General features: G+C 48.0%; 56 protein-coding genes and 4 riboswitches (2 of these 60 cut by a window edge). Of the genes, 15 read left to right on the forward strand and 41 right to left on the reverse strand.

Annotated features, from left to right (window positions below; genetic code table 11):
* Both ABLT31_RS10600 and ABLT31_RS10605 read right to left on the reverse strand, forming a co-directional pair.
* Positions 1-151, reverse strand: partial view of a PucR family transcriptional regulator gene (locus tag ABLT31_RS10600; protein ID WP_367751487.1) — the start only. The gene continues 1079 nt to the left of window position 1, outside the view; only the first 151 of its 1230 coding nucleotides appear in the window; the start codon lies at positions 149-151; the stop codon falls past the left edge of the window.
* Between the two features lie 60 nt (positions 152-211).
* Positions 212-1426, reverse strand: a complete 1215-nt coding sequence (locus ABLT31_RS10605) for an MFS transporter (protein ID WP_367751488.1) — start codon at positions 1424-1426, stop codon at positions 212-214.
* Between the two features lie 111 nt (positions 1427-1537).
* Between ABLT31_RS10605 and ABLT31_RS10610 the strand changes: the two genes are divergently transcribed.
* Positions 1538-2410 (forward strand): LysR family transcriptional regulator, encoded by an 873-nt coding sequence (locus ABLT31_RS10610; protein ID WP_367751489.1) that lies wholly within the window; start codon positions 1538-1540, stop codon positions 2408-2410.
* 12 nt (positions 2411-2422) lie between these two features.
* Here ABLT31_RS10610 and pepF read toward each other — a convergent pair whose 3' ends face one another.
* A complete protein-coding gene (gene pepF, locus ABLT31_RS10615; RefSeq protein WP_367751490.1) occupies positions 2423-4330 on the reverse strand; it encodes an oligoendopeptidase F in 1908 nt (635 codons plus the stop codon).
* A 220-nt stretch (positions 4331-4550) separates the two neighbouring features.
* Here pepF and ABLT31_RS10620 point away from each other — a divergent pair, with 220 nt between their 5' ends.
* Positions 4551-5090 (forward strand): peroxiredoxin, encoded by a 540-nt coding sequence (locus ABLT31_RS10620; RefSeq protein WP_367751491.1) that lies wholly within the window; start codon positions 4551-4553, stop codon positions 5088-5090.
* A gap of 200 nt (positions 5091-5290) precedes the next feature.
* Here ABLT31_RS10620 and ABLT31_RS10625 read toward each other — a convergent pair whose 3' ends face one another.
* The 17 genes from ABLT31_RS10625 to tenI form a co-directional block, all read right to left on the reverse strand.
* The gene (locus ABLT31_RS10625; RefSeq protein WP_367751492.1) at positions 5291-5902 is read right to left on the reverse strand and encodes an NUDIX hydrolase; all 612 of its coding nucleotides are present in this window, start codon (positions 5900-5902) and stop codon (positions 5291-5293) included.
* Between the two features lie 50 nt (positions 5903-5952).
* A complete protein-coding gene (locus ABLT31_RS10630; protein WP_367751493.1) occupies positions 5953-6975 on the reverse strand; it encodes an ABC transporter substrate-binding protein in 1023 nt (340 codons plus the stop codon).
* Positions 6976-6980: 5 nt separating this feature from the next.
* Entirely contained in the window at positions 6981-7553 is a 573-nt protein-coding gene (locus tag ABLT31_RS10635) for an ABC transporter permease (RefSeq protein WP_367751494.1), read from the reverse strand.
* A gap of 185 nt (positions 7554-7738) precedes the next feature.
* The gene (locus ABLT31_RS10640) at positions 7739-8509 is read right to left on the reverse strand and encodes an ABC transporter ATP-binding protein (protein WP_367751495.1); all 771 of its coding nucleotides are present in this window, start codon (positions 8507-8509) and stop codon (positions 7739-7741) included.
* 3 nt (positions 8510-8512) lie between these two features.
* Positions 8513-9187: a thiaminase II gene (gene tenA / locus ABLT31_RS10645; RefSeq protein WP_367751496.1), complete on the reverse strand. Its 675-nt coding sequence runs from the start codon at positions 9185-9187 to the stop codon at positions 8513-8515.
* On the reverse strand, positions 9188-10474 hold the full coding sequence (locus ABLT31_RS10650) for an acetylornithine deacetylase (RefSeq protein ID WP_367751750.1): 1287 nt from the start codon (positions 10472-10474) through the stop codon (positions 9188-9190). It lies immediately after the preceding gene.
* A 120-nt stretch (positions 10475-10594) separates the two neighbouring features.
* A riboswitch (TPP riboswitch) is annotated at positions 10595-10698 on the reverse strand.
* Between the two features lie 2 nt (positions 10699-10700).
* Positions 10701-11477, reverse strand: coding sequence for a 3-oxoacyl-ACP reductase (locus ABLT31_RS10655; RefSeq protein ID WP_367751497.1), 777 nt, complete (start codon positions 11475-11477; stop codon positions 10701-10703).
* An 8-nt stretch (positions 11478-11485) separates the two neighbouring features.
* Positions 11486-12526 carry an ABC transporter substrate-binding protein gene (locus ABLT31_RS10660; protein ID WP_367751498.1) on the reverse strand — a complete coding sequence of 347 codons (1041 nt, stop codon included), beginning with the start codon at positions 12524-12526 and terminating at the stop codon, positions 11486-11488.
* Positions 12523-13293: an ABC transporter permease gene (locus ABLT31_RS10665; RefSeq protein ID WP_367751499.1), complete on the reverse strand. Its 771-nt coding sequence runs from the start codon at positions 13291-13293 to the stop codon at positions 12523-12525. The genes ABLT31_RS10660 and ABLT31_RS10665 overlap by 4 nt, the downstream gene beginning before the upstream one ends.
* A complete protein-coding gene (locus ABLT31_RS10670; RefSeq protein WP_367751500.1) occupies positions 13290-14063 on the reverse strand; it encodes an ABC transporter ATP-binding protein in 774 nt (257 codons plus the stop codon). Before ABLT31_RS10670 ends, ABLT31_RS10665 begins: the two co-directional genes overlap by 4 nt.
* A gap of 18 nt (positions 14064-14081) precedes the next feature.
* Positions 14082-15500, reverse strand: coding sequence for an acyl-CoA reductase (locus ABLT31_RS10675; protein ID WP_367751501.1), 1419 nt, complete (start codon positions 15498-15500; stop codon positions 14082-14084).
* A gap of 29 nt (positions 15501-15529) precedes the next feature.
* On the reverse strand, positions 15530-16642 hold the full coding sequence (locus ABLT31_RS10680; protein WP_367751502.1) for a LuxE/PaaK family acyltransferase: 1113 nt from the start codon (positions 16640-16642) through the stop codon (positions 15530-15532).
* Positions 16643-16714: 72 nt separating this feature from the next.
* Positions 16715-17731, reverse strand: coding sequence for a thiazole biosynthesis adenylyltransferase ThiF (locus ABLT31_RS10685; RefSeq protein ID WP_367751503.1), 1017 nt, complete (start codon positions 17729-17731; stop codon positions 16715-16717).
* Positions 17728-18495, reverse strand: a complete 768-nt coding sequence (locus tag ABLT31_RS10690) for a thiazole synthase (protein WP_367751504.1) — start codon at positions 18493-18495, stop codon at positions 17728-17730. Before ABLT31_RS10690 ends, ABLT31_RS10685 begins: the two co-directional genes overlap by 4 nt.
* 1 nt (position 18496) lies before the next feature.
* A complete protein-coding gene (gene thiS, locus ABLT31_RS10695) occupies positions 18497-18700 on the reverse strand; it encodes a sulfur carrier protein ThiS (protein ID WP_367751505.1) in 204 nt (67 codons plus the stop codon).
* Positions 18701-18716: 16 nt separating this feature from the next.
* Positions 18717-19835 carry a glycine oxidase ThiO gene (gene thiO, locus ABLT31_RS10700; RefSeq protein WP_367751506.1) on the reverse strand — a complete coding sequence of 373 codons (1119 nt, stop codon included), beginning with the start codon at positions 19833-19835 and terminating at the stop codon, positions 18717-18719.
* Positions 19822-20451, reverse strand: coding sequence for a thiazole tautomerase TenI (gene tenI, locus ABLT31_RS10705; RefSeq protein WP_367751507.1), 630 nt, complete (start codon positions 20449-20451; stop codon positions 19822-19824). Before tenI ends, thiO begins: the two co-directional genes overlap by 14 nt.
* Positions 20452-20665: 214 nt before the next feature.
* A riboswitch (TPP riboswitch) is annotated at positions 20666-20773 on the reverse strand.
* Positions 20774-20904: 131 nt separating this feature from the next.
* Here tenI and ABLT31_RS10710 point away from each other — a divergent pair.
* Positions 20905-21126 carry a hypothetical protein gene (locus ABLT31_RS10710; RefSeq protein WP_367751508.1) on the forward strand — a complete coding sequence of 74 codons (222 nt, stop codon included), beginning with the start codon at positions 20905-20907 and terminating at the stop codon, positions 21124-21126.
* 61 nt (positions 21127-21187) lie between these two features.
* On the opposite strand, the gene ABLT31_RS10715 is transcribed toward ABLT31_RS10710, so the two are convergent.
* Entirely contained in the window at positions 21188-21535 is a 348-nt protein-coding gene (locus tag ABLT31_RS10715; RefSeq protein ID WP_367751509.1) for a DUF1294 domain-containing protein, read from the reverse strand.
* Between the two features lie 156 nt (positions 21536-21691).
* On the opposite strand from ABLT31_RS10715, the gene ABLT31_RS10720 reads away from it, so the two are divergent.
* Genes ABLT31_RS10720 through ABLT31_RS10735 form a run of 4 tightly spaced genes read left to right on the forward strand, consistent with a single transcriptional unit; the run spans position 21692 to position 25732 of the window.
* Entirely contained in the window at positions 21692-22774 is a 1083-nt protein-coding gene (locus ABLT31_RS10720; protein WP_367751510.1) for a GerAB/ArcD/ProY family transporter, read from the forward strand.
* An 18-nt stretch (positions 22775-22792) separates the two neighbouring features.
* Positions 22793-24352 carry a spore germination protein gene (locus tag ABLT31_RS10725; protein ID WP_367751511.1) on the forward strand — a complete coding sequence of 520 codons (1560 nt, stop codon included), beginning with the start codon at positions 22793-22795 and terminating at the stop codon, positions 24350-24352.
* A 2-nt stretch (positions 24353-24354) separates the two neighbouring features.
* On the forward strand, positions 24355-25497 hold the full coding sequence (locus tag ABLT31_RS10730; RefSeq protein ID WP_367751751.1) for a Ger(x)C family spore germination protein: 1143 nt from the start codon (positions 24355-24357) through the stop codon (positions 25495-25497).
* Between the two features lie 13 nt (positions 25498-25510).
* Positions 25511-25732, forward strand: coding sequence for a hypothetical protein (locus tag ABLT31_RS10735; RefSeq protein WP_367751512.1), 222 nt, complete (start codon positions 25511-25513; stop codon positions 25730-25732).
* A gap of 67 nt (positions 25733-25799) precedes the next feature.
* Here the strand turns inward: ABLT31_RS10735 and moaA are convergent, their stop codons facing one another.
* Genes moaA through ABLT31_RS10750 form a run of 3 tightly spaced genes read right to left on the reverse strand, consistent with a single transcriptional unit; the run spans position 25800 to position 30004 of the window.
* A complete protein-coding gene (gene moaA, locus ABLT31_RS10740) occupies positions 25800-26825 on the reverse strand; it encodes a GTP 3',8-cyclase MoaA (RefSeq protein ID WP_367751513.1) in 1026 nt (341 codons plus the stop codon).
* Positions 26826-26841: 16 nt separating this feature from the next.
* On the reverse strand, positions 26842-28755 hold the full coding sequence (locus ABLT31_RS10745) for a molybdopterin biosynthesis protein (RefSeq protein ID WP_367751514.1): 1914 nt from the start codon (positions 28753-28755) through the stop codon (positions 26842-26844).
* Positions 28756-28771: 16 nt separating this feature from the next.
* Positions 28772-30004: a molybdopterin molybdotransferase MoeA gene (locus ABLT31_RS10750; protein WP_367751515.1), complete on the reverse strand. Its 1233-nt coding sequence runs from the start codon at positions 30002-30004 to the stop codon at positions 28772-28774.
* A gap of 140 nt (positions 30005-30144) precedes the next feature.
* Here ABLT31_RS10750 and ABLT31_RS10755 point away from each other — a divergent pair, with 140 nt between their 5' ends.
* Positions 30145-30420: a ubiquitin-like small modifier protein 1 gene (locus ABLT31_RS10755; RefSeq protein WP_367751516.1), complete on the forward strand. Its 276-nt coding sequence runs from the start codon at positions 30145-30147 to the stop codon at positions 30418-30420.
* 3 nt (positions 30421-30423) lie between these two features.
* Positions 30424-30696: a hypothetical protein gene (locus ABLT31_RS10760; protein ID WP_367751517.1), complete on the forward strand. Its 273-nt coding sequence runs from the start codon at positions 30424-30426 to the stop codon at positions 30694-30696.
* Between the two features lie 36 nt (positions 30697-30732).
* Here the strand turns inward: ABLT31_RS10760 and ABLT31_RS10765 are convergent, their stop codons facing one another.
* The 5 genes from ABLT31_RS10765 to ABLT31_RS10785 all read right to left on the reverse strand — a co-directional run bounded on the left by ABLT31_RS10765 (position 30733) and on the right by ABLT31_RS10785 (position 36382).
* Positions 30733-32538, reverse strand: a complete 1806-nt coding sequence (locus ABLT31_RS10765) for an aldehyde ferredoxin oxidoreductase family protein (RefSeq protein WP_367751518.1) — start codon at positions 32536-32538, stop codon at positions 30733-30735.
* 526 nt (positions 32539-33064) lie between these two features.
* Positions 33065-33631, reverse strand: a complete 567-nt coding sequence (locus ABLT31_RS10770) for a PepSY domain-containing protein (protein ID WP_367751519.1) — start codon at positions 33629-33631, stop codon at positions 33065-33067.
* A 117-nt stretch (positions 33632-33748) separates the two neighbouring features.
* Positions 33749-34270, reverse strand: a complete 522-nt coding sequence (locus ABLT31_RS10775; protein WP_367751520.1) for a PepSY domain-containing protein — start codon at positions 34268-34270, stop codon at positions 33749-33751.
* Between the two features lie 67 nt (positions 34271-34337).
* Positions 34338-35690 carry a HAMP domain-containing sensor histidine kinase gene (locus ABLT31_RS10780; protein ID WP_367751521.1) on the reverse strand — a complete coding sequence of 451 codons (1353 nt, stop codon included), beginning with the start codon at positions 35688-35690 and terminating at the stop codon, positions 34338-34340.
* A complete protein-coding gene (locus ABLT31_RS10785) occupies positions 35687-36382 on the reverse strand; it encodes a response regulator transcription factor (RefSeq protein ID WP_367751522.1) in 696 nt (231 codons plus the stop codon). Before ABLT31_RS10785 ends, ABLT31_RS10780 begins: the two co-directional genes overlap by 4 nt.
* A 147-nt stretch (positions 36383-36529) precedes the next feature.
* Between ABLT31_RS10785 and ABLT31_RS10790 the strand changes: the two genes are divergently transcribed.
* Positions 36530-37564 carry a ThiF family adenylyltransferase gene (locus ABLT31_RS10790; protein WP_367751752.1) on the forward strand — a complete coding sequence of 345 codons (1035 nt, stop codon included), beginning with the start codon at positions 36530-36532 and terminating at the stop codon, positions 37562-37564.
* Positions 37565-37679: 115 nt separating this feature from the next.
* Here the strand turns inward: ABLT31_RS10790 and ABLT31_RS10795 are convergent, their stop codons facing one another.
* The 5 genes from ABLT31_RS10795 to ABLT31_RS10815 all read right to left on the reverse strand — a co-directional run bounded on the left by ABLT31_RS10795 (position 37680) and on the right by ABLT31_RS10815 (position 45938).
* Entirely contained in the window at positions 37680-38840 is a 1161-nt protein-coding gene (locus tag ABLT31_RS10795; protein WP_367751523.1) for an aminotransferase A, read from the reverse strand.
* A 53-nt stretch (positions 38841-38893) separates the two neighbouring features.
* A complete protein-coding gene (locus ABLT31_RS10800; RefSeq protein WP_367751524.1) occupies positions 38894-40159 on the reverse strand; it encodes a homoserine dehydrogenase in 1266 nt (421 codons plus the stop codon).
* A gap of 62 nt (positions 40160-40221) precedes the next feature.
* A riboswitch (SAM riboswitch) is annotated at positions 40222-40328 on the reverse strand.
* 13 nt (positions 40329-40341) lie between these two features.
* On the reverse strand, positions 40342-43782 hold the full coding sequence (gene metH, locus ABLT31_RS10805; RefSeq protein WP_367751525.1) for a methionine synthase: 3441 nt from the start codon (positions 43780-43782) through the stop codon (positions 40342-40344).
* A 134-nt stretch (positions 43783-43916) separates the two neighbouring features.
* Positions 43917-44025: riboswitch (SAM riboswitch) on the reverse strand.
* Positions 44026-44594: 569 nt separating this feature from the next.
* Positions 44595-45083 carry a MerR family transcriptional regulator gene (locus ABLT31_RS10810; RefSeq protein WP_367751526.1) on the reverse strand — a complete coding sequence of 163 codons (489 nt, stop codon included), beginning with the start codon at positions 45081-45083 and terminating at the stop codon, positions 44595-44597.
* 108 nt (positions 45084-45191) lie between these two features.
* Entirely contained in the window at positions 45192-45938 is a 747-nt protein-coding gene (locus ABLT31_RS10815; protein ID WP_367751527.1) for an IclR family transcriptional regulator, read from the reverse strand.
* A 313-nt stretch (positions 45939-46251) separates the two neighbouring features.
* Between ABLT31_RS10815 and acnA the strand changes: the two genes are divergently transcribed.
* Positions 46252-48957, forward strand: coding sequence for an aconitate hydratase AcnA (gene acnA / locus ABLT31_RS10820; RefSeq protein ID WP_367751528.1), 2706 nt, complete (start codon positions 46252-46254; stop codon positions 48955-48957).
* 68 nt (positions 48958-49025) lie between these two features.
* On the opposite strand, the gene ABLT31_RS10825 is transcribed toward acnA, so the two are convergent.
* Complete coding sequence (locus ABLT31_RS10825; protein WP_367751529.1) at positions 49026-49502, reverse strand: hypothetical protein; 477 nt, start codon at positions 49500-49502, stop codon at positions 49026-49028.
* A gap of 150 nt (positions 49503-49652) precedes the next feature.
* Here ABLT31_RS10825 and ABLT31_RS10830 point away from each other — a divergent pair, with 150 nt between their 5' ends.
* Positions 49653-49946 carry a YokU family protein gene (locus ABLT31_RS10830; RefSeq protein ID WP_367751530.1) on the forward strand — a complete coding sequence of 98 codons (294 nt, stop codon included), beginning with the start codon at positions 49653-49655 and terminating at the stop codon, positions 49944-49946.
* Positions 49947-49998: 52 nt separating this feature from the next.
* Here the strand turns inward: ABLT31_RS10830 and glnA are convergent, their stop codons facing one another.
* Positions 49999-51348 (reverse strand): type I glutamate--ammonia ligase, encoded by a 1350-nt coding sequence (glnA, locus tag ABLT31_RS10835; protein ID WP_367751531.1) that lies wholly within the window; start codon positions 51346-51348, stop codon positions 49999-50001.
* Between the two features lie 239 nt (positions 51349-51587).
* On the opposite strand from glnA, the gene dapD reads away from it, so the two are divergent.
* Entirely contained in the window at positions 51588-52298 is a 711-nt protein-coding gene (dapD, locus tag ABLT31_RS10840; RefSeq protein WP_367751532.1) for a 2,3,4,5-tetrahydropyridine-2,6-dicarboxylate N-acetyltransferase, read from the forward strand.
* Between the two features lie 12 nt (positions 52299-52310).
* Positions 52311-53438: an N-acetyldiaminopimelate deacetylase gene (locus ABLT31_RS10845; RefSeq protein WP_367751533.1), complete on the forward strand. Its 1128-nt coding sequence runs from the start codon at positions 52311-52313 to the stop codon at positions 53436-53438.
* A gap of 189 nt (positions 53439-53627) precedes the next feature.
* On the opposite strand, the gene ABLT31_RS10850 is transcribed toward ABLT31_RS10845, so the two are convergent.
* Positions 53628-54305: an N-acetylmuramoyl-L-alanine amidase family protein gene (locus ABLT31_RS10850; protein ID WP_367751534.1), complete on the reverse strand. Its 678-nt coding sequence runs from the start codon at positions 54303-54305 to the stop codon at positions 53628-53630.
* A gap of 189 nt (positions 54306-54494) precedes the next feature.
* Between ABLT31_RS10850 and hemQ the strand changes: the two genes are divergently transcribed.
* Positions 54495-55238 carry a hydrogen peroxide-dependent heme synthase gene (hemQ, locus tag ABLT31_RS10855; RefSeq protein ID WP_367751535.1) on the forward strand — a complete coding sequence of 248 codons (744 nt, stop codon included), beginning with the start codon at positions 54495-54497 and terminating at the stop codon, positions 55236-55238.
* A gap of 120 nt (positions 55239-55358) precedes the next feature.
* On the opposite strand, the gene ABLT31_RS10860 is transcribed toward hemQ, so the two are convergent.
* The 4 genes from ABLT31_RS10860 to ABLT31_RS10875 form a co-directional block, all read right to left on the reverse strand.
* A complete protein-coding gene (locus ABLT31_RS10860) occupies positions 55359-55664 on the reverse strand; it encodes a hypothetical protein (RefSeq protein ID WP_367751536.1) in 306 nt (101 codons plus the stop codon).
* A 22-nt stretch (positions 55665-55686) separates the two neighbouring features.
* Entirely contained in the window at positions 55687-56652 is a 966-nt protein-coding gene (locus ABLT31_RS10865; protein ID WP_367751537.1) for a 2-hydroxyacid dehydrogenase, read from the reverse strand.
* Between the two features lie 98 nt (positions 56653-56750).
* Entirely contained in the window at positions 56751-57209 is a 459-nt protein-coding gene (locus ABLT31_RS10870; RefSeq protein ID WP_462976484.1) for a DUF420 domain-containing protein, read from the reverse strand.
* A gap of 13 nt (positions 57210-57222) precedes the next feature.
* Positions 57223-57671, reverse strand: partial view of a cytochrome c oxidase assembly protein gene (locus ABLT31_RS10875; RefSeq protein WP_367751538.1) — the 3' portion only. Its footprint extends 412 nt past the window's final position; 449 of the gene's 861 nt are visible here — the last part of the coding sequence; the start codon falls outside the window, past its right edge — the gene reads right to left on this strand; its stop codon occupies positions 57223-57225.

Genomic DNA, 57671 nt, shown 5'->3' on the forward strand with positions numbered 1-57671 from the left:
TGATCGTCTCCATCCGGGCCTGATCGTTTGCATGTCCATGGGTGCTATACGCGATGAGCCGGTGATTCATGTCTTCTATGGTGATTGGGTTATTGACGCGTTTGCTGATCAAGTCCGCCAATTCCTCTAAATCCACAATGTGATCGAACATGGTTAGTACCTCGTTTTTTGATTTACTAGAATCACTAACAATTTTACTAGAATCTTCCCTTTAGCGGGAGGACAAAAGATCGACTTTACTTTCATCCTGAACTCGCTCCACCCGGTGCAGCCACCAGGAACAGCTAAAGGTGACCCCTAGGACCAGCAGCGATCCCCCCACGACTCCGGGCCAATGCCAGGCTTCCCAAAACACGCCCAAGAAACTGCTGCCCAAGCTTCCTCCCAGATAGTAAGACACTAAATAAAGACTTGACGCACTGGCACGGGCAAAGGCGGCATGGGAATTGACCCAGCTGGCCGAAGCGGAATGCGCAAAGAAAAATCCAAAGCATTGAATCAGCAATCCGATCAAAATCACAATCAAAGAATGATGCAGCGTAAAAATCAAACCGAGCGCAAAGAGACCGATCCCCGCCATGAGGCAGGTCGCTTTCCCCCATCGCTGCGCCAATCTGCCCGATAGCGTCGAACTAACCGTTCCAGCCAAATAAGTAATGAACAGCATTCCCAAAAGCGTCGGCGAAAGCCCATATGGGGGGCCGCTCAAAAGGAAAGTAATAAAATTAAAGCTGCCAAGAAACACGAAAAAGTGCAGGCCGCCAACGAGAAAGGCCACCGATAAAACAGGATTTCGGAGGTGACGCACTAACCCGCTGAGCGCTTGCTTCCCATTAAACGGGATTTTGCGGAACTGCCTGGATTCCGGAAGCATCCGAACAAACAAGAAGAAAAAGCTCAGGCCCAGCAATCCGATGACCCAAAAAGAGGCTTTCCAGCCCCAGGCATCCGCTGCCGCCCCGCTAAGCAAGCGCCCCGACAATCCGCCTAGACTGTTTGCGCTGATATATAATCCCATCGCTAGGCTAAGCTCCTTCGGAGAAAACTCCTCACCCATATAAGCCATCGCAAGCGAAGGTAGCCCCGCTAAAAACACACCTTGGAGCGCACGCAATACGAGAATTGATTCAAAGCTGGAAACAAGAGGAACCGCGAGGGTCACCACAATGGCCCCCAGCATGGTCCACACCATGATTACCTTTCTCCCTAAGGAATCCGAGATGGGACCATAAAACAATAAGGCTATACTGATAAAAAAGGTCACAATGGACAACGAATAGCTGGCTTGGGATGCACTAACCCCAAATTGCTCCGTAAACAAGGGGAGCAAAGGCTGCGTCAAATATACCATCGCAAATACCAAAAACGAACCCAAGCTCAAAGCGACGGTTGCTCTCCAATATTCTTTTGTTCCCTGTTCGATCATGAAGACAACTTCCTTTTCTCTATTATTTGTAAGGAGATCATAGCACCGTTATAATGATAAAAAAAATATATTATTTTTATCAAACTGATAACTATCAGGAATGGAGACACTATGGAGTTCCGCCAACTGGAGTATTTTATCGAAGTCGCCCTGTGCCAAAACTTTACGCGTGCCGCCGAAAACCTGCTCGTGGCTCAACCGGCCGTCAGCAAGGCGATACAAAAGCTGGAACAAGAATTGCAAGTCACCCTCATTGATCGCTCTTCTAAACATATTGCCCTCACCCCCGAGGGGGAGGTGTTTCTTCAGCATGCCAAGGAGATCTTCCATCGGGTAGAGGAAACAAAAGTGGAAATGAATGAGATGCGGGGATTGGAAAAAGGAGAAGTCCGCATTGGTCTTCCTTCCATGGTCGGAAGCTATTACTTTCCAGCCATTATTAAAGATTTCAAAAGAAAATACAGCGCCTTGCAGATCAACGTCGTAGAAGAGGGCACCATGCAGGTGCAAAGGCTGATAGAGCGAGGAGAAGTCGATTTAGGCATCATTGTCGTTGATCAGCCTCTTGACCATCTGGATTACATTCCCTTGCTTCATGAAGAAATGGTCGCATGTGTCCCAAGCGATCACCCTTTTGCCCAGAAGGACTATGTCACCTACCATGACTTGGTCAAGGAGCCGCTGATTCTCTTCAAGGAAGGGTATTTTCAGCGCCATCTGATCCTTGAAACAAGCAAAATAACGGGAGTTAATCCGAATGTAAGCTTTTCCGCCAATCAGCTTTCCCTCATCAAGTCCTTTGTTGCCGAAGGATTAGGAGTCACCCTGTTCTTGCGGCTGGTTGCGGCTGCCGATCCCAAGCTGGTTGCGGTATCCCTAAACCCGCCCATCTATCTGTCACTCGCCGTCGCGTGGAATAAAAACAAGTACCTTTCCCTTGCTTCCCAAGCATTTTTGGATTTTCTCAAAAACAGAAAAGAGTAAGGTCAATAGACCTTACTCTTTTAGCAGCTTTTCCATTTCATCCAAGGTTTCTTTGAATCCCTTCAATGCCGTTTCAATGACTTTCGGAGAGGTCATATCCACCCCTGCATCCTTAAGCACTTCAATCGGATCCTTCGAGTTTCCTGCAGAAAGGAAATTTTCGATGTATCGATCCACCGCCGGCTCCCCTTCATCCCACATCTGCTGGGCAAAGGCGTTCGCCGCGGCAAATCCCGTTGCATACTGATACACATAATAGTTTCGGTAGAAATGAGGAATTCTTGCCCATCCCAGGGAAGCCCCGTCGTCCACCACTAAGCTTTCCCCGAAATACTTCTTCATCAGGGAGCCATACAGCTCCATCAGGGACTCTGAAGTCAGCGCCTCTCCCTTTTCTGCTTTTTCATGAATGCCTTTTTCGAATTCGGCAAACATGGTCTGCAGGAATAAGGTTCCGCTGTAGTCCTCCAGCCGCTGATTCAGGATCGCGATTTTCTCTTCCTTCTTTTTCGCTTTTTGGTACATCTCCCTAAACAGCAGCGCTTCATTTGTCGTAGAGGCTACTTCTGCCGTAAAAATCGGATAGCTTGCGTTCAAGTAGCTCTGGGTGCGGTTGGAGAAATGCGAATGGGCCGCGTGCCCGAATTCATGGGCCAGCGTATACACGTCATCCATCTCCCCCTGGTAATTCAACAGGATATAGGGATGGGAGTCATAGCCCCCCCATTGAAAAGCTCCAGAACGTTTGCCGGGCGTATAGTACACATCAATCCAGCGCTCCTTGAATCCCCGATCAAGCAAAGCGGCATATTCCTCGCCTAAAATGGAAAGTCCGTCCTTGACCCGCTCCTGGGCCTTTTCATAGGGGATGTATCCGAGCTGCCGATCATTGCCGAACTTCACGTAAAGGTCATACAGATACATCTTGTCCAGCTTCGCTGCATTTTTCTTCAGCTCGATATAGCGGTGCAGCTCGGGCAAATGCTTCCCTACGGTCTCGATTAAATTGTCATAAACGGAAACCGGGATCTGATTTCCTTCCATGCTCGCATCCCGGGTACTCGGATATTGCCGCACTTCGGAATAGAAAATGTTTTTCTTTACCTCGGATTGGAGAATCTGGGCAAAGGTGTCCTTAAATTGGTTAATAGTCTTGAAATAAGCCTCATAAGCCCTTTTCCGCACTTCCCGGTCCGGGCTTTGCATAAAGGAAGCATAATTGGCTGGAGTCAGCGTAATTTCATTTCCGCTTTGATCTTTAATGGAGGGAAACGTTAGATCTTTGGTCAGCATGCCAAAAATGCTCTCAGGGGCGTCTGCCAGCACACCGCTTTTGGCCAGCAGCTGCTCCATTTCCTTTGGCAGAGTATGCTCCTTCACTCGTACCTGCAGCTCAATCCACCGCTTATATTCTTTCATGCTTGGATCCGAAATGTATTGCTCCAGCTTCTTTTCCGGGATGCTGAGCAACTCTGGGACAAAAAACGATATTTCCTCGCTCATTTTAATGGCCACATCGTCCGCACGGGAGGACAATTGCTGAAATACGGGATCGCTTTTATTCGTATGGAAAGACAGCTTGGCGTACGTATAGGTTCTTTCAAAGCCCCTGCTTAGCTGCACATAAAGCTCCATCGCCTTTTTTAGATGTTTTACAGACTTGCCTAAACGGCCATTCATCTTGCCAAGCTCATCGGAAAGCTTCTCGACTTCCCGCAAATCCTTTTCCCAGGCTTCGGTGTTCGGGTAGAGATCCTCTAAGCTCCATTTATACTCGGCAGGAACATCCTCCCTTGTCTTGTAATGCGGAATCTTCCCTTCTCCCTCAATCTCCTGGGCGAAACCGTCTGTCGCATAGGCAAAGAATACTGCAAAGGCTAACAAAAGGATAAAGATAGGTTGTCTTGATCCTTTTCCCATGAAATTTACCCCTTTCCTCAAAAGGCACAATTTCTAATAGTATGTTTTTGGGTTGATCATCCTATCCCTCCGGCCGATATATAACTTTTTCTTATCAACTTGATAAATAATTATTATGATGGTAAGATAAATTCGTCAACACCAATACCCAGGCGCAGGAGCTTAGATTGGGGGTTCCTGCGTTTCTGGATACAAAAGAATCAAAGGGAGGATAAGAAAAATGACTCAAAGATTAGTAGGACTGCCAGCACCGCATTTTGAAATGGAAACTGCCCTAGGAAACGGCAAGGACTTCGGCAAGGCTTCTTTAAGCGATTACAAGGGAAAATGGCTCGTGTTGTTTTTCTATCCATTAGACTTTACTTTCGTATGCCCTACAGAAATTACAGCACTTAGCGATCGCGCTGAAGAGTTCACGGAGCTCGATGCCGAGATTCTTGGCGTATCCACCGATTCCAAATTCTCTCACCGCGCTTGGATCAACACGCCGCGCGACGCTAATGGATTAGGAGAATTAAACTTCCCGCTGGGTGCGGACCTAACACACAGCGTTTCCCGCGATTATGGCGTATTGCTTGAGGAACAAGGAATTGCTCTTCGCGGATTATTCATTATTTCTCCAGAGGGAGAGCTGAAATATCAAGTCGTGCACCACAATGACATTGGACGCTCGGTTGATGAGACGCTTCGCGTGCTTCAAGCCCTTCAAGCTGGCGGGTTGTGCCCCGCTAACTGGAAGCCTGGCCAAGGAACTCTATAATTTGGAGGTATTCTCTCATGCCTATGCGACTTCGCACCCCGATGCCTCCCATCGAAGGGGCAACGGAATGGTTTAATGCCGATGGATTCGATCAAGCTCAGCTAATTTGCTAACCTGAAGCCGAAGATTGAGCAGCTGCTGGGCATTACATAGGAAAAAGAAAAGAGGACCTGTCGCTTTTGACAAGTCCTCCTTTTGCCTTATCTCTTCATTCTTTCCAAGAAGTCATGCAGGATCCGAGCCGTCATCCCCCAGATGACCTTGTCTTCATACCGGTAAAAATACTCGGCGATCTTGGCTCTCCTCCATTTATAATACTTGCCGTTAGGAATGAGCTCAAAAGGAAAATCATCCGGCGGCTTCATTTCCAATGGCACATAGTAAAGCTCCGGTTCATGGCTCATCAGAAAGGCCAGCGGCACCGTAAAAACCTCAGCGACCTCCTCGGGATCGGGATGAAGGCGGATGCCGTCCTTCAGCTGGCATAGATGAGGGTATATGATCGTATGAGTAGTGACAAAGATATCCAAGGGTGCAATGAGTTCCATTTCATCCGCACCGATCCCCAGTTCCTCACAGGTTTCTCTTACCGCTGCGGATTCCTCGGAAAGGTCATCAGGCTCCAGCCTGCCCCCGGGGAAGCAAATTTCGCCCGGCTGGTGGCGCAGCTGATGCCCGCGCACCTGAAACAATACAGACAGTCCATCTTTCTCTTGGATTAAGGGAACCATTACGGCTGCTTTTGCCACACTCTCATGGCCCAAGATGTGCGGTACTCGATTGCGGTATATGGCTTTAATCTCTTCAATCACGCTTTGGGGTCCCCTTTCCTATGGCATTTATTTCTATATTACCATGGAATTTAGGGAGTAATAAAGCTTTCATCCGCCTTAACGTCGTTTTCAATCAGCTTCGTTTCCTTCATCCATTGGATAATGGCTTCCCAGGATGCGGCTGTCTGGCTGCCGAACGCTTCGGATTCCGAGCTCATGAGCGGCAGAAGGATCTCCAGGCTCTTCGCCTCAACTTCCGCGTCAAGAGGATAGGATTGGTTCGCCTGGCTCAACAGGATATCGAGCCCCTCCTTCGGGTTGGCTTTTACATAGTCGAATCCTTTGTTCACTGCAGCGGTAAACTGCTTGATGAGCTCCGGGTTTTCCTTCGCTGTCTTCTCGCTCGTCACAAGCACCAGCTCGTAGTAATCCGGCACCCCAAAATCGACAGGGCTGAAGGCGTTCATAGCGATTCCCTCTTTTTCAAGCAAGACCTTTTCATGGTTGATGTAGCCTCCGCTGATCGCGTCCACCTTTTTCGTAGAAATGGCAGGCATCAGGTCCCAGCCCACATCAATCAGTTCCACTTGGCCAGCATCCCCGCCGTCAGCCGTCACCATCGTCTTGACCACTGCCTCATTCATCGGGATAGCCGGATAGCCGACGGATTTTCCAGCCAAATCCTTAGGTGCGGAAATTCCGCTTTCTGCCGGTACCATAATCGCATTCAGGGGATGGCGGACAATCGCCGAAACGGATACGACCGGAATCTGCTGCGCTCTGGCCATCACCACTTGCGGCTGGTAGCTTAGGGCAAAATCGACCTCTCCGGTGGAAACCAGCTTGAGCGGGTCATTCGTCTCTGCCGGCATTTTGATATCCAGCTCCAAGCCCTGCTCCTTAAAGAAGCCTTGCTCCTGTCCGGCATAGAGGAAGGAATGGACCGCATTCGGGTACCAATCCAGCATGATGCTTACTTTTTTCGTTTCCTCAGCGGACTCTTTGGGCTCTCCAGGCTCTCCCGAAGCAGGGGGATTGGAAGCGGAGCATGCTGTCAGCAGCGCTAGACTCGCCGCCATTAAACTTAGACCAATTTTTTTAAACTTCAACATGTTTTTCATTCACCTTTCTTTTTCGCTCCTTGGTAATGCCAAGGTATCGTCTTTTTTTCCAGCCATTGAATCCATAAAAACAGGGCAAAGCCGGCCAGGGACAGGAGGAATACGGAGGCAAACAGCAAATCCGCCTGCAGGTTATTCGATGCCCTCCGGCTGAAGAACCCCAGTCCCTCGCTGGCACCCAGCCATTCGCCGATGGTCGCGCCAATCACGCTGACGGTCGCAGCCACCTTCAGCCCGGAGAAAAAAGAAGGTAGGGCCTGCGGGACCTGCAGCTTAAGGAAAATCTGCCTCCCATTGGCTCCCATCGTTTTCATCAGCTGGACCCATTCGCGATCTGTCGCCCTCAGCCCATCTACCGTGTTCACGACGATCGGGAAGAAAGAAATCAGAATCGTAACGGCCACTTTTCCCCAGATCGAGTAACCGAACCACATGATCAGGATCGGCGATAAAGCGACAATCGGGACCGTCTGGGAAGCAATGACAATCGGATAGAGGACCTTTTCGCCCGTCCGCGTGAATACGATCGCCATGGCCCCCGCGATGCCGATGAGACTGGACAAAGCCAAGCCGAGGAAAACCTCCTTCAGGGTGGCTGGCAAATGGACCAGCAGCAGCAGCTCCCAGCTGTCCCCCAGCGCCTTCAGGATGCGGCTGGGCGGGGGGAGGATAAAGGCCGGCACAGACAAGGACCGGACAAGGATTTCCCATCCTGCCGCTAAACCGATGATGACGATCCAAACTGCCTTGTTTTTCATAATGAGACCCTTTTTTCGTATAACAGATTCATAATTTTCTCACGAAGTTCAACAAACTCCTTCGTCATGATCAATGAGGGTGAACGCGGACGATCAAATGGAACACGGATTTCCTTAAACGCCCCCTCTTGCTGGGAGCTCATCACATAAATGCGATCCGACAAATACAAGGCTTCCTCAATGTCATGGGTAATGAGGAATACCGATTGCTCCCACTTCTGCCAGGCCTCCGTCAGCCAATGCTGCAGCTCCCTTCTCGTAAACGCGTCAAGCGCGCTGAAAGGCTCGTCCAACAGCAGCAAGGGATGGCCGCCCAAAACGGCCCGCAGGAAAGAAACCCTCTGCCTCATTCCCCCCGAAAGCTCATGCGGATAGGCATGCGCAAAAGCCCCCAGGCCAAACAGGGGCAGCATCTCCCGTACCTTGTCCTGGGCCTCTTTCTTGCCTATCCCTTGTATTTCCAAGGGAAGGGCGGCGTTGGCGGCCACCGTTCTCCAAGGCATCAAGAGGTCCTGCTGCGGCATCAGCCCGACCTTCCCCAAGCGGCGGCCACCCTTTGCCCCCAAGAACTCAATATGCCCGGCCGTCGGTTCGTACAGGCCCGCCACCAGCTTCAGTACCGTGCTTTTTCCGCATCCGCTCAAGCCGACCAAGCTGACGAATTCCTTCGGGTAAATGGCGGAGCTGTGATTCTTCAGGATCCGGATTTCCTCATGCCCCTTCTCATAGCCGAAGGAAACATCCACCAACTGAACAAGCGCCTCCACGCTTTACTCCACCGGCCAATCCAAGCGGTGATAAGCCATATCCCAGAACATGTACTCAAAGCGGGAAGTATTCAGGAAGTGCTCCTCCAGAATGGCCAACTCCCGCTCAGGCTTTCCTTCTGTCAGATCATCCAAGTGGCCGATCAGCCATTGCGCCAAGCTCCCGAATTCCGCAGAAGAATACATGGTCACCCATTCCCCATAAAGGGAGTGATCCTTTGACTCCGGAAATTCATCCGCAAGAGCTTTTCCGATTTCCCAGTAGCTCCACATGCAGGGAAGGAGGGCAGAAATCAATTCTTCCAATGAGCCATTTTGGGCCACATGCAGCATATAGCGGGTATAGGCCAGATTGATCGGGGTAGCCTTTGTATCCTCCAGCTCCTGGCGGGTGATGCCAAAGCGCTCCGCGTACTGGCGGTGAAGCTCCATTTCCCCATGCAGGGTTTCATGGAGCAGCTTGGCGAACCAGGCCATTGAGTCCAGGTCCCTCGCTTTCATGGATCCCAAAGCGAACATCTTCGCGTAATCGATCAAGTAAACGTAATCCTGCTTCATGTAATATTCAAACGATTCCCGGGGCAGGCTCCCATCTCCCAAACCGCGGACAAAGGGATGGGCATGGGTTTTCCCCCATACCGGGCGGACCTTTTCATAGAGGCGCTCTGAAAATTTCATCTATTCTTCTCCCTTTCTTGTATTGCACCATTCGGCGATGAATATCGCCATGATCTTGGCGAATTCCACAAGCTGTCGCAATTCCAGCTTTTCGTCTACAGCATGGGCATCCTCCAGCTTGCCGGGACCATAAAGGACGGTAGGAATTCCGGCCCTGCCGAGCCAGCCCGCATCCGTTACGGTGGTTGTCATGCCGACGACCGGAGCCGCTTTTTCCACTTCTTCATGAACCGATCCAAGAAGAACGGTTCCAGGGTGAAGAGGATCCACTTCAAAGGAAGGAAAAATCTCTCCCCTTTCCTCTATCATCGACTTTCCTCCCCATCGGAACTGCGGCGGATGATCCCTCAGCCAAGGATCGGCAGCAGCCACTTGCAGGATGTGGGTCTCGATTTCGCGGACCACATCTTCAAAGGATTCATTGGGATAAAAGTGAACGGTAATCCAAAGCGAACAGCGGTCGGCAACAAAGGCGGCATGCCTTCCCCCTTCAATGACAGCCGGATTGATCGTATTCGTCCCCGGCGGAAATCCAGGGTAGCTCTTCGTGACCGCCCAATGGCGTTCCAGGTCCTGCAAGCCCGAGATGATTTTCGCCATTTTCTCGATGGCACTTGCTCCATGAACGCCGCCGCCGGCATGAATCATATTCCTGCGGACGCCGTCATGATGGGTTTCTTTGCTTTGTACCGTGATCCATCCGGTAATCACGCCGCCTTGTCCCTGGATATGCAGATCGCTTGTGTCGACCACCACAGCAAAGTCTCCCGTATACCCTCGCTCCAGGCACGATAAGGTACCCGCTTCCCCGGCTTCCTCCCCAATGACGGACTGGAACTGAAGATCGCCTTTGAGGTTAACCCCGAGGTCCTGCAAGATCTTTACCGCGAACAGGGAAGCCGCCATGCCGCCTTTCATATCCGCTACCCCGCGCCCATACACATAGCCTTCCTTTTGCGTCAATCGGAAAGGATCGCAGCTCCACTCCGAATCATCTCCTACTTCGGCTACATCCATATGTCCATTGATGATCAAACTCCTGTAGTCCGCTCCATCCTTTCCCTTCAAGACCCCAACGACATTGGGATCCCCGGGGTAAACGTCCCAGCTATCGACTTCGAACTGAAGTCCTTTAAGGATACCTGCTAAATAGTTTTGCGCCTCCTCCGTATTTCTTGCGGGCGGACTTACGGTAGGATAAGAAATCAACGCGGCCAACAGCTCGAGGAGTTCCCCTTTTCTCGCTTCCACTTCCTTTGATACGAGCTCCTTCAGATTCAAGATCATGCTGTCCAATCTATCAGCCCCCTTTGTAAGTTTGTTTATGCAAAGCCTCTTGATGTAACCATAAAAAAACCGCTATCCACAATCTGGAAAGCGGTAAAGATCTATGCAGGCTATGTGCCCGGCTTCAATCTTCCACTTTCCTACGCTGGCATGAACCAGATCAGGTTCTAAGGGTTCGAAACTCCGTTCCATCTCAGCCCGCAAGGACCCCCCCAGTGGTATTTATTTACTTCATTGTAAACCCGCCATCGACGACTAAACATTGCCCGGTCACAAACCTAGACCATTCGCTGGCGAAATATAGCACGCTGCCTGCAATATCTTCCGGGCGAGCAATTTTCCGGAGTGGGGTTTGCGAAATGATGCTGTCCTTCACTTCTTCCTTTGTCATTCGACTGGCATCCGTCGGATAAACTATTCCCGGCGCCACGCAATTCACCGTAATGCCAAACGGCCCTAAATCGGCAGCCAGGTTTTGGGAATAGCTAAGGAGTGCTCCTTTCGCTGTGGTGTAATCGTGGTAAGGAACGACCGGACGGTAAACCAAATTGCTGACCATGTTGATAATCCGCCCGAAACCGTTCGCCTTCATTCCCGGAATGGCGTGCTTGCATACGTGGAAGGAGCCCTTCAGGGATCCATCCAATTGCCTCTGATAATCCTCCCATTCCACTTCCCAGGCCATTTTCCGCTGATCCGGATCGAATCGGTAATGGTGAAGCGCGTTATTTACGACAATATCCAAAGAAGAGAATTCATCTGTTATTTCTTCAATTAATTGCTGAACCTCTGTCTCGTCCGTGACATCTCCCCGAAGAGCCATCGATTCAATCCGGTATTCCTGGCTTAAGCGATTGGCTAACCGTTCAGCCCGATCGCGATTCTGAACATAATTAATGATAACGACGGCTCCCTGCTGCGCAAAAGACTCGGCAATAGCCGCACCGATACCCCGGCTGGAACCGGTGACCAATACTACCTTTCCCTTCAGATTAAGCTCCATACGGTCACCTACTTCAGCTGCTTGACCAGATCATTCGTGAACAAACTGTCCATTCCGACCGGCCCTTTCAATAGGCCCATTTTCACATAGGCAGCTTCCACTTCCTTCAGGATATCTCCGTTCAGCCAACCCAGCCCTTTTTCTTCCATTTCCTCGTTGACGGAAACAGCGTTCCTGATTTTAATAATCTCGAGGTTTCGTCCTTCATCTTTCCCGTCAATGGCTGCCTGAACAGCTGCCTTTGCTGCTTCCTCCGGATGTTCCATGGTATATTTCACACTATCCCGATAGACCTGAAGGAATTTCACAAGCATCTCTTTCTTTTCATTGAACGTTTTCTCGGTGACGACAAACACATCGGATGGCGTGTTGAGCACTTCTTTGACATGCATTACGTTCACATCGCCCAAACCTTTTTGCGAGGCGTCATAGAGTCCCGTATCGGTAGCTGCCGTAGCGTCAACCTGCTTGTTCATTAGCGGCCCGAAGTTGAGCACCCCAGCTTCAATGATCGTTACATCGTTTTCCGATATTCCCGCTTCGGAAAGAAGTACTTTCAAGTTCTGGTAAGTACCGCTGCTCAAGCTGTACACGCCGATATTCTTCCCTTTCAGATCCTCAATCTTAGTAATGTTGCTTTCTTTCAGGGAAACAAGATTAAATACGTTTTCGGGATAAATGTTGTAGATGATTTTGAGCTTCTCTCCTTTTTCAGCGGCTAGCATAACAGCTTCCACATTGGCAAAAGCAATGTCAGCATTTCCTGCAATGATGTTCTTTACGGCATCTCCGCCACCCGCTCCGGGAATATACTCAAACTCCAAGCCGGCATCCTGGAACCACCCCTTCTCTTGGGCGAGGTACAGATTCGCCTGCTCAGCGATCGGCTTGCTCCAGGAAGCCATGCGCACCTTTTCGGTATCAGCAGCTTGCATCTCCGTCTTGGCCTCCGCAGGCGCAGGCTGGGCCACAGGCTGGCTGCTCCCGCATCCAGCCAGACCCAAAGCGGCTAGCAGGGTAATGACTGATAATGTAATGGACTTTTTCAAGGTTTACTCCTCCGAGCATAGTAGTATTTTTTAAAAAATAGCCGTTCGATAAGATAGATTGCCTGATAGAGAAGAATGCCCATCAGAGTTAGCAAAATAAACACGGAAAACATCAGCGGCGTGTCCATCATCCCCTGGGCGACGATGATGAGCGCCCCTAAGCCCTTGTTGGCCCCAATGAATTCACTGACGACCGCGCCTACCACACTGAGTACGATCGCCACCCGCAACCCCGAAAACAAATAGGGTATAGCCGTGGGAAGTCTCAGCTTGGCGAGAATCTTCCATTTCGAAGCACGGAGGGAACGAAACAAGGCCACTTTATCCTGATCTACATACGTCAGGCCCGTCACAGTACTTTCGAATATAGGAAAAAAGCTAACCAAGGCAACAATGATCATTTTAGGCAGATAGCCAAATCCCAGCCATAGAGCCAACAAAGGGGCCAAAGCGAGCTTTGGCATCGCTTGGGAGGCAATGATATAGGGGTGGAGGATTTCTTCCACCGTTTTCGAATGGGCCACCAGAAATCCTAGACCAATCCCCATGATAGCTCCCATGGCAAAGCCGCCAAGCACTTCAATGCCTGTTGCCCGGATATGAGGATAGAAATAACCGTTCGAGAAATTTTCCATCATGTTGGCTGCAATCACCAACGGCGCAGGCAAAATGAGCTCAGGAATGCGCAACCAGCGGACGAGTCCCTCCCAAACCATCAGGATGACGAAAAATAGGATCAGCGAATAGGTCTTCGGCGCGCTCTTCATGTCAATGCCGCACTCCCCATGTTTTCAATATCTTCGTGAATGATCTTGATCAGTTCGAGAAATCCTTTTTCAAACTTAAGTTCTTTCTGACGGGGTCTTGAAAAAGGAACGGCGTATTCCTTCACAATCTGCGCCGGGGAGCCACCCATTAAAAGAATGCGGTCCGACAGAAAAACAGCTTCTTGAATATCATGCGTAATGAATAAGACCGTTGGATTAAATTGATGGGATAGCTTTGCCAATTCTCCTTGCATCTGTCCTTTTGTCAAGGCATCGAGGGCGGCAAAAGGCTCATCCATAAGCAGGACATCCGGGCGTGTCAGCAGAGCCCGTGCCAGGGAAACTCTGGACATCATCCCCCCCGATAATTCATGGGGAAATTTCTCCTCATTCCCCGCTAACCCTACAAGGCTCAGGATTTCTTTTGCTTTGCCCCGATCATCGGGAGTAACCCTGCGCTTTAGTTCGAACGGCAAAAGCACATTCTCCAGGACATTCTTCCACTCCAGCAGAATGGGCTTCTGAAAGACATATGTCATCTCGTCCCTGGGCTCAAGGACAGGGAGCCCTCCCACGCGAACCTGTCCCTCGGATGGTTTCGTCAGGCCGGCAATCAATTGGAGGAGACTGGTTTTTCCGCAGCCGCTTCGGCCGATGACGCTGACAAACTCCCCTTTATCCACTCGAAGGTTCACATGCTCAAGGACAGGCATGGCGGCTTTATTGAATCGCAGCCCAATATTAGTCAGATCAACTTGTGCATCTCTCATAGATTGTCTCCCATGCTGCTAATCCCGGTAGGGATCATATAAATCGATTTGCTGTTCCGCCGAGGATTCCACGTCACACCACCGTACCAGTTCGGCCAGATTCAATCGCCCATCATGGTGCCAGCCCGACTGGGGCCTCGGCATCTCCCCAATCGCGCATACCCGGTTGACCCCGCACTCCCCAAGAAGCTCCAGCCATTTCCGGAATTTTTGCGGAGGGCAGGCAATGCCCGCTGTCTGAACGTAGGACTTGAGCGGCAGAATTTTTGCTGAGATTTCCGTTATGTCATGAATCGGAATGACGGAAACGAATCGGTTTAATGGAGAAATCGGAAAGTCGGATTCCTCGCGGTAGACCACTGTCCACGCAGAATCTCCCCGACTGGCCAAACAATCTGTCCTTTCATCTTGAAAAGATCGGAATTCAGCTTCGGAACGAGCCTGCCTGATCGCTTGATGTTCATCTGCCGTTAAAGCAGCCCGAGGCATTTTATGCTCAAACGCCGCCATTTCCTGAGCGAGTATTCTGGCGAAATCCCTAGGGGAGATTCTTCCGCCTTGCTCGACGAAAAAAACATGCGGCGACAGGCAGCCCTGCTGATCGAACCAAGAAGCATCGCGGGCCGCCAGGCGCGCTGTGAGGGAAGCCGTGGTCGGTTCCAGGCATTCCCCGGCAATGACGCCAAAGCTGACTTTATGACCGTGGGCGATATATCTTACATGAGGGGGAATCCGGGTGGCAATTTCCCTTGTCGACTTATCGCTCCCATAGGCAATCACTGTATCCGATCTGCGGAAAGCCGCTTCCTCCAGCTCCCGATGGCCGCCTTTCCACCATACGATCGCTATAGCTTGAGCTAAATTCGGATTAATCTCTTCTATCGTCTTGGCAAAGAGAACCGGAAACAGCGGTTCGGATGACGACACCTTGCCAAGTGCAGCCGACTTAACCAGCAAGCCTGACGTCAGGCTCCAGAGCGGCAACGCGGGGACATTGCCGGAGAAGATATGCGTAGTAAGCTCCGGACCGTAAGCGCGGATCAGCCCCCCCGCCTTCCTTGGTCGGAACTCATCCAGAACAAGAGGATTCGGAAAGTCCTCGTCCACCATCCGCTGCAGTTTTTCCTTTCGGAAGTTCCGCAAATATTGAGTCAAAAACAAACGGATCATCTCTCCGTCATAGCCTGTTATGATCGGCAGCCATTCCTGGGCCAGTTTTCGAAGCTCGTAGGAAGGATCCAGCCAGCGCTGTACGGCAGTGTCCAAAATGTCAATTATGTCTTGAACCCGAAGATATTTCATATACTCGTTCTGCTGCATCTTAAGAAATACAGCAAGCTCTGTCACCTGACGTCCCGTAAAGTCAGGAACCCTCAAATGCACAGTTTCGCCTTTGCTTTCAAAGCTCAAGGTTCGAAAGACAAGTCCTTCTCTCATTTCTTTAGGTAAATGGTAACAATCGAAAATCATCTGCTAATCTCACTTCTCGCCGCCAGAAACTGTTCGACAGCGAGGGAGCAGCCCTTCGCTTCTGAACCGGCCGCTCGCCCCAGCAATAGGAAGCCCCCATCATCTACTGACAAGCCCAGATCTTCGGTCATGATGGCTAGGACAGAATTCAGATTGGCCAAATCATAATGAACAATGATACCCTTTTCACCGTTTTCCTTCGGCTGCATCGTAGCCGGATCGAAGATCACTGTCCGTACCCAATGGGGAGCTTTTTTACTGTACGTGATCGGCTGGTTGCCAAGCACATGGTCTCGCAAATTCCCATCATAAAACTGGGAGCTTAACTCGCTCATGCCGTACATATTAATGCAGGCAAAGGAAGGGATGGAAAAAAGCTGGCACAATTGGCTCCTTAAATCCTCAGGATCCACTTCCCTGGAGCGGCCCTTCGCTCCACCCGTATCCATCACCCGGCTCCCCTCAGGGAGTTGAAATCGGGTTCCCTTTCCCAAGCATTCATCCAGGAAATGAATGAAGGAAAAAGTAGCGCCAATCACTAGAACAGGTTCACCATTTTGTTCTGAATCCCGCAAAAAGGCAATCAGCTTTTCCGATTCCAAGCCCTGGGAAGATAGCATATAGTCACTGCCTTCCTTCCCGAACGTCTGAAGTCCGAGATGGAGGTAATGAGCAAGCGAAGAGTTGGGAAGCTCGGCTTCTGTCGGAAAGAGGATAGCCATTTTCACCTTATCCACATCAGGAAGAATATAGCTTTTGAAATGTTCCCTCATCGACAGGTCATAAACCTCCAGGTCACGGTGATAATTCTTCCCTCGCAATTCCGGGTTAGTCGTCCCGCTAGTCATAAAGACAGCCTGAGCTTCCTCTGGCGGACAGCATGATAAAGCAGCTTGCTTGAAAGCTCCAATTGGAACTGGTGGGATCTGCAAGTAATGAGAGACAGTTGCTGGAGATATTCTGCGTTTCCGGCAATATTTTCGAAACGGCTGATTGTTTTCATATTGATAGGCGAATAGGGTGAGTGCGATTTGATTGAACTCATCCTCTACAGCCGAACCTTTGCGTATAAACTGACTGATTAGCTGCTTTAGCATATCGTATTCCATGATTGACCTCCTTGCATAAGAGAAGCCGCTTTTCCCGGCGGAAAGCGGCATAGAGAATGGACAGCCGGCATCTTATCCTAAAAATCGATAATAAAGGCTCTTCGCTTCCGCAACGTCTTTCGTCCCGTGGACCAAAACCCGTCCATCCTGGAAAATCGCCAACCGATGGCTGCCAATGGTCAATGACACTAGATAGGGATTTTTTTCAACCTTTCCGTGTGCCGATAAAGAAGCGGCGAGCTCATCCAGGTTCCGGCCAAAACGGGCAGTCGGACGGATCTGGACGGTTTCCCTTCCGCATAAAACCGCCGTTTTCGTATGATTGGATGCATCCAAGTAAGGGTAAGCGGGATCCTCACCGCAGGATGGGCAGCCGGCCTTCTTCACCCGGTCCACTCGAATCGAGGCATGCTGGTTTTTCCATAGGTCGAAAGAAAGCAGCGTCCCCCTCAAAGCCTCCCAGTCCTCGACTAATATCTTGAGCGCCTCGGCCACTTGGTAAGCGACAACCATCTGGACCGCCGGGCTGATAATGCCCACCGTATCGCATGTCGCTCCCCCAAGCGGGACGGATTCCAGCAGGCAGCCCAAACACGGCGTTTTTCCGGGGATGACGGTGTACGTTAAGCCGTAGCTGCCTACGCAAGCACCATAGATCCAGGGAATGCGGTATTTTTGCGAGGCATCGTTGATAAGCAGCCGGATATCGAAGTTATCCGTCGCATCGAGGATCAAATCGACTCCCTGCACCAAATCATGGATCTCCTCTGTCGTGACATCCGCTACGATCGCTTGAATTTCCACTTCGGAATTGATGCTGGTCAAGCGCTTTTCCGCTGCAACCGCCTTAGGGATGCGATCCCGGGCGTCCGCTTCCGTATAAAGCTGCTGCCGCTGCAGATTGCTCCACTCGACATAATCCCGATCGACGATCGTCATCTTGCCGACCCCGGAACGCACCAGCGCTTCCGCATTTCCCGTGCCTAAAGCTCCTGCGCCAATGACTAAAGCATGCTTTTGGGCCAGTTTTGCCTGACCCTCTTTCCCTATGGATGAAAACAACTCTTGTCTGGAATAGCGGTCACTCAAACCGTGCTCATCCCTTCCACTGGACTGCTCGCTGTGGCATAGCGCTTTTTCGGGATGCGTCCCGCTTCATACCCCAGGCGTCCGGCTTCAATCGCCAGCTTCATCGCCAAGGCCATTTTCACCGGATCCTTGGCACCGGAAACAGCGGTATTCAAGAGTACCCCATCCGCTCCCATTTCCATCGCAATAGCCGCATCCGAAGGAGATCCGATTCCCGCATCCACAATGACTGGAACGGTAGCTTGCTCAATTATGAAGCTGAGATTCAGCGGATTGACGATGCCTTGGCCCGATCCGATCGGGGAAGCCCCCGGCATGATCGCGTGCACGCCTAAATCTTGCAATCTCTTAGCTAGCAATACATCGTCTGACGTGTATGGAAGAACCGTAAATCCTTCCTCCAATAGAATCTCGGAAGCTTTTAAAGTCTCTACCGGATCCGGCAAAAGCGTCTTCGGGCAGCCAATGACTTCAACCTTGATCATGTCGCATAAGCCTGAAGCCTTGGCCAATCTAGCGATCCGCACCGCTTCCTCTGCAGTCGAAGCCCCTGCTGTATTCGGGAGAAGGGTGTAATTCTTTACATCCAGCATTTCTAGGAAATTCGGCTGGCTCGGCTCAAAGATATTCATGCGGCGCACGGCAAACGTCAAGATTTGCGTCTCGGATACGTCAACCGCTTGCTTCTGGATTTCAAAATTCGGGAACTTCCCCGTCCCCAGCAATAATCTGGAACGAAACTCATAAGATCCTATTTTCAACATATCATCCGCCTCCTACGAAATGTACTATTTCTACCCGATCCCCGTCTGATAGCTGCGTGCGGGCATGGTCATCCTTCTGCAAGATATGGGTATTCAGTTCAATGATCAGTACTTTGTTATCCAATCCGAAATGCGAGATCAAATCTGTAACGCAGGATACCGTGTCCGGAACCTGCACCTGCTCTCCATTGATGTGAAGATTCAACAGCCTTTCCTCCCTCCTAATGTACCGTCAAGCCTCGATCCGCCTTAAAAGGCAGCAGAATCTCCGCTTGTTTTCCTTCTATTAAATCGGCTAGCAAGACGCCCGTTACCGGACTGAGCAAGATGCCATTTCGAAAATGGCCTGTTGCAAGGTATAGCCCCTTCCAATCCGGATGCTCGCCCAGATAAGGCAGCCCGTCTCGGGTCTGCGGCCGGACACCAGCCCATGTTTTTTCAAACTCTGCCTCTGCAATGGAAGGAAGCAGCCGCTTCGCGCGTTCCATCAAGGCAGATATTCCTCCAATAGAGACTTTGCGGTCAAAGGTATGCTCCTTCATGGTCGCCCCGACCACAAGCCTTCCCCCTCTTTTCGGAACGAGATAGCATCCATGGGAGAATACGGTTGCCTGCAGCAGCGGCCGGGAGGTGATGACAGAAAAACACTCCCCTTTTACGGGATAGACCGGAGGCAGGGATTCAGGCTTCCCAAGCCACTGGCTGCTCCAAGCTCCTGCAGCTGCGACCACCTGCTGGCAGCGAATGGTTTCCTCTTGGGTCACGACGCCTTTCACTACTCCTTTTTCCACGACAAGGGACTTGACCTCGGCAAATTCACGAAGCTCAGCCCCCAAAACGGCAGCCGACTTCAGAAAAGCGAGGGATAGCTCCGGCGCTAGCACTTGCCCGTCATTGGGAATAAACATAGCACCAAGGATGGCATCGGACAAAGAAGGTTCCCGCAGCCGTACCTGATCCCCTGTCAGCCACTCCGCCTCCTGGCCCGCTTGCTTCTGACACGCGATGGCTTCCCTCAGTTCCTCCAGCTCCTCGCTCGTGGTAGCGATGCGAAGCATTCCCCGGTTGATCAAACTGATATCAATCCCCGAAAGCTCCCTTAATTCCTCGGCTAAGCGCGGAAACATCGCCCGGCTCTCGATGGCAAGCTGGAACAGCGGACCGGTTTCCTTCCCCATCTCCCCCTGTGCAGCCAGCATGCCGGCTGCAGCACTGGAAGCCTGCTCCGCCAATCTCCCTTTTTCCAGCACAATAACCTTCTTGCCCCGCTTCGCCAATTGAAAAGCGATAGATCCCCCTATAACTCCACCGCCTATAATTGCTACATCATAAACTCCCATTAACCCTTCCCCCCTGAAGTAAGCCTTCCCTGTAGTGTTGGGCTGCCGCAAGCGGATCGCCAGCATCCAATATTCCTGACATAACCGCAATGCCTGCCGCACCCGCATTGATGACATCTTTTACATTTTCCGGATGGATACCGCCAATCGCAATAACCGGAATGCGGATTTGCCCGGCTACCTCGGCCAAAGCCTCCACCCCTCTGGCTTCAAGCCCCGGCTTGGACCCTGAAGGGAAAACGTGGCCGAAGATTACGTAGTCAGCACCCTGCTGTTCCATCTCCCTCGCTTCGCTCAAGGAATGGACCGATCGCCCCACTCTTAGCTGCGGGAAAGCTTTCTTCACCGCAGCGGGAGGCAGGCTATGATAGGCCAACTGAACCCCTTTGGCTCCGGCAGACCAGGCTACATCCGCGCGATCATTCAGATAAATTTTATTCAGCGGCACTCCCCGCAACGCTAAATGCTGAATTCCATCCCACAACTCCCGAGCCGTTCTGGCTTTCTCCCTCAAATGCACCGCCTGGACAATAGGGTGTACGAGAGACGCAACATCAGCAAACTGCTCCAGCGCTTGTTTTCCATTACTGATCAAATGCAGTTCAAGGTTTCTCATATCCGGATGCTCCCTCCCCCATCTTCATAGTCAATCAAGAAATGTCAAGAGAAAAAATAAAAAAAGCTTTATTGAAGCATTTCAGGGTAGCCAGACCACCTTTAGAGGAAGCTTTTTATGCGGAATATGGAGGATAACTCATGAAGGTTATACTTTCTTATTCCGTAAAAAAACCACTTTCGGTATTGAAAGTGGTTAGCTGAGCGTATGTATACGTTTCGGCTATCCGCTTTCCTACGCTGGCATTAACCAGATCAGGTACAAAGGGTCTGGAAGGACTCACTTCCATCTCAGCTATATTTTAGCTCCCCTAGGGATATTGCGAGACTATTTGGTTCTTTCTAATGATAACACGGAGGAGGTTATTGTCAAGACTGGCACCCGCTTCTCAGGGCTGGAGCATATTCCCAGGAGAAGTGAAGATACTATTCCTAGAAAAAGGAGGGAAAAGCAATGGCAGAGTGGACCAGGAATGACTTAGCAGTGATAGAAGAGGCCTTGAAGGAGGCCATGGCCAATCAAGCCGACTATCAAGCCGTGCTAGCCTACCAGGAGGTCCTGCAAAAGCTTCAAGGCAAATCCGGAATGGGAAATACCTTAGAAGCCAACGTAGGCGAAGCGGCTCGGGATGGCTACCGCTATGACTATGATGACTCTTCTGATCTCTATAGCTAAGAGGAATAGCTAAGAGAACGTTAGGGGCTTTTATAAAGCCTCTTTTTTTATTACTCCCTCGTTATTTTCTCTTACTGAGAAGAAAGAAGATCATGACATGAAGAAAAACCAGCAGCGCCGAAACAGCATAGTTTCCCGCTGGTCCGTACACCCCCGCCATGCCCGCCGTCCCTAACTGCAGGACGATAAAAATAGGAATCAAAATGCGAAATTTCGCCTTATTGATTTTGTGAAAATAATCTTTCATTCCTCGCCAAGCCCCGATTCCGCCGCCGAGGAACGAGAACATCAGGAGTTTCTTCTCGGACGTTCGCCATTCCTTCTTGCGGGCCCGGCTTTTATCTTGCGCAAATAGATAATAGGTAATTAGATTCATGATGAAAACATAAAGCAGAAGCCAATTCAACACAAGTAAAACTCCTTTCGCAAGCTGCGCATACTTTCACTATAGCATGCTGCCCGTAAAAATTGAACCGGCTTGCTGCTTGCCTATTATTTTTCATAATCGGATGCGAACTGGGTTAGAATACCAACATATAGCACATTTGGAAGCATGGGGAGGCATATGGAAAAGGTACGCATATCTGCCGTACAGGCGCTGATGTTAGGAATCGCAAGTGTTACAGTTACAGGTCATCTCCTGTTCATTCCCGTTGTGCTCACTCACGCGGGCCGGGATGGCTGGCTTTCTCTTCTAGTTGCCTTAGGTCCTGCCCTATTGGTCGGGTATGTGATTGCTCGGCTCGCTCAACTGTTTCCAGGCCGGACTTTAGTGGAGTATACGGAAGAAATCTTTGGCAAATGGATCGGAAAATTGGTGTCCCTGCTCTTCATTTTTTATTTCTTTCATGATACCACCATCGCCCTCCGAGGGTTTGGGGAATTTTACACCTCGGCTATCACGCCCCGTACACCGATTGTGGTCTACTTTTCCGCCATCATGATCATGGCTGTTTACGCCGTCAGGAGCGGGTTGGAGGTTTTGGCCAGGACCAACCAGATATTTCTGGTTACCATGATCCCTGTTGGGCTCTTGGCCAGCATATTGACGCAAAAAGATAAAGACTATGCCAATTTCCTGCCGATATTGGAATACGGCCCGGAACCCATGCTGATGGGAGCCTTTACCCTGGTCTCGCTATTCAGCACATTTATCGCTGTGGGGATGGTTTTCCCTTATATTTCAAACGGTAAGAAGCTTAAGCGCTTCAGCGTAGCCACAATGGCCATTCTGATTGTCATGTTTATAGGTCCCATGACGGGTCCTACCGCTTTATTTGGAGCAGAACGGAGTGTCGGGCTTAATTTCCCGACCTTTCAAATCCTAAGGGACATGAAGGTCGGGGAGCTCCAACGGCTGGATCTGCTGGGCATCATGCTTTGGAGCATGGGATCCTTTTCCAAAATATCCGTTTTCCTTTATGCCACTTCCCTAGGAATCGCCCAGTGGTTTCGGCTGAAGGATTACCGCATTCTAAGCGTCCCTCTTGGGGCACTCATGGTTATTGTCTCGCTCCTTAACAGCGAGAGCTTCATTGAGATTTTTCGTTTCCTTAAGGACACCTATCCCTATTACTCAGCGTTCATCGGATTACTCCTGCCCATGATCCTGTTGATTGCCGCAAGGTTCCGTTTCCATCGCCATTGATTTTCTGGAGGTATGGCCATGTATAAGAAACTTAAAAAGAAGAAGCGAATCATGAATCCGGATGCTTCCGACCAACTGAAAAGGTCTCTCTCCCGGGACCTTAAGGAAAATATAGATTGCTTCATCCAATTGTTTGGGAAAACAGGGGATCTCGTCATCCGTCAGGTCCAAAGCCTAGGTTCCTTGCATGCAGCTGTCCTTTATCTGGAAACTATAGCAGATCCGATGCTCATTGATGAATTCGTGGTCAAGGAGCTTCAGATTCATTTAGACCGGTTCGCCTCCGAGGGTTTTGTTTTCCCGCTGAATGCGGACAAGATCGATCTGTTTACGAATCAGCTGATGACCATCTCCACGTTGGAAGAAGGAGTAAAGTGCTTACTCAGCGGAAACAGCCTAGTATTGCTCGACAGCCACGGGGAAGCGCTCGCAGCGAGTACAGCCGGCGGGCAGAGAAGATCCGTCTCCGAGCCCACCAACGAATCGGTCGTGCGAGGCTCACGGGAATCCTTCAATGAGTCGCTGCAGACCAATCTGGGACTTATAAGGAAAAGGTTAAATACCCATCAGCTGCGCATTGAAAAAATGCAAATCGGCAAGCTTTCCAATACGCCGGTTGCCATTCTGCACATGGATGGGATTGCCCAGGAAGGAATCGTAGAAGAAGTCAAAGGCAGGCTGCAGGAAATCGAAATTGACGGAATTCTGGAATCCCTCTATATAGAGGAAATGATCGAGGATCCCAGAGGATATACTCCGTTTCCTACAATATTCAATACAGAGCGTCCCGACCGGATAGCCGCTGGATTATTGGAAGGGCGCATTGCCATCCTCATCGAGGGAACGCCAATCGCCCTGCTGGTTCCCGCTACACTGGGAATGTTCCTTTTTTCCAATGAGGATTATTACCAGCGCTATGACATTGCCAGCTTTCTTAAATTGCTGCGGACCTTTACTTTTTTTCTGTCCATTATCATGCCCGGCTTTTATGTAGCTGTCCTTACCTACCATCAGGAAATGATTCCTACGCCGCTCCTCATCGCGCTGACGGGGCAGAGGGAAGGGGTTCCTTTTGGCATCGCCATTGAGGTCGCCCTGATGGAAGTAACCTTTGAGATTTTAAGGGAAGCGGGGATTCGCCTGCCCAAGACGATCGGTTCCGCTGTCTCTATTGTCGGCAGGTTGGTTTTGGGCCAAGCTGCAGTCGAAGCCGGGCTGGTCGGTGCCGGTACAGTCATTGCCGTTTCCATTACGGCCATTGCGTCGTTTTGTACCCCGTCCTATAACCTGGCCATTTCCGCCCGGCTGATCCGCTTTGCCTTCCTTGGATTCTCTGCGTTTCTCGGAGCGTTCGGATTGTTTTTTGGACTCATCATCATGATGATTCATCTGAATTCCCTTCGTTCTTTCAGCGTCCCTTATCTTTCCCCGGTTTCCCCCTACCATCGGGGAGATTGGCGGGATCTGTTTGTTCGCTTCCCTTGGGGACGCATGATGAAACGGCCGGAGGAAATCGCGGGGGCCAACAGGAACCGAATGCCGCAGAAACATCCTCAGCAAGGGGGCGAGGAAAGGTGAAGATGCCGCTCCTGTCTTTGGTTATTCTGTTGTCATTAACAGGCTGCTGGGATAAAAAGGAATTAAATGAGGTAGCGGTCGTCATTGGTGCAGGCGTTGACAAAAAAGATAACAATTATCGGGTAACGGCCCAAGTGATCAAGCCGGTGGCATCCCAAGGCGGAACATCCGGCGGTTCAGAGCTGCCGACCTGGAGTCTGTCGGCGGACGGAAAAACGATCATGGATGCTATCCGCGCCTTGAATAAGATTTCGCCCCGCCGGTTGTATTGGCCCCATATGCAAGTCATTATTTTCGGTGAGGAGATGGCAAGGGAAGGCACTGCCTCTGTTCTGAATTGGTTCGAAAGAGACAGAGATAGCCGTTCAGGCACTTACGTCATTGTAACGAAAGGGAAAGCGGAAGACCTCTTGAATCAGAAAATTGAATTGGGAAATGTAGCGGCTGCTGCGATGGCGGATTTTCTGGATACGGCTGAGCTGCGGCAAATTGACGCGCGAAGAACAACGCTTCGGGATTTTATGGAGTTTCTGACTACTGAAGGAATCGACCCAGCCTTGGACGTCATCGATCCCAAGGATATCCGCGGGAAACCCGAAACCTATCAGCTATCCGGTCTCGCGGTCATGAAGGGGGATAAGCTTGTGGGTTATATTGAAGGACAAAAAGCCATGGGGATTGATATCGCGTATCAAAAGTTTCAGTATGGCATCATTACCGTTCCCTTTAATGAAAATGGAGATTTCTTTTCCTATCAAGTGACGGATTTGCGGAATAATGTAAAAACGGACGTGACAGATGGCACCATGAAGATATCCATGGATATCTTCATAGAAGGGAATTTAAGCGATAATACAGGCAGCGAGGAGATGGTCTTACAGCCGGAAAAAATGAGACAGGCAGAAAAACAAATCCAAAAAGAAGTCATTCAGTCCATACAGCAGACCTTCAAGGAAGCAGCTGAGCTGGAGTCCGACCTCTACGGCATTGGTCGTGAAATAAGAAGGCATCATCCGGACTTTTGGCATCAGGTGAAGGAGGAATGGCCCTCCCGTCTGAAGGAGGTCCAGCTCAACATCAAGGTAGAGGCGAATATCCGAAGGTCCGGTCTGATCTTTGACCCGACCCCATCTAAGTTAAAGTAGGAGAATATGGGTTATGAGAGTAGTAAGCATCTTTCTAGTGTTTCTTTTGATTTCTCTCTTTGATTTGCCTCAGCTAATTAAAAAAAGGAGGGAAAAGAAAAAAGAGCTATACGTTTACACTTCAGTCTTGGCTGCTGGTTTCCTCTTAAGTGCGCTTCATGTACTAGAATTCAACTTATGGAGTCCGAATCGATTGGTCACGGAAACCGTGCATTTTTTGCTGCCTTGGCTATAATGCGAAAAGGCTGATCCTCAAAAAGTCGGGTTTCCCGACCTGTTGGATCAGCCATCTTTGTTTGTGCCTATCCCCCAATATGGGACATTTCCACTTTGGTGCGACTTAAGCCCTTCGTATTCTTTAATCTCTCTTCCGAATATCGGTCCGTGCGGGTCGACCAGAGGCTTCGTATATAGTCACGGATTTCTTCGTCTCCAGCAGAAGATCTCACAAGCTTGCGGAGGTCATAACCTTCCGATGCAAAAAGGCACGTATAGATACGACCTTCTGCGGAAATTCGCGCTCTCGTGCAGGTGGAACAAAAGGCCTGAGTGACGGAAGAGATCAGGCCAATCTCCTTATCCGTACCTGCATAGCGGTACCGCGATGCGGTCTCGCCGTAATAGTTCGGGTCGATGGGTTCCAGCGGAAGCTCCTGGTGAATCCGTTGGACTATCTGCCGGCTTGGCACAACCTGATCCAGCTTCCAGCCGTTGGAATTCCCCACATCCATAAATTCAATAAATCGAAGAATATGTCCCTTCTCGTAGAAATAGCGGGCCATTGGAAGAATGTCCTCGTCATTCATTCCTTTTTGCACGACCATATTGATTTTCACTTTCATGCCCGCATCCGCGGCAGCTTCAATCCCATCCAATACGTCCGCCACCTTAAATCCCCTGCCGTTCATCTTGCCAAAGCGCTCATCATCCAAGCTGTCCAGGCTGACCGTTACCCGATGCAGTCCTGCCTTTTTCAGCTTTTCCGCATGGCGCTTCAGTAACGAGCCGTTCGTCGTCATGGCGATGTCACGAACACCCTCCACCTGGGTCAGCATTTCGATCAGCAGCGGGAGGTCGGTTCTCATGAGGGGTTCTCCCCCTGTTATCCGGATTTTCTCGACCCCCAAGGAGGTAAAGATTTTTGTCACCCGTGTCAATTCTTCAAAGCTAAGAAGCTTATCCTTTTGCAAGAATTTAAAATCAGGCCCAAAGATCTCTGCCGGCATGCAGTATTGGCAGCGAAAATTACAACGATCTGTCACGGAGATGCGCAAGTCGCGGAGTGGACGATTTAAAGAATCGATCGCATGCAAATTTTGTTCTGACATCTCTTCACCCACTCTCCTAGTCATTAAAATTGCGATAAATCACCTTACCTGTATCCCGGCAAGAATAACCTCCAAGTGCTTCCACCTCGTCCTTAAACGAAACGGATTCAATGAGCGAAAGAAGTCTTTGCCCTTCTTCGCTTTCATAATAGCTTCGGCTGATCAGGAGATCGTAGCGTTCTTCGGCAACCGGCACAAAGTCCAGTCCCATCGATTGGGCCGCAGAGTAGATGCCGAGTCCGGCATCCGCCGTCCCTCCCGCAACCGCCGCAGCTACGCTCAAATGAGAGATGGCCTCTCTTTCATAACCATAAATGAGATCCCGCTTGATTTGATCCTGCTTAAGGAAGTAGTCAAACAACAGCCTTGTGCCTGCTCCTCTTTGCCGGTTTATATACGTCATTCCCGCTTGGGCCAGGTCTGATACTTTTTCAATTCCTTTCGGGTTCCCCGGCGGTACAATCCAGCCTTGCTGGCGGTATACCAGGTTGATCAGGACCGCATCCTTGCCCTTCAAATATTTTTCGAGAAACGGAACGTTGTAGGTACCCGTATCCTCATCAAACAAGTGAACCCCAGCCATATGGGCTTCGCCCTTTTGGATAGCCATGATGCCGCCCATGCTTCCCACATGGGAGGAGACCAGAAACTGGCCCGGATAGGTTTCGCGAAGCAAGGAATGCAGCACATCTACCGATAAATCATGGCTTCCGGTAACTACAGCCGTTCGATTAATTTCCTCCACGGGACGATAAAGCTCGATTTCCGCTTCCTCCCCCTGTTCATAGCCCAGGTTCCCTGGAGGGATCCGCAAAAGACCGTCTGCCCTGACCATCGACATCGTTACCCCCGCCGCACGGGTTAAAGGATTTGCGATATACTGCCCGTCGATGCATCCGATGTTCATGCGCACAAAGTCTTCCGCTCCCATGACAGACACGACTCGGCGGCCCATTTTCACCTTCAGCTTCGGACGGTTGACTCCCTGCAGCCCATAATAATGATGGACAAGAGGGCGCGCAAACCATTCCAAATTCAAATAAGCGGATACAGGGTAGCCTGGCAAACCGATGATCGGGGTTCCGTCAATCTGCCCGATGACGACAGGCTTACCTGGTCTGGTGGCAACGCCATGCGTCAGGACTTCCCCCAGTTCCGCGATCACATGATACGTATAGTCTTCCGTACCTGCCGAGGATCCGGCATTGAGCAAGACCATATCCGATTCCTGTACGGCTGCTTTGACCGCGGCTTTGATCTGTTCATAATCGTCTTTTACAATTCCGCGATAAACCGGTTCTGCTCCCCATTCCTCCAGATAAGCTGAGAATACGGTTCCATTAAATTCTATGATTTCGCCCAGCTTTACTTCCTCAGAAGGAGGAATGAGTTCCGTTCCGGTAGGGATGACAGCTACTTTGGGCTTAGCGATCACAGGAACTTTGACATTGCCTCCGGCCAGCAGGGCCCCTAAGTCAACCGCACGAAGCTTATGATGAGCCGGAACGATCATCTCCCCTACGACGACATCTTCCCCGATGGGGCGAATATGCTGCCATGGGGCTGCTGCATCCAGAATCTCCACTGTATCGGAATCCACCTGGTGGATATTTTCAATCATGATGACCGCATCAAAACCAGGAGGAATTGGATCGCCCGTGTCAACGATGACATAATCCTGCCCGCGAACAAGACGAACCGGATTGAGTTCGTTGGCTGCATATGTTTTTTCAGCGTTCACCGCGATCCCGTCCATGGCTGAAGCATGGTAATTCGGCATCGAGACCTTGGCAAAAATCCCTTGTCCCGTAATGCGACCTAATGCTTTCTGCGTTGGAATCCATTCTATCTTTTTCTCAAACATGGCTCTATGAAGAATATCACTCTGCGCTTCATGAAGCGGCGTATCTTCTAAATATATTTTACGCATGGCTCTCCCCCTCCTCTTAGCTGAACAGTTTCACTCTGACATACTGTCCTTCTAATACCCCTTCTTTATTGGCTGTAATTTCCACAATGCCGTCGCTGTCTGCCATGGTTGAAATCAGACCGGACTTTCCGAACACGGGAACAGCCCAAAGTCCGTCTAACCGTTCCTCCAGCCTTACCCGGACATAATCCGAACGTCCCACAGCCGAAGGAATATTCCTTGAAATGCGAGCCTCAAGCCTTGTATCTGCTGTTTGTCTATGCAGCCCCTCGATCTGTTCGAGAATTGGAATCGCAAACAAATCAAATATAATCATGGCGGAAGCAGGGTGACCTGGCAGCCCCATAATCGGCTTGTTTCCAGCCTTAGCCAGGATCGTCGGCTTGCCTGGCTTGATTGAAACCCCATGCACCAGCACGCCTGGCTGACCCAGGGCTTCAAGCACCTGAACGGTAAAATCGCGGGTTCCAACCGAGCTTCCTCCGGAAAGCAGCATAAAATCCACTTTTTCAAATAGCTCTTTAGCACGCTGGAGAAACTCATCATAATCGTCTCGCACGATGCCCGCATAAATAACCTCGGCTCCATATTTCGCGACCGCTGCTCCAATGGTAACCCCATTGATATCACGGACTTCTCCGGGAGCCAGCTCTTTTTTCTCCGGAGGGACAATCTCATCCCCGGTAGACAGAATCCCAACGATGGGGCGAGGATACACCCAAATTTCGGTTTGGCCAATAGAGGATAGGACACCTAAGTCCTGAGGCCGCAACCGGCGGCCAGCTTCCATGACAAGAGCTCCTTCGCGCACATCGTCGCCGGCCTGGACAATGTTTTCTCCCGGTGCTACTTGCTTGAATACATTAAGCAAATCTCCCAATTCCTCTACATGCTCAATCATTACGATGCTATCAGCCCCTGGGGGAAGCATGCCGCCGGTAGGGATGTATTGGGCTTGCCCTTCTTGCAATAATCGATCAGCCGCTTGGCCCATCTCAATTTTTCCAGTAATGTCTAAAAAAGCAGGGAGCGAATCTGACGCTCCATATGTATCTCTCGCTTTTACGGCAAACCCGTCCACAGTCGAACGCGGAAACGGGGGAACATTTTCAGAAGAATGGATATCCTGCGCTAGTACTCTTCCTAATGCATCTTGGAGAGAGACGAGTACAGGCTGTCGAAATGGTTGGTAGTTTTCGCGAATAATTGAAAGAGTATCATGAACCGTTTTCACATTAAAAAATTTCATGTTTGCCTCCACCATCATCGAGTTTCTATTATTTTAACATAGCAGCCTTAAGCCGTGATGAAATACTTTAAGTAAAAAGAAAATTGTCACTCATAGTGTCAGAAGTTCCTTTATAATAAGAAAAAAAGGAGGTAAAGAAAATGGTCATTAAAGTTTTTGCAAACTTTCGAGAGATCTGCGGAGATAAAACGGTCGAAGTCCCCAGTCAAGAAGGGGATACCGTCATTCAAATTCTCGAAGAACTCATAAAGAAATACCCAGCTTACGAAGACGAAGTATTTACCCCAGAAAGGACGCTGAAGCCGTTTGTTCATGTGTTTATTAACGGTAGGAACATCATCCATGAAAATGGCCTTCAGACGATCGTAAAACCGGATGACCAATTTGCCTTATTCCCTCCTGTCGCAGGCGGGTAGGGCATGAGGGAAATCACGTTAGAGTTCCGCGGAATTCGCCTGCACCACTTAATGGATTATCTAGCCGAAATAGGAGGAGAGCAAGTCACTTCAAACCTTCCCTATCAATTCGAAGGACCTTATTGGTCTGCGGAGATTTTAAAAGAGGAAGAGGTTCGGATCACTTCCACTTTCCAAGTGAACGCTGTTCACATTCGGTTTCAGGCCCCTACTCAAGAACAATTAGATGATTTATTAGTCGCCTATCGAAAAAAAACAACGCGTGTAGGAGGATAAAAGGTGGGACCCTAGGCCCCACCTTTTTCTCATTCCCTATAGAATTCCTAGTTCCTTCAGCTTGCTTTCCGGCACAATGCCATCAACCCAGCCACGAACATGATAGTATTCGTCCAGCATGATATCCATCCGGCTTACATGGCCAGCACTATTGCCCGTAGCTACTTCTTCCGTGAAGCGCTTCGGCAAGAAATCATCTTCACGCTTATTGAATCCAGCTAGGTTATTGTAGTGACGCTCGAGGTTATAGATACGCTCTCCCGCTTTCATCACATCATCCGCTGTAAACGGAATTCCCGTCATGGCTGAATACTGTTCCGCATAGTTTTCCGCATTCTCGGAGAAAGAAGAGAACTTGCAAATATTCATAGAATCGGAGAAGGACAAGAGGTCTTGGAATATCTTCAAAAGTTCCCCTTTTCCTTCCGGCTTTAAGCGGTCAGTTGGCTCTGGGATACCCGCGATTTCACTCGCTACGGTATATCCGCGAAGGTGACATGCACCACGGTTACTGGTTGCATAGCCCAAACCGATTCCCTGGATACCGCGAGGATCGTAAGCTGGGATGGATTGACCTTTAACAGCCATCGCTAAGCCTGGTTCTCCGAATTGGATCGCCGCGCGGGTAGGTCCGTCAGCCAAGATGTTTCCGAACCCTCTGCGGAAGGCAATATCCTCCGCCAATTGGATCATCCGATCGGCGTCTCCCCACTCGATCTTCTCTTCGATTAGACCTTTTTCATAGGCTTCCATCGCACAGGAGAGCGCGTTCCCCAGCTCGATCGTATCCATTCCGTATTCGTTGCATTGGTCAATCATATAAGCAATCGGTGCCGCATCGCTAAGTCCGCAGTTGGCCCCTAGCGCCCAGCCGGATTCGTACTCAAAGCTTTCTACTCTGGTCTTGTACTTCCCTTCCTTCACTTCAACTTCTTTCTTACAAGCTACAGGACAGGCGTGACAGGTATTATCCGCAACAAGCAATGTAGCGTTTACCGTTTCGCCGCTATGCCCTTCGGCTCCTTCGAAGTGCGTTACCTGGGAGTTCCTTGTTGGCATAGCACCTACTTCATTGATGATGCTTGTTAATACATTCGTACCGTAAACGGATAAGCCACCCTTTTTAGGTGCCGTTAAAGCACCTTCCAAAATCGCCTTTACCGCTTTCTGGTTCGCTTTTTTATATTCTTCTTCTTGAGCCGGTTCAGGCATATTGCCTTTCTGTGCAGCTTTAATGACGATGGCCTTCAGGTTTTTGAATCCCGCAACAGCACCCGTACCTCCGCGTCCTGCTGCACGGTCGTGCTCGTTCATAAAGCCAGCATACAGAACCTTGTTTTCCCCAGCTTGTCCTATGCAAACGACACTTAGATCTTCTTTGCCATAGCGCTCTTGCATAGCTTTTACTGTGGCTCTTGTACTATGTCCCCAAAGCTCACTGGCATCACGAAGCTCGGCTTGGCCTTCCTCAATATACAAGTAGACTGGCTTGTCGCTTTTTCCTTTAAAGATCACATTGTCGATGCCTGCCCACTTCAAGCGCGCAGCCGACCATCCCCCCATATGGGAGTCGGTTACCGTACCGGTCAATGGCGACTTGGTTACCATACATAAGCGTCCACTCATTGATGATCTGGAGCCTGTTACAGGACCTGTCATCAAGCAGAGAATGTTATCCTCCGACAAAGCTTCCACTTCTGGACCATTGTCTAGCACATATTTTACTCCCAGTCCTCTTCCGCCGATATATTTCTTTACTAGCTCTTCGTCTAACTGGCGGTATTCGACCTGGCCGCTTGATAAATTTACGATAATTTCCTTGTTTTTAAATCCACCAAACATTGCGTTACCCCTCCTTGTTCTGCATATCTTGAAAACGATTACTACCTTATAGATATTTCTACAGAGACTTTCTAAATCCTTCTAACACATCTGATGAATACATTAAATTTTTAACCCTGTGACAAAATTCTGAACTAATTGAATCTAGATTAAGATAAATAGAGTGTAAGTTAAAGAATTAGTTGAAATTAAATGATGCGGATTGGCAAAGTGTGGGTTGTAAGATTGGCGGGGTAAAGGTGGATAGGTTTTGAAGTAAGTGGATATTGTCCAATTAAACACCCAAATCATGACTTTGATTTAAGTTTAAGTGGAAATCCGCCTACTATTGGCAGTGAATGGACTGAAATAAGGGGATCGAAGTGGATTAATTGGAGGATTTCCCATTTTTTTGACTTTATCTTGTTTGATTTTGGTTTTAAGTGTCTGTTCTCCACTTACGTCAACATTAAGTTGACATACCAAGGCATGAATACCAAAAGGTCGGTTTTACCGACCTTTTGGAACCGCCTCTTTTAGCAGAGTATCAGTTATCGTCATGCTCCATTTTAAGCACTTTTCCTGTGACTGCATCAATTTCAATTTCCGTTTCCCCTTGGCTCGTGACGAATTCAAATTCGTAAACCATTCGGCCATCTTCTTCATCTAATTTCATTTCCCTCACCGTTCCATTTGCAGCTTTTTCAGCGATTTCTGTTGCTTGTTTTTCAGAAAGGAGATTTTGGTTCGATGATTGGGCATACACAGTGCGATCGTCTCGATCACCGTCATCGTCATCATTGATTTTTTCCTTGACGGACAGCACTTCTCCAGTATAAGCGTCGATGTGGATATCATATTCCAGATCTTTATTTTCAATGTCCACATCATAGTAAGGCTTCCCTAAACGACTCTCCAGCTCTAAGCTCTCTACATAGCCTTCCGCTTTTGACTGGGCTATTTTTTGAGCTTCTTCTATTGAGATGATTTCCTTGCCCTCTGTTGCATTCTGGGGATTAACCGCTTTAATATCCTTATTGGCTGCACCCGCTGCCACTGCACTGCCCAAGATTACGGTCGCTGACAATACGCCAACTAAAAATTTTTGTTTCATTTTATTTTCCTCCTTCATGGTTATCTTTGCCACATTTACAATATAACCAGTGAAGATGAGAGGAAAAGGATAGAAACATTAGAATTTCATGAGAAAACTTGGAGACGCTTTTAATTATTAATCATCCCAGGTGATGGTCAACACTTTGCCTGTGATAGCATGAATCTGTACTACAGCTTCCCTATCATCCTCAGTCTCTATTTCAACGAGATAAAAAGAATTATCATTAAAGGTTTCAAAATCCACATCTTCAACCCTTCCATTAACCTCTTTCAAAGCGATTTCAGCGGCTTCTTGTTCCGTTAGAGTTTTAGGCTGCTCGTTATTTGGATTGGGTGTTTCCTCCGTTTGATCTTCAGGCTTTGGATCTATTCTTGATAAAGATAATACTTCGCCGGTATAGGCATCCAATGCCACGTTATAGAGGACATTCTCTCGATTCATTTCAATCAAGTACTGGTCACCCTTTAAATCAATTGCTGTTGTCTCTCCCTGGTAGCTATTTTTTATGAACTCTTGAACCTCTTCTTTCGACATCGTCTCTGCAGAAGGATTCAGTCCTCCCCATAGCCGAAAGGGAATAAAAAGAACGATTGCAAGCAATATAATAAAGATCATCCATATCCATCGTTTTCTCATCCTTACACCTCACCTTATTTCTTTCTCTATTCTCTAATAGAAACATGAGAAAAAGCTGAGAAATGGATCAATTTTTTAACACGATAGTGGCCGTTGTTCCGACTCCCTCTATGCTCTCAAGCTTAATCTGGACACCAATGGCCTCAGCGATTTCCTTAGCTAAGGATAATCCCAGACCTGAGCCGCCGTTCTTCCTCGTTCTCGCCTTATCCACCCTGTAAAAACGGTCAAAAACTTTGGGCAAGTCATCTTGGTGAATGCCAATCCCCCGATCAATGATCCTAATATACCCCTCTACATTACTAGCTCCGATGGATAACCTAATGATGTCATCACTATATTTCCTCGCATTGTCCAGGAAGATAAACAACAATTGTTTCAGCTTTTGTTCATCCGTTTCAACCATAGGCATTTCCGTATTTTCATATTCCATCCTAATTTCTCTATCATAAGCACTTTGGAAGGATTTGACGGTTTGCTCCAAAAACTCAGGAAGATTTACTAGACTCCGCTTGATATTCCACTGCTCATTATGCTTAGCCAGCAATAAAAGCTGCTCTGTCAGTTCCTTCATCCGGATCGCCTCGGAATGAATAGCCTCGATGGATTCATCAAAAAGCTCAGGCTCCTTCAACCCTCGTCTTTTTAAAAGGCTTGCATAGCTTTCAATCACGGTTAGCGGCGTCTTGAGCTCGTGCGAAGCATTGGACACAAACTGTTTTTGTTTCTCAAAATTCGTCTCCAGCAAATCGATCATATGATTAAATGTTTCTCCCATTTGATGAAGCTCATCTTTCGACTTTTCTTCTAGGGAAAGCCGTTTGAACTGGCCGCTTTGCCTAATGTCAGTCATCGTTGCGATCATCGTGGTGACCGGCTTTGTGATGAGATTACTGAGAACGCGGCTTGAAATCATAACAGGAATCATCGCTAGGATGGTAACCCCGATTAAAACGAGCTGAAGAATCCTTATATTTTCAATAGTAGTTTGAATGCTTTTTGTAATCTGCAGATTGGCGACATTACCATCGGGCAGAATAATGGGCATGGATCCAAAAGCATAAGTACGACCATTTTCAACAATCGTCTTGCTGACTTCTGAAGTATAATATTCTTCTGTGCGCTTGCTTAAATCTTGCTCCGCAGGAGAAGTTACCGCAGGTGCACTCCCGTTGTCTTCCTTTACGACCAGAATCATGCCATCAATCGGCACATAAGCACGCAGCAGTTCTCTCTCTGGGATGGTACCAAGCGATTCATTGAAGGTTGTGGCGATTTTTTTCATTTCGTCTTTTGCGGTTTTAAGTTCGCTGTCGAGAATTAAGTTGCTGAATAAATAATAGATAGAAAAATTAATCAAAATGAGCAGGGAAGCAAATAAAACGGCTGTATACAGGTTGATTTTATTCTGAAGCTTCATTTGGTTTCCTTTATCACATAACCCACACCGCGAATCGTATGAATTAAAGACGAACTATCCGAAATATCAATTTTTTTCCTGACATATCGAATATAGACATCCACGACATTGGTATCCCCGAAAAAGTCATAGCCCCAAACCGCCTCTAAAATTTGATCACGATGTAGTACTTGCCTCTTATGGATCATGAGATAAACCAGCAAGTCAAACTCTCTTGGTGTCAATTCAACGGGTTTTTCTCCTCTAAATACTTCTCTTGTTTTTTCATTCAGCTTCAAATCAGCAATCGTTAGCCAGCTGCTTGCTTCTTCTTTTGGTTCAACCGCCTTGTTTCTTAGCGCTGCCCGAATTCTGGCAAGAAGCTCTTCAATTTGAAATGGTTTGGTTATATAATCATTGGCTCCCAAATCAAGACCTGATACTTTATCCTCGACAGAGCTTTTTGCTGTTAGCAGCAGAACAGGCGTAATCCGATCATGAGCTCGAATCCGTCGCAACAGCTCAATGCCGCTCAAACCAGGAAGCATCACATCCAATAAAATTAAATCCCATTTTTTCGTCCTGTATAAATCCAACGCCTCAAGTCCGTCAATTGCCTTTGTAACCGCATAGCCTTCATATCCAAGTTCAAGCTCCAACAGCCTGGCAATCTTCTCCTCATCCTCGACAACCAGAATAGAATTCTTCTGCAATGGGATCCCTCCTTAATTTGGAATCGTATAAAGCAAGACTAGCAGAAATCACAGGTGAAATCATTAGTTTTACTCTTCACTAAACGATTGCAATTTTCTCTCCATTCCATTACGGTTAAGAAAAAGAATGAAGGGCGGGGAATTTCAATGGATGCCTACCAAAGCCGTTACTCAAGACAAATACTGTTTCAGCCCATTGGCCGCACAGGCCAGGATAAATTAAAGGAAGCCCGGGTAGCCGTTGTGGGCATGGGGGCCTTAGGCACTGTTCTTTCCAATCATATGGTGCGCGCAGGGGTAGGGTTTGTCCGGATTATTGATCGGGACTTCGTGGAAGACAGCAATCTCCAGCGCCAGATGCTTTATGATGAAGAAGATGCCAAACAGCACTTGCCGAAAGCCATTGCCGGAGCGAACAAGCTGAGGAAAATCAATTCCCTTGTCACCGTAGAACCCATCATTGCCGATCTGAATGCCACCAATGGAGAAAGCCTGCTGACGGATGTCGACCTGATTTTAGATGGAACAGATAACTTTACGGTAAGGTATCTCATCAATGATATTGCCGTTAAGCACCGCATTCCATGGGTGTATGGGGGAGCTGTCAGTTCAAAGGGCATGTTTGCCGCCATTCGCCCTTACGAAACCCCATGCTATCGCTGCCTGTTTCCCTCCCCCCCTTCTGGACGCGGGGAAACTTGCGACACGACAGGGGTAATCGGCCCCATTATCCATATCATTGCGTCATACCAGGCCGTAGAGGGGCTGAAGCTCCTGACTGGCGCTATAGATCACATGAATCCGAATCTGGAGCAATTCGAGCTTTGGACTAACCAGCATATGCAAATGAATATCAGCAAAGGGCGGAATGAAGGATGCCCCGCCTGCGGCCGGGGAGAATTCGAATTCCTGAACCCCCTAACGGAAAGCGGCGAGGACTTCAGTTCCTTATGCGGAAGAGATACGGTACAGGTCGTACCTCGCGTGAAGAGAACGATTGATCTAGGCGAGCTGGCTGATCGACTGCAGCCAATTGGAGCGGTGGAACAAAATGCGTTTCTTCTCCGTTTTCACATTGATGGTCGCACCCTGGTGTTTTTCCGAGATGGACGGGTTCTCATCCAAGGGACCGATGATATGAGTGTAGCGAGAACACTGTACGCGAAGTATGTGGGGAATTAACGTAGAAATAGAGGAAGTAATTTCCCTTATTTTTAAAAAGAAGATAAAAAAAAGCTGAGATAGAGGAAAAAAGTTCCTCTATCTCTCAAACCTCCTGCTCTCTCACAGCCGCCTATCAGCCCTCGATAGACCGAATAAATCTCTCGAAGCGATCCAATCCCTCTTTCAACACTTCCATAGAGTAAGCATAAGACAATCTGACAAAGCCTTCCCCGTACTCCGAGAAAGCTGAGCCAGGCACGACGGCCAGTCTTTCTTTTTCTAGCAATTGTGTGGCGAAGTCAAAGGAATCTAAACCATACTTTTCAATGGAAGGAAAAATGTAAAAGGCCCCTTCCGGCTTGACGACGTCCAGCTTCATGGCAACCAATCGCTCGTACACATACTCCCGACGGACTTTATAGTCCCCTTTCATCGCGTCTGCATCGTGGATCCCGTTCGTAAGCGCCTCAACAGCCGCGTACTGGCTAATGGTGCTCGCGCACGTCACATTGTACTGATGGACCTTTAGCATCTGCTGGGTGATGTAAGCTGGAGCGAAAGTAAATCCAATCCGCCAGCCCGTCATGGAATGGGACTTGGACAAACCATTGATGACTATCGTTTTTTCTCTTAACCCTGGGATCGCAGCGATCGACTGATGCTGGCCGCTATAAAGAAGCTCACTGTAAATCTCATCAGACAAGACAAAAATCTTCTTATCTTGAAGCAAAGCCGCTATCTCCTGAATTGATTCCTGATCCAGAACCACACCCGTTGGATTGGAAGGATAGGGCAAGATGATGCAGCGGGTTTTTTCGGTCAAATGCTTCGCAATCATCTCGGCACTCACTTTAAAATCACTTTTGCGCGTATCGACGTATACGGGAACGGCACCGCATAATTTAATCAGGGGTTCATATCCAGGGTAGATTGGCCCAGGCAGGATGACTTCGCTGCCTTCCTCCAAAATGGTCCGAAACGCGATGTCAATCGCCTCACTTGCTCCATTGGTTGTAATCACTTCGGTCTCTGGATCGTAAGAAAGACCGTACTGGTGCTCAAGAAACTGACAGGCAGCCTTTCTGAGCTGGATCAGCCCGGCATTTTGCGTATACGTCGTCTTGTTATCGTCAATGGCTTGTTTGCCAGCTTCCTTAATGTGCTCAGGAGTCGGGAAATCCGGCTGACCGATCGTTAGGGAGATCGCATCCGGATATTGCGCTACTTTGTTGGAAAATTTGCGGATACCGGAAATTTGAATTTCCTGGACTCTCTTGTTGAGTAGATGTTCCAATACTATCATCCTTTTCTTCGTAGGGTTTGCCTACATTATGAACAAAACTTGGACTAGATTACAAGCGGAATGTTTTCATCGGCAGTAATTTCTGCATTTATCGTTCCAAGGATCGGGTAGACCCCAACATGAGCCAACTGTTCGATGCGGAAATCTCCTTCTACCACCAGACCCATTTTTTCGCTCTCCTGTCCGATCTGGGTTAAAATTTTACAATTCGCTTCTTCCAACTGGTGCAGCAAGTCATGAAAGGCCAATGGACTCTTATTCTGATCCCAATAAACAAAATATGCCCGTTTAAACGCGGGATCCGCCTTCTTCCCTTCCGCAATGCTCCACTCAGGCTGCGCTAGAACTGGCTGGGAAAGCAAATAGGCCAGATCCTCCACAACGGCACTCGCAGTTGGAAACTCTCCAGCTCCTATTCCGGTGAACAGCAAATCCCCCACAATATTTCCAGTCAATTGCACAGCATTGAATGCATCCTCAATTTGAGCTAAGGAATGGCTAAAAGGGAGCAGGGACGGCCTGACGGATACCTGAACCCCATCCTTTTCCCCTTTGACTTGAGCGATCAGCTTAAACCGGTATCCCAACGCTTTAGCCAGTCCTATCTCTTCAATTGTGATGCGGCTGATCCCCTCCCGGGAAGCTTCATCCACGGCAGGGGCTTTCCCGAAAAGAAGCTGGGACAAGATCGTGGCTTTATAGAGCGCATCAAAACCTTCCACATCTGACGTCGGATCCGTTTCCGCATAGCCCAGCTGCTGGGCTTCCTTTAACACGTCATCATAGCTTTTGCCATGCTGTTCCATCTGCGTCAAGATGTAATTGGTCGTGCCATTGAGGATCCCCTTAATCTCGCTGATATCGTTGGTCCGCAGAAAGTGGCGAAGGACACTGATGACTGGTATCCCTCCCGCAACACTCGCTTCGTAAAAGAGATGCACTTGATGCTGATTGGCTGTACGGATCAGCTTATCTCCCCATTTTGCCAAAAGCTCCTTATTGGCCGTTACGACATGGCAGCCTTTTTCAATCGCCTGATTTATGTATTGAAAGGCTGGTTGCAGTCCTCCCATGACTTCAATAATTACATCGGGCTTCTCCTTCAAGACATCTGCAAAATCCGTAGTCAGCAAACCAGGATTGACCTCCACCGGTCTTGGCTTCAAGACATCCTTTACGAGGATCTTAACGATTTGCACCTTCTTCCCCAAACGCTCGGACAATTTTTCCTCTTGAAGGCGGATCGTTTTCACAACGCCTGTCCCTACCGTTCCTAACCCAAGTAAACCTATTCGAATCTGATCCATCATAACATCCCTCCTTAATATAGTAAAAAAAAAGACCTCTTCATAAGAAGAGGCCCTTTGCCCTCCTCTTATCTCTCAGGCTAAACCTGCTGGAATTGGCACCATTCCAGCTATGCATGCTGGCGGTTGCCGGGTTTCATCGGGCCATTCCCTCCACCTCTCTTGATAAGAGCTTCATTATTTTATTAGTCTGCGTTAAAGTACTTCGCTTGCGGATGGGCAAAGACCATAGCGGAAACGGAAGCTTCCGGCTCCATCATAAATCCATCCGTCAATTCTATGCCGATTTGCCCTGGATTAATCAGTTTAAACAGCTTTTCCTGATCCTCCAAGTTCGGGCATGCCGGATAGCCGAACGATACGCGAATTCCTTGATAACGGGCGCCGAATCGCTCCAGCATCGTCATATCAGCCGGATCAGGGAAGCCCCAGCTGTCCCGCATCACATGGTGAAGTCGCTCCGCAAACGCCTCGGCCAATTCCAGCGCCAAGGCTTGAACAGCATGGGAACGCACATATTCTCCCTTGTCTTTCCAAACTCCTGCAATCTCCCGGATCCCTTGACCCGCCGTTACAACGAGGAAGCCTACGCTATCCATCTCGCCGCTCTCCACAGGACGAAGGAAATCGGCCAAACATAGGTATGGCGCTTCCTTCTGACGAGGGAAGGTAAAGCGTTCCAGAACCTTCGAGTGGTCCTTCGGATCATAGATGATCACGTCATTACCAGAGGCCTGTGCCGGGAAGAACTGGTAGATTCCGTTGGTTTGAATCAGCCCTTGCTCCCTAGCCTCCGAAAGCAATTGGTCCATTACTTCTTTCAGCTCCAGCGCCTTGCTGTCCCCTTCTTCAATCAAGCGCTCCACGTTGCCGCGCAATCCCATATGCTTGCCTAAGAGCATTCTCCAGTTCAGATACGGCTGGAGATAGGAAAGGGGATAATTCTTCAGAACATGCGGCTCGAAGTCTGGTGCCTGGAAAATCGGTGCCTGGCGGTCAATATCGGAAACCTTTGGCTGGGAATCCGCTTCTGCCGGTGCCTCAACCGCCGTTTCTTCCGATTGCAATTTGGCTAAACGAGCTTCCTTCAATTGAGCAACCATTTGCTCTCTCAGCTGTTTATCCATCAGTTGATTGGCCAGATCCAGCCCGTACATTGCATCTTTTGCATAAAGCACGAGTCCGTCATATTCTGGAGCAATTCGATTTTCCGTAAACTTTCGGGTTAACGCCGCTCCCCCAACCATGATCGGCACATCAATACCAGCCGTTTTCAAATCCTGGGCCGTGGTGACCATCTGTTGGGCAGATTTTACCAATAGTCCGGAAAGTCCGATGGCATCCGGCTTTTCTTCCCGGTAAGCGCGGATAAGATCCGCAGGCGGAACCTTAATCCCTAAGTTTACGATTTGGTATCCATTATTGGATAAAATGATTTCTACCAGGTTTTTTCCGATATCATGCACGTCGCCTTTTACCGTAGCCAAAAGGATTTTCCCTTTGACAGAGGAAGATGCTTTTTCCATATGCGGCTCAAGGTACGCAACGGACGTTTTCATCACTTCCGCACTTTGCAAAACTTCGGCGACAATCAATTCATTATTGTTAAACAGACGGCCTACTTCACTCATCCCTGCCATCAGCGGTCCATTAATGATATCCAAAGGCGGATACTTCGTTAATGCTTCATCGAGATCCTTAAGAAGCCCATCCTTTGTTCCTTCCACAATATATTGAGCAAGGCGCTCCTCCAGCGTCAAATTGCTGGCAGCTTCCTTCTTCACCGTTTTCTTCTCGCGGTAAAAAGCAGTAAACTCAGCAAGCGTGGCATCATTGGTGCGGAACAGAAGGTCCTCGGAAAGCTTTCTCTCTGCTTCCGGAATCGAAGCAAAGCGCTCTAGCTTTTCCGTATTAACAATCGCATAATCCAAGCCAGCCTTTGTACAGTGGTAAAGGAAAACCGCATTTAAAACTTCACGGCCTGCTGCAGGCAAGCCAAAGGAAACATTACTCACACCTAAGATCGTTTGGCACTGCGGCATCGCTTCTTTAATCAGGCGAATTCCCTCAACGGTTTCAAGCGCTGCGCCGATGTATGCCTCATCGCCCGTCCCTACCGGGAACACCAACGGATCAAAGATAATATCGAGCGGATTCAGACCGTATTTGTTCACCAATAAATCGTAGGAACGTTTTGCAACCTCTAATTTTTTCTCTCGGGTAACCGCCATCCCGCTTTCGTCAATCGTTCCGACAACTACTGCAGCTCCATAGGTTTTGATCAGCGGGGCGACTTGCTCGAAACGCTCCTCCCCGTCTTCGAGATTAATGGAGTTGATGATCGCTTTCCCTTGGGAGAACTTAAGGCTCAACTCGATGACTTCGGCATCTGTGGAGTCAATCATCAAAGGAACCTTCACTTTATTGACCACAAAGCTTAGGAATTTGCTCATATCTTCCGCTTCATCGCGATCCGGATCCGCTAGGCACACGTCAATGATGTGGGCCCCTTTCTTCACCTGCGCGCGGGCGATTTCGGATGCATCTTCGTATTTGCCTTCCTTAATTAAATCGCGGAATTTCTTGGAGCCGATGACGTTTGTCCGCTCGCCCACAAACAATGGCCGGTTGTCGGCTTCCAAATAGACAGGCTCAATGCCTGATACCACATGTCCGTGAGGCTTAGTTTCGGTTCTAGGACTATAATCCTTCAACTGCTCAGCAATCGCTCGGATATGCTCCGGAGTCGTTCCGCAGCAGCCTCCTGCCACATTGAGCCAACCCTTTTCGGCAAAACCGGCAAGCTTCGTCGCAAGAGCTTGCGGAGATTCATGGTAATGCCCATTCTCATCCGGAAGCCCGGCATTCGGATAACAGCTTACCGCACACTGCGCAAGCTCGGAAAGGGTACGAATATGGTCGCGCATGAATTCAGGTCCCGTAGCGCAGTTCAAACCAACAGAGACTGGCTTTAAATGCTCTAAGGAGATATAGAAAGCTTCAATATTTTGACCCGCCAAGGTGGTTCCCATTGGCTCGATTGTACCTGAGATCATCACTGGAATCTCTGTGTCTAATTCATCGAAGGCTTTTCGAATTCCAATGCTGCCTGCCTTCACATTCAGCATATCTTGGGCCGTTTCTAGGAGCAGAACGTCGACTCCCCCTTGAATCAGGGCTTTTGCCTGTTCATAATAGGTTTCGATCAGCTCTTCAAAGGTCACTCCACCTGTTACCGACAGCGTTTTGGTCGTCGGCCCCATGGACCCGGCTACATAGCGGGGCCATTCCGGCGTTGAATACTTATCTACTGCTTCTTTGGCAAGCCTCGCTGCCTCTAGGTTGATCTCTACCGCTTGATTTTGCAAGTCATATTCCGCTAAAACGACGCTGGTGGCACCAAACGTATTGGTCTCGATAATATCGGCGCCAGCCTCTAGATATTCTTCATGTATCTGGCGAATCAAATCAGGACGCGTGAGATTCAGCATCTCATTACAGCCATCCAGCGCTTCGCCTCCGAAGTCTTCTTCCGTTAAATTCGCCTGTTGGATCATTGTCCCCATTGCTCCATCCAGGATGAGGATTTTCTTTTCTAATTGCTGCTTCATGCTAATCTTAGCCATAGTCCTCTCTCCCTCCACTTCCTTCATGTCGATACTATTTAAAATAGTTTAACATCCAAATGTACGCGCGTAAGCTGACAAATTTAAACAACACAAAAAAACTTCTTCCGATAAGAAGAAGTTTAACGATCAGCTTCTTATCTTTCAGGACACAGCTCTTGTCCTGCTGGATTTAGCACCTGCATGACATAATGCGGTTGCTGGGTTTCGTAGGGCCAGTCCCTCCACCTCTCTCGATAAGGTAATTATTCACTTTAATATATGTAAAACTATCATTTATCCCAGCGGATGTCAATTCTTTTCGCCTTTCAAATCGGCTGTTTCCGTAGATCCCTAGGCCACTCGCTTTTTGGGTAGGACCTCTGAATTAGTGGAGAAAAGCCACTTAAAATCAAAATCAAACTAGAAAAAGTCTTTATTGTTGGAAAATCTCCATCTATTTCATTTTCACCCCCTCTTTTTGGACGTTTTAACGCTAATAATGGTCGTTTTTCCACCTACAGCCAATATAAAATCAATGGTCTGGGCGTTTAATTGACGAATCTCCACTTACTGCAACCCACCACCCCCAACGCGATCCAACAAGAAAACTTGGCTCGCGCCAATTCCCTAACTTGACATCAAGGGTAAACCCTTTGTGATAAAATAAAAATTTTATCAGAAATGACCCGTAGGGTTGATGTCAAATTAGGGAAAAGCTACAAGTTTTCCTCGTGCTGTCCAAATAATATAACGGAGTTATAGATTCAGACAGTACGAAAAAGGCTGTCCCAAAAATCGGTTCTTACCGACGTTGCAGGACAGCCTTCTCTTTAAAATGTAAAATTCATCACCCGGCTCCAAAGCCCCTTCTTTTTCTTTTCCTTTTCCCGCATATCACGCAGGTTATCCATCAGAGCCTGGTCTCTTTTGGCCACTTCGACTTCCGACCATTTGGCTTTCAGTTCGTCCACTTCCCGCTGCAAAGCTTCAATGGTTTCTTGCATCTCTTCAATCCGCTGCGGTTCTATCATCACCATATCCACATTCGGCTGTCCCTCGGCTTCCTCTTCGCCCGCCTCAGCTTGTCCACTGATCTTAAAAAGCTCCGAACGGATCTCGTGATGGTCCAATCCTTTTTCCTTCGCATCCTTAATAAACTGGAAAATTTCCACCGCTTCCGGCTTGAACCAGACCTGCTTGCCGGCGGTTTCCATCGGAACGAATTGATAGAACTGCTCTTTCCAGCTGCGAATACTTTGCCAAGTTGTATCCATTTCCTTCGCCATTTCCTTTAGAGAATACAATTGTCCGGTATTCATGGCCTTCACCCTTTCCCGTTAAGTTCGTTATGCTAATGATAACAAAATATGCAGGAAAAGCTTGTCAGACGGTGGGTGATTTTTCTGTATGTTTTTGTTTCCTTTTGTCTATTTATTCACCATTTTGCCCATACGCTGGGCTGATGCCATGATGCTCGGGGCCATCTCCACCATTTTCTCCGTCGTTAGCCGGGCCGCCGGTCCAGAGACGGAAAGCGCAGCAACGACTTCCCCTTTGCGATTAAACACAGGTGCTGCCACCGCACTGGTCCCTTGCTCACGCTCCTCAATGCTGGTTGCATAGCCAACCTGCTCAATACGCTGCAGCTGCTCTGCATAATGATCTTTATTAATCCCTTCCGGCCAAGCGGGATCGTTGAGGATAAAATCCTTTACCGCTGGCTCCGAAAAGGCTACAAGAACTTTGCTTGATGCGCCGACTGCCAAAGGCAAGCGAACGCCAATCGGCGCCACTCTCCGAATCGTATGCTGGCTTTCGACAGCTTGGATCCGAATCCTCTCTCTGCCATCCCGGACATATAAACTGATGGTCTCCCCCAGCAAATCCCGAAGCTTCTCCATTTCCGGCAAAAAGAGCAGCGCCGGGTCATCCTCCCGGACCAAATGTGCAGAAAGCTCCCAAATCCGGAAGCCCAAACGATACTTTTCCGTAATCGGATCGCGGTTGAGAAAGCCCTTTCCTTCCAAGGAAGCCAGCAAGCGATACACGGTACTTTTGTTGAGGTCAACTTGTTTGGCTATCTCCGTCAGGCCAAGCTCCTGCTTATCCGCAAAACAAATCAAAATATCCAAGGCACGATCTACAGCGCGCACCGTCATTTTCTTATCATCCATGTCATTCCCTCCTCTCGCCATAAAAAGTTGTTATTTTATTAGTAAAATGGAAACATTACCTTTGTAAGAGTCTCGTTTGGTTTCACTGTACGAAACGATATTTCATCTGATAATATTATATCCTAGGAGAAGCATTTCGTAAATATCCTTCAAAACACACCGCTTTTTCGGAGATATTCATGGAAAATAGTTGTGTACGGCTCCCTGATTTATGTGTATAATGGGAAACGTAAAGGAAACTCGGTTTCGTCTAGTGAAACAACAGAGATTCTTTGTGAATTTATACTAAACTTTCTATTAAGGAGGTCACGACATGGCAAACAAGGATAAATATGGCGTTAGATCGGAACTTCAAGTAGGCGGCAAAACCTATACTTACTATTCCTTAGCTGGCCTTGAAAAGCTTGGTCCGGTTTCCAAGCTTCCTTATTCCATTAAAGTTCTTTTGGAAGCTGCAGTTCGTGAGTTTGACGGAAAAGCAATTACTGAAGAGCATGTTAATAAATTAGCTAACTGGACAGTAGAACGCGATCCAAACCAAGAGGTTCCATTCAAGGTTGCGCGTATCGTACTTCAGGACTTCACAGGCGTACCTGCCGTAGTTGACTTAGCCGCAATGCGTGCAACCATGCAGCGTATAGGCGGGGATGTTTCCAAGATCAATCCTCTTGTTCCTGTTGATCTTGTTATCGACCACTCCGTTATGGTTGATAACTTCGGAAGCGCTGATGCTTTAGAGCAAAATGAAAAAATTGAATTTGAGCGCAATGCGGAGCGTTATCGTTTCCTTCGCTGGGCACAAACTGCTTTCAATAATTTCCGTGCCGTTCCTCCATCTACTGGTATCGTTCACCAAGTAAACTTAGAGTATCTAGCTTCTGTAGCTGCTACAAAAGAAGTAGATGGCACAACCGAAGTATACCCTGATTCCCTTGTTGGTACGGACTCTCATACAACCATGATCAACGGTCTTGGCGTCGTTGGATGGGGAGTGGGCGGTATCGAGGCAGAAGCTGGAATGTTGGGACAGCCTTTATACTTCGTAACTCCAGAAGTAGTTGGTTTCAAACTAACCGGAACGCTTGCTGAAGGCGCAACTGCAACTGACCTTGCTTTAACTGTAACGAACATCCTTCGCAAGAAAGGTGTAGTAGGCAAGTTCGTTGAGTTCTTTGGACCTGGCGTAAGCAAGATGAGCTTGGCTGACCGTGCTACAGTAGCTAACATGGCTCCTGAATACGGCGCAACCATGGGCTTCTTCCCTGTAGATGCTGAAACATTGAATTACATGAGATTGACTGGCCGCAACGAAGAGCAAATTGCTCTAGTTGAAGCTTACTATAAGGCACAAGGCATGTTCCTGACAGAAGACAGCACTGAGCCTGTTTACTCTGAAGTGGTTGAACTTGACCTTTCCACTGTTGTTCCATCGCTTGCTGGTCCTAAGCGCCCACAAGATCGCGTGGAATTGACTGCCATGAAGCAAACCTTCAATGAAGCTGTCCGCACTCCAATCGAAAAAGGCGGATTTGGCTTATCTGAAGAAGATTTGAAGAAAGAAGCTGCTGTACAGCACCCAACTGGTGACAAGACCGTGATGAAAAACGGTGCAGTTGTTATCACCGCGATTACTAGCTGTACGAACACTTCTAACCCAAGCGTGTTGGTTGGCGCTGGACTTGTAGCGCAAAAGGCTGTTGCTAAAGGATTGAAGAAGCCAACTTACGTAAAGAGCTCTTTAACTCCAGGGTCCCGTGTTGTTACCGACTACTTGAAAGAAGCTGGATTGCTGGATTCTCTTGAAGCTCTTGGCTTCCACGTTGCAGGTTACGGCTGTGCGACTTGTATCGGTAACTCCGGTCCGCTTCCTGACGAAGTAAGCCAGGCTATCGCTGACAACGACTTGACTGTTGCTGCTGTTCTTTCCGGTAACCGTAACTTCGAAGGTCGTATCCATGCTCAAGTAAAAGCTAACTACCTTGCTTCTCCTCCGCTTGTTATCGCTTATGCGTTGGCAGGAACAGTAGATATCGACTTGACTAGCGAACCACTTGGTTATGATCAAAACGACCAGCATGTATACTTAAAGGACATCTGGCCAACTTCTCAAGAAATTCAAGAAGCATTGAGCAAAGCCGTTCGTCCAGAATTGTTCCGCAAGCGTTATGAGAATGTATTCCAAGCTAACGAGCGTTGGAACCAAATCGATGCGCCTACTGGAGATCTTTATGAGTGGGATGACAAGTCCACTTATATCCAAGAGCCTCCTTTCTTCAAGGAATTAGGCGATCAGCTGAATGACATTGCAGACATTACTGGTGCACGCGCTCTTGCCTTAATGGGCGATTCCGTAACTACAGACCACATTTCTCCTGCTGGTAACATCAAGGCTGACAGCCCTGCTGGATTGTACTTGCAAGAGAACGGCGTGAAGCGTGAAGATTTCAACTCTTACGGTTCTCGTCGCGGTAACCATGAAGTGATGATGCGCGGAACGTTTGCCAACATCCGCATCCGCAACCAAATCGCTCCAGGAACAGAAGGCGGCGTAACGAAGTACTTGCCAACAGACGAAGTTATGTCCATCTATGATGCTTCCATGAAGTATCAAGCAGACGGCACTAACCTTGTTGTTATTGCAGGCAAAGAATATGGTACAGGAAGCTCCCGTGACTGGGCAGCTAAAGGAACTTTCCTTCTTGGCGTAAAAGCGGTTATCGCGGAAAGCTTCGAGCGTATCCACCGCAGCAACTTGGTTGGCATGGGCGTTCTGCCTCTTCAATTCGCTGAAGGAACCAATGCACAGTCCCTTGGGCTTACTGGACGCGAAACCTTCGATATTACTGGCTTGAGCAACGATGTTCAGCCAAGTCAAAAGGTAAAGGTAACAGCTACTCGTGAAGATGGCAGCAGCTTTGAATTTGAAGCTATCGTACGTCTAGACAGCGTAGTTGACATTGAGTACTACCGTAACGGTGGTATCCTTCAAACGGTACTTCGCCAATTGGCAGTCAACTAACATTTTAAAAGAAAAAGGGATAGACCCCATTGGGGTTTATCCCTTTCTTGTTTTGCCAGTAGACTGGTCTATTTATCCTCAAACATCTTCTCCATTTCTTCTAACAGTTTACGGATGGATTCATCATCATACTCCCCACCCTGCTTAAATCCAGCCAGCTTGTCTTTAGCCTCAATGGCCTTCCTTTCATACTGCTCATGCAGTTCAGCTTCCCCCGGATCAAACCACATCAGGTTTCCTTCTGAACCGCTGCGCAGAAAGGCATGCGTCCAGTGCTCAGGGAAATCATAAGGCTTGTCTTCAAAAAGGATAGCAAGCACATCATCACTTTCAATAGGCAACAGATGGCGGAACCTTTCCTCCTGCCCTCCTTCCGCTACATTCAGGTGCAGATAGGTATAATACACGAAGTGTTCACCCGTCACGCTGTCTTTGTATAAATAATAGGCATGATTATCCGCGCTCTTCAATTCTTTTACTTTTTCTAACCGCTCTTGAAATAAATCATAAGGAACTACCTTATAATTTTTTAGTGATTCCTCCATTAACCAAAGCACCTCCTCATATCATATTCTACTAGAAAAATAAGCTTGCGCTAAGTAAAAGTTTATCCTTTGACCCTCTACAGGAATCGACAAAAATTTCAAAACATCTTTGTTACGATTATAGTATCCAACTTTAAAGGAGGATTACGGATGAAATGTGTATGGTGCGATAACGACCAAGCCAAAGAAACAATCAAGGACTGTCAATGGATTGAACCGGGCGGCGTTGACGTCATCATGGTAACCGATGTGCCTGCAATCGACTGCCCTCAGTGCCGAGATGTATACTTGGACGACGAGAAGAATGAAGAAATAGAAGTTTTATTAAACACGACCGATCTGAGTGTATTAGGGAGTCGTTTTTCCTACAGCCAATTAGTGAAGGCACCGAAAATGAGCATCTTTGATATGTACAATAATGGTGCGTCGTTTAAGTGTAAATAAAAAATATAGAAAAGGCCACCTTATCCGAGGTGGCCTTTTCTTATTTAACCTATTAGAACTTGCCTTGGTAATTTTGAATTTCCCAAGAATGTACAGCCGTACGGTAGCTATCCCACTCTGCTCTCTTCAAGGCAACAAATTCTCCATACACATGCTCGCCTAGTACATTTTTAGCAAAATCACTTGCTTCTAGTGCATCTAAAGCATACTCCAAGCTGCCAGGCAAGTTGTCGATTCCGCGTTCTGCACGCTCTTCATTGGACATATGGAAGATATCCTCGTTAACAGCCGCTACTGGAGTTAACCCTTTATCTACTCCATCCAAACCAGCTTCAGCAACAACAGCATAAGCCAAGTATGGGTTTGCGGATGGATCCGGACAACGCAATTCTACGCGCGTAGCCATGCCTCTCTTAGCTGGGATACGGATTAGAGCGGAACGGTTAGATGCAGACCATGCGATGTAGCAAGGAGCTTCATAACCAGGAACCAAGCGCTTATAAGAGTTAACCAACGGATTGGTAACCGCAGCAAAGCTCTTCACGTTCTCTAGCAAACCAGCGATGAAAGAGTAAGCAAAAGATGATAATTGCAAGCTATCATCCGCATCAAAGAATAGATTTTCTCCATCTTTGAACAAGGACATATTTACGTGCATTCCGGATCCATTGATTCCGAATACAGGCTTTGGCATAAAGGAAGCATGCAACCCAAAACGCTTCGCTACTGTCTTTACTACCCACTTGTAAGTTGTTGCGTTATCCGCTGCACCCAATACATCAGCATACTTAAAGCCGATTTCGTGTTGCCCTTGAGCTACTTCGTGGTGGGATACTTCAATAGTCAAGCCCATCGCCTTTAACGCACGGTAGATTTCAAGTCGAACACGCTCGCCAAGGTCATGCGGAGAAGTTTCGAAATATCCACCTTCATCATGGGTTTTTACAGTAGGTCTTCCTAGCTCATCAGTTTGGAACAAAAAGAATTCAAGTTCTGGACCAGCGGAAATGGTATAACCCTTCTCAGCTGCTTTTGCTACGGTCTTTTTTAAGACGTTACGAGTATCCCCTTCAAAAAGAGTTCCGTCTGGATTCGTTACGCTGCAAAGGAAACGAGCTTCAGAGTATCCATCTTCTACTGTCCAAGGAAGTACTGCAAATGTATTTACATCAGGAAGCAAGTATAAATCGGATTTGTTTATTGGAGAAAAGCCTGTTACAGAAGATCCGTCAAACATGATTTTTCCTTCTACAGCATCTTCTAATTGTTCAGCTGTAACTGTAACATTCTTAAGCACACCTTCAATATCTACAAATTGCAAATGAAGCAATTCTACGCTCTTTTCTTGGATAACCTTTTGAATCTCTTGAAGTTTAGTTTGAGTGTTAGTTGCCATTACCATTGTAATATTCCCTCCCATTGTATGTTAAGTTATCTGACATCGTTCTTATGGCTTTATTATATGCCACTCTGAGGAGATTGGCAATACCTTTTTTAAAAGAAAAACAATGTAATCCCTTTCATTCGCTATGCTTCGACACATTGTGTATTCCGGTTCAATCTGGTACAGTATAAGGTGGAAAAAAGCTTAAAAACTGGCATCTAGGCCACGTTTTTTCAACGTATAGGAGGAAAAGAACCATGAACATGATGGATGCAAACCAAATTATCGAGTTTATCCAAAAAAGCGTTAAAAAGACACCTGTAAAAGTACATATTAAAGGAAATCTAGAGGGAATCGATTTCGGTGCAGATACGAAGGCTTTCATTAATGGACAAGTTGGGGTTCTTTTTGGGGAATGGAGTCAGATTTCTCCTGCATTAGAAGCCAACCAAGATAAGATTGAAGATTATGTTGTAGAAAGTGATCGCCGCAATTCCGCTATTCCTCTATTAGATACCAAGCATATTCAAGCGCGCATTGAGCCAGGCGCCATCATTCGCGATCAAGTTGAAATCGGCAATAATGCCGTAATCATGATGGGTGCTGTCATTAATATCGGGGCTGTTGTAGGTGAAGGTACGATGATCGATATGAACGTGGTCATCGGCGGTCGCGGAACCATCGGGAAGAACTGCCACATCGGGGCAGGATCGGTCATTGCTGGCGTAATCGAACCGCCTTCCGCTTCTCCTGTTATCGTTGAAGATGATGTGGTGGTTGGCGCAAATGCTGTTCTCCTTGAGGGCGTTCGCGTGGGTAAAGGCGCAGTCGTTGCTGCCGGAGCCGTTGTAGTAGATGATGTTCCTCCTTACACCGTTGTAGCTGGTACTCCTGCTCGCGTCATTAAGCAAATCGATGAAAAAACAAAGTCGAAAACAGAAATAAAGCAGGAGCTTCGTCAGCTCTAAGGAGATTCAGCCATGAGCCTGACCCGATACCGAGATATCCGAAGAAGCCTTCATCAAATTCCGGAAAAAGGCTTCGAAGAATTTAAGACCCAGCAATTCTTGCTTGATTATATCCAACAGCTTCCCCAAGACCGGCTGGAATTGGAGACCTGGCGGACAGGCATTCTTGTTAAAGTAAAAGGAACTCAGCCGACTCGAATCATTGGCTACCGGGCGGATATGGATGGCCTTCCTATTGAAGAGGAAACCTCCTATGAGTTCCGATCTACCCATCCGGGCTATATGCATGCTTGCGGCCATGACTTCCATATGAGCATCGCTCTAGGCGTATTAACGCATGTGGTCAATCATCCTGTGGCTGACGATGTCCTGTTCATCTTCCAGCCTGCAGAAGAAGGACCTGGCGGCGCCAAGCCGATGCTCGAAGAAAGCGAAGCTTTGGCTCGCTGGATGCCCGATCTGATCATCGCCTTGCATATTGCACCGGAATATCCAGTCGGAACCGTAGCAACCCGAGAAGGCATTCTGTTTGCCAACACATCCGAATTATTCATTGATCTCAAGGGGAAGGGCGGACACGCCGCTTTTCCTCACACGGCCAATGATATGGTGGTAGCTGCCAGTCATCTCGTCACCCAGTTTCAAAGCATTGTCTCCCGCAATATCGATCCGCTCGACTCTGGAGTTGTCACGATCGGCAAGATCGAGGGCGGAACGAAACAAAATATTATTGCGGAAAAAGCTAGGCTGGAAGGGACGATTCGTACGCTCTCTCTTGAGTCCATGCATAAAATCAAATCTAGAATTGAAGCCCTTGTAAAAGGAATAGAAGCTGGATTTGACTGCCAGGCCGAGATTGACTACGGATCTAACTACTGCCAGGTTTATAATAACCCCAGCTTAGTTCGGGAGTTTATGAATTGGGTGGATGCATCGGAAAATGTGCAGCTGATCGAATGCAAGGAAGCCATGACAGGCGAAGACTTCGGTTACTTTTTGGAGAAGATTCCAGGCTTTATGTTCTGGCTTGGGGTGGATACTCCTTTTGGACTCCATCATGCCAGAATAGAGCCCAATGAAGAAGCCATAGATGTCGCCATCAACCTTTTGACACAATACATTGCGCATATAAGTCATTAACAAGAAACTCCGCTTATATTAACCAAAAGGGTAAATAAGCGGAGTTTTTCCGGCTAAACCTCAAAAATCATGATTTTCTTTCGTGTTTTAGAGGGATAACCGGAATTTCTCCGCTTATTTTAGCTAAAAGTCCCCATCTTTAATAATAGTCGGACTTTCTCCTGTTAACTGAAACCGGCCTTCTACTCTTTATTCCACCGGATAAAGCAAAAAATATTCTCCAATAGCATGAGTGAGTGTCTCTGCCACGCGCTCCTGAAATTTCTTGTCAGCTACCATTGAAAGATCCCTTGAGTTGCTTAGGTAGCCAAGTTCTACAATTACGGAGGGCATATGCAAATGCTTCATAAGAAAGTAGGCATTGCCTCGGATTGGCTTTTTCTCTACCTGGTATAAATCATTCAAGTGCTGCTGCAATAGCTGAGATAAGCTATAGCTTTTTTGGCTGGCCTGATAAATAACCAGGGGACCACGGGCACGCCTGCTATTAGACCAATTCATATGTAGGCTAATAAAAAGCTTTGGATGGAGGGTTTCAGCAATGAGCTTTCTTTGTGCCAAATCGCGAAGGTGCCTGCTTCTAATGTGTAGACGGCTATCATTACTTAATGCATAGTCATGGATCCTTGTTATCCCTACATTGTAGCCTTCTTCCATAAGCCGCTTGTAAAGCTTTTTTCCCACTTCTAAATTTAAATCCTTTTCCAGCAAGCCATGAGCGGATGTTCCTCCGTCGACCCCTCCATGTCCCACATCAATCACGACATCGAACCGTTCCGGATAGCCTTGAGCTTCCCCCAGATCCGCTGCCAGGCAAAGGACAAAGAGCATCATGCAGCCTAGGCTTATCCACACCTTTTGCATCATTTTTCTTTCCCCCCTCATTTATCCGTATATTTCCCACCATGAGTGCCATCATGCATTCACATAATTGACATATCCACCGTGAGAATGTGTATTTTGACAGGTAAAAATTTAGCAACTGCTTACCGTTATGGTATACTGAGATGGGAAATTTATTTGCTAATATATACCTCATTAAAGGAGTGTCATGATATGAGTCAAGCTGTCCAGACATTGGAAGGCTGGTACGTCCTTCACGATTTTAGAAGCATTGATTGGAACGCATGGAAGTCTCTTTCTCAGGAAGAGCGAGATGAGGCTTTAGGGGAATTACAATCTCTGCTATCTTCTTGGAAAGAAGTCGAAGATCAGAAACAGGGTAGCTTTGCCCTTTACTCCGTAGTAGGCCAGAAAGCTGATTTAGTTTTCATGCATCTGCGTCCGACTTTAGCCGAACTAGACGATCTAGAAACGGCTTTTAACAAGACTTTATTAGCTCAGATCACCATACCAAGCTACTCTTATGTGTCCGTTGTAGAGCTCAGTACATATGTCGCAGGCGACGTCGATCCAGAAACGGATCCTTACATTCAAGGACGCTTAAAGCCTGTGTTGCCTAAAACAAAGCATATCTGCTTCTATCCGATGAACAAGAGAAGAGAAGGCAATGATAACTGGTACATGCTGCCTATGGAAGAGCGCCAGACGATGATGAGAAGCCACGGGATGATTGGACGCAAATATGCAGGACAAGTGACCCAGATCATCTCCGGATCGGTTGGACTGGACGATTGGGAGTGGGGTGTCACCTTGTTCGCGGATGATCCTCTTACTTACAAGAAGCTTGTATATGAAATGCGTTTTGACGAGGTCAGTGCGCGCTATGGGGACTTCGGATCCTTCTTTGTCGGTAATTTAATGGAACAAGATCGCCTGAAGTCCTATTTTCAGGTTTAAGAAAAGTTTTGTTCACTTTAGCACTTTAGCGAACTTAAACTTTCCTTCACGGTAAAAAAGAGCTAGTCCAAGGATTTCCTTGGGACTAGCTCTTTGTCTTTTCCGGATAGATGAGTCTATCTACACCTGATCAAATTCGTCTAGTTGCACCTCATACTTCATCACTGAGTCACCAAGTGTGATGGTTACCTCGCTTACTCGATCCTGAGCAGAATGCACTTCAACTAACACCTCTTGCTTATCCGTTAACTCTTTTTCCTTCATTACCGCGTGAATAAAATGCAAGGCTTTTGAGGTTAAAGGCAATCCGACGACCTGCCCTGTTTGATCCGGTACATGAAGGAGTTTATGGTTATCTACGAACGATTCCACGGTTTCCAATAGAATTTCTACCTGCAGCAAAGATAAAGGGATAATATGTGACACCTTTATTCTCCTCCTATTCTATTTAAATCAGCTCTTTCACTAGGTGTGGAGGGACTTCCCCCCTTACAGCACTGACAAGATTTTGAGCCGCTAATTTCGCCATGTCAAAGCGTGTCTTAGCCGTTGCCGAGCCAATATGAGGCAGCGTAATGACTTGGGGCATCTTCAACAAAGGATTGTCGGGCTGGACCGGTTCCATTTCAAACACGTCCAAACCAGCCCCAGCAATTTGCTTCGTTTCCAGAGCCTCAATCAAAGCTCCCTCATCTACCGTTTTTCCTCGGGAGGCATTAATAAAGAAAGCCGAATTTTTCATCTTGCTAAATTGCTCGCGACCCATTAGGCGTGTGGTCTCCGGCGTCAGTGGGGTCATTAGAACAACAAAATCTGACTGAGCCAAAAGCTCATCGAACGCCAGATACCTTAATCCCAGTTGATCCTCCGCCTCCATCTTCCGGTTCCGATTGTAATAAACCACATCCATATCAAAGCCAAATTTCGCTCTTCGGGCAATCGCTTCACCGATTCGTCCCATTCCAATGATTCCTAGCGTGGCATGATGCACATCAGTTCCAAAAAGGTTTTCAACGTCACCTTTTTTCCACTGTCCATTTTTCACGTATTGATCAAGTTCTGGAATCCGCCGTGCCGTTGCAAGAATGAGCCCTAAAACTAAATCAGCGACCGTCTCGTCCAATACGAAAGGAGTATTCGTCCCCATTACGTTTCTGGCTTTCATCGCTTCCAAATCAAAATTGTTATAGCCGACAGAGATATTGCTAACGACTCTCAAGGAAGGAGCGTGATCCAGCAATTCCTTATCTATTCTTACGTTTCCAATAAGACCCTCTACATCTTGCAGCGCCTGAAACAGATGCTCCCGCGGTATGTTTCCCTCATTTGTGAGCCGTTCAATTTCACAGTACTCCGCTATGTATTCCTCTACTTCCCTTGGGATCGGGCGGGCGATAAGAATTTTAGGTTTCAATCGTCATCTACTCCTTCTAAATGAAAAAAGTAACTCTCTGCCTTGAAGTCAAGACAGAGACAAGATAGGCAACAGATTCTAAGATTCTAGCTTATTCTCTACCACCCCAAGATCGCTTTAAACAAACTCGTTGCTTCTCCTGGTGTCCACAATACATAGAGGAGCAAGTAAACCACTACTCCCGTACTTGCTGTAAAAAACCAAATCACAGAGGTAATCGGACCAATCTTCTTATGAAGCTTCAAACGACTCTTATAGCCTGACCACAAGGAAGTAAGACCAAAAACAGCACCTATAGTCGCTAGAAAGATGTGAAAGATCAGGAACACCGTATAATAGATCTTAATTTCTTCGGGTCCACCAAAAGGTGAATTCCCCACAAACAAGGTTCTTGACGCATAGATCGTAAAAAACGCTGTGGCAAAGATCCCTGCCCAAGTCATAATCTTCTTATGTGTCTCGATCTTTCCTTTCGCAATATAATACCAGCCAATCGCGACAAATATGGCACTGATTACGATAAAAAATGTACTTAAAAACGGCAGAATTGTTGCCATCAGTTATCCCTTTCTATTCCTTTACTTTTTGAGGTCCCTCTGCTATTGGGTTGAACATATCAATAGCATCTTTGGGATTTTCTTGACGGAACCAGCGGAAGAAGATATAGGCCAGAACCGATCCGAAGGCTATCTCTTGCACAAGCTTCATGAGAATACCTCCTAGCTGCTGATCATCAAGCGGAGGCAGCCATTCAAAGAGTTGAGGGACACCCCGGTAAACTTCATAGACGATCGAATCGGCAAAGATGATAAGTGCACAAGCTGGCGTAATCAGCACGGCTCCGCAAATAATATAGGCCATTTTGCGAAGCTCAGACATCTGCTTAATTTCTGGCAGAGGATTAATAATCGGCCACCACATTTGAAAAGCAGACAGGAAAAGAATCAGATGGGAAATAGTCATCAGTAACTCACTCTTCATTACCGCATCGAAAATAAGAGGTAAATGATAGATGGAGA

This window comes from Ammoniphilus soli (assembly GCF_040813775.1).

What these genes read in the sequence shown, in the direction of transcription:
- ABLT31_RS10730 (WP_367751751.1), top strand. Translation starts at nt 24,355, where the DNA reads ATGCCGCTCCTGTCTTTGGTTATTCTGTTGTCATTAACAGGCTGCTGG.
- ABLT31_RS10620 (WP_367751491.1), top strand. Translation starts at nt 4,551, where the DNA reads ATGACTCAAAGATTAGTAGGACTGCCAGCACCGCATTTTGAAATGGAA.
- ABLT31_RS10610 (WP_367751489.1), top strand. Translation starts at nt 1,538, where the DNA reads ATGGAGTTCCGCCAACTGGAGTATTTTATCGAAGTCGCCCTGTGCCAA.
- ABLT31_RS10760 (WP_367751517.1), top strand. Translation starts at nt 30,424, where the DNA reads ATGAGGGAAATCACGTTAGAGTTCCGCGGAATTCGCCTGCACCACTTA.
- ABLT31_RS10670 (WP_367751500.1), bottom strand. Translation starts at nt 14,063, where the DNA reads ATGAGAGATGCACAAGTTGATCTGACTAATATTGGGCTGCGATTCAAT.
- ABLT31_RS10815 (WP_367751527.1), bottom strand. Translation starts at nt 45,938, where the DNA reads ATGGATGATAAGAAAATGACGGTGCGCGCTGTAGATCGTGCCTTGGAT.
- ABLT31_RS10765 (WP_367751518.1), bottom strand. Translation starts at nt 32,538, where the DNA reads ATGTTTGGTGGATTTAAAAACAAGGAAATTATCGTAAATTTATCAAGC.
- metH (WP_367751525.1), bottom strand. Translation starts at nt 43,782, where the DNA reads ATGGCTAAGATTAGCATGAAGCAGCAATTAGAAAAGAAAATCCTCATC.
- ABLT31_RS10725 (WP_367751511.1), top strand. Translation starts at nt 22,793, where the DNA reads ATGTATAAGAAACTTAAAAAGAAGAAGCGAATCATGAATCCGGATGCT.
- acnA (WP_367751528.1), top strand. Translation starts at nt 46,252, where the DNA reads ATGGCAAACAAGGATAAATATGGCGTTAGATCGGAACTTCAAGTAGGC.
- ABLT31_RS10630 (WP_367751493.1), bottom strand. Translation starts at nt 6,975, where the DNA reads ATGTTGAAGTTTAAAAAAATTGGTCTAAGTTTAATGGCGGCGAGTCTA.
- hemQ (WP_367751535.1), top strand. Translation starts at nt 54,495, where the DNA reads ATGAGTCAAGCTGTCCAGACATTGGAAGGCTGGTACGTCCTTCACGAT.
- ABLT31_RS10690 (WP_367751504.1), bottom strand. Translation starts at nt 18,495, where the DNA reads ATGTTGAAAATAGGATCTTATGAGTTTCGTTCCAGATTATTGCTGGGG.
- ABLT31_RS10710 (WP_367751508.1), top strand. Translation starts at nt 20,905, where the DNA reads ATGGCAGAGTGGACCAGGAATGACTTAGCAGTGATAGAAGAGGCCTTG.
- ABLT31_RS10745 (WP_367751514.1), bottom strand. Translation starts at nt 28,755, where the DNA reads ATGCGTAAAATATATTTAGAAGATACGCCGCTTCATGAAGCGCAGAGT.
- tenI (WP_367751507.1), bottom strand. Translation starts at nt 20,451, where the DNA reads ATGAGAAACCTTGAACTGCATTTGATCAGTAATGGAAAACAAGCGCTG.
- ABLT31_RS10775 (WP_367751520.1), bottom strand. Translation starts at nt 34,270, where the DNA reads ATGAGAAAACGATGGATATGGATGATCTTTATTATATTGCTTGCAATC.
- ABLT31_RS10845 (WP_367751533.1), top strand. Translation starts at nt 52,311, where the DNA reads ATGAGCCTGACCCGATACCGAGATATCCGAAGAAGCCTTCATCAAATT.
- ABLT31_RS10665 (WP_367751499.1), bottom strand. Translation starts at nt 13,293, where the DNA reads ATGAAGAGCGCGCCGAAGACCTATTCGCTGATCCTATTTTTCGTCATC.
- thiO (WP_367751506.1), bottom strand. Translation starts at nt 19,835, where the DNA reads ATGGGAGTTTATGATGTAGCAATTATAGGCGGTGGAGTTATAGGGGGA.
- glnA (WP_367751531.1), bottom strand. Translation starts at nt 51,348, where the DNA reads ATGGTAATGGCAACTAACACTCAAACTAAACTTCAAGAGATTCAAAAG.
- ABLT31_RS10800 (WP_367751524.1), bottom strand. Translation starts at nt 40,159, where the DNA reads ATGATGGATCAGATTCGAATAGGTTTACTTGGGTTAGGAACGGTAGGG.
- ABLT31_RS10790 (WP_367751752.1), top strand. Translation starts at nt 36,530, where the DNA reads ATGGATGCCTACCAAAGCCGTTACTCAAGACAAATACTGTTTCAGCCC.
- ABLT31_RS10735 (WP_367751512.1), top strand. Translation starts at nt 25,511, where the DNA reads ATGAGAGTAGTAAGCATCTTTCTAGTGTTTCTTTTGATTTCTCTCTTT.
- ABLT31_RS10850 (WP_367751534.1), bottom strand. Translation starts at nt 54,305, where the DNA reads ATGATGCAAAAGGTGTGGATAAGCCTAGGCTGCATGATGCTCTTTGTC.
- tenA (WP_367751496.1), bottom strand. Translation starts at nt 9,187, where the DNA reads ATGAAATTTTCAGAGCGCCTCTATGAAAAGGTCCGCCCGGTATGGGGG.
- ABLT31_RS10810 (WP_367751526.1), bottom strand. Translation starts at nt 45,083, where the DNA reads ATGAATACCGGACAATTGTATTCTCTAAAGGAAATGGCGAAGGAAATG.
- moaA (WP_367751513.1), bottom strand. Translation starts at nt 26,825, where the DNA reads ATGTCAGAACAAAATTTGCATGCGATCGATTCTTTAAATCGTCCACTC.
- ABLT31_RS10830 (WP_367751530.1), top strand. Translation starts at nt 49,653, where the DNA reads ATGAAATGTGTATGGTGCGATAACGACCAAGCCAAAGAAACAATCAAG.
- ABLT31_RS10750 (WP_367751515.1), bottom strand. Translation starts at nt 30,004, where the DNA reads ATGAAATTTTTTAATGTGAAAACGGTTCATGATACTCTTTCAATTATT.
- pepF (WP_367751490.1), bottom strand. Translation starts at nt 4,330, where the DNA reads ATGGGAAAAGGATCAAGACAACCTATCTTTATCCTTTTGTTAGCCTTT.
- ABLT31_RS10605 (WP_367751488.1), bottom strand. Translation starts at nt 1,426, where the DNA reads ATGATCGAACAGGGAACAAAAGAATATTGGAGAGCAACCGTCGCTTTG.
- ABLT31_RS10650 (WP_367751750.1), bottom strand. Translation starts at nt 10,474, where the DNA reads ATGATCTTGAATCTGAAGGAGCTCGTATCAAAGGAAGTGGAAGCGAGA.
- ABLT31_RS10720 (WP_367751510.1), top strand. Translation starts at nt 21,692, where the DNA reads ATGGAAAAGGTACGCATATCTGCCGTACAGGCGCTGATGTTAGGAATC.
- ABLT31_RS10770 (WP_367751519.1), bottom strand. Translation starts at nt 33,631, where the DNA reads ATGAAACAAAAATTTTTAGTTGGCGTATTGTCAGCGACCGTAATCTTG.
- ABLT31_RS10680 (WP_367751502.1), bottom strand. Translation starts at nt 16,642, where the DNA reads ATGGAATACGATATGCTAAAGCAGCTAATCAGTCAGTTTATACGCAAA.
- ABLT31_RS10675 (WP_367751501.1), bottom strand. Translation starts at nt 15,500, where the DNA reads ATGAGAGAAGGACTTGTCTTTCGAACCTTGAGCTTTGAAAGCAAAGGC.
- ABLT31_RS10825 (WP_367751529.1), bottom strand. Translation starts at nt 49,502, where the DNA reads ATGGAGGAATCACTAAAAAATTATAAGGTAGTTCCTTATGATTTATTT.
- dapD (WP_367751532.1), top strand. Translation starts at nt 51,588, where the DNA reads ATGAACATGATGGATGCAAACCAAATTATCGAGTTTATCCAAAAAAGC.
- ABLT31_RS10655 (WP_367751497.1), bottom strand. Translation starts at nt 11,477, where the DNA reads ATGGAGCTTAATCTGAAGGGAAAGGTAGTATTGGTCACCGGTTCCAGC.
- ABLT31_RS10780 (WP_367751521.1), bottom strand. Translation starts at nt 35,690, where the DNA reads ATGAAGCTTCAGAATAAAATCAACCTGTATACAGCCGTTTTATTTGCT.
- ABLT31_RS10870 (WP_462976484.1), bottom strand. Translation starts at nt 57,209, where the DNA reads ATGGCAACAATTCTGCCGTTTTTAAGTACATTTTTTATCGTAATCAGT.
- ABLT31_RS10755 (WP_367751516.1), top strand. Translation starts at nt 30,145, where the DNA reads ATGGTCATTAAAGTTTTTGCAAACTTTCGAGAGATCTGCGGAGATAAA.